Source organism: Chitinophaga sp. sic0106 (assembly GCF_019219075.1).
Classification (GTDB): domain Bacteria; phylum Bacteroidota; class Bacteroidia; order Chitinophagales; family Chitinophagaceae; genus Chitinophaga.
In genome coordinates this window covers 1-57,671 of record NZ_JAHUWJ010000010.1, presented here as the reverse complement: position 1 = coordinate 57,671, position 57,671 = coordinate 1, and the positions used below count along the sequence as shown (strand labels likewise).

Here is a 57,671-nt window from a genome sequence, read left to right as displayed (position 1 = left end):
TATAAATACAAGTATGAAAAAAGTTGGATTGCTCGCTGTAGCTATTTTATTAATGCACCACGCCAATAGTCAGACGGTGGAAAAAGTCGGCGAACCCGTAGAATGGGTCAACACCCTCATGGGGACCGATTCCAAAGTAAGCCTGTCTAACGGTAACACCTATCCCGCCATTGCCCTGCCATGGGGAATGAATTTCTGGATGCCTCAAACCGGCGCCATGGGCGACGGATGGGCGTACCAGTACAGCGCCGACAAAATCAGAGGCTTTAAACAAACACACCAGCCATCGCCGTGGATCAACGACTATGGCCAGTTTGCCATCATGCCGGTAACAGGTTCCGTAAAGTTTGATCAGAAAAAAAGAGCCAGCTGGTTCTCTCATAAATCAGAAATTACCAAACCTTACTACTATAGCGTATACCTCGCAGATGCAGACGTAACCACCGAAATCACGCCTACGGAAAGAGCCGCACAACTGCGCTTCACCTACCCCACCAGCGATAGCTCATTCGTGGTAGTAGACGCTTTCGACAAAGGCTCCTACGTCAAAATAATACCTGAAGAGAAAAAAATCATTGGCTACACCACCAAAAACAGCGGCGGCGTACCTGCGAACTTCAAGAATTATTTTGTTATCTATTTCGATAAACCTTTCACAGTTACCTATACCTGGCACGACAGCGTGCTCGTGGCCGGAAAGCTGGAAATGCAGTCCAACCACAGTGGTGCGGTAGTAGGCTTTAAAACGGTACGCGGGGAAAAAGTGACAGCTAAAACAGCATCTTCCTTTATATCCTACGACCAGGCAGAACTAAACCTGCAAAAAGAAATTGGCAATGATAATTTTGACGTAACAAAAACCAAAGCAAAAGATACCTGGAATAAAGAACTGGGCCGGCTTGCTGTACAAGGTGGTACACCCGAACAGGTACGTACCTTCTACTCTTCCCTGTACCGGGTACTGCTGTTCCCGCGCAAGTTTTACGAGATCAACGCTAAAAATGAAGTAGTACACTACAGCCCTTATAACGGCCAGGTGCTGCCAGGCTATATGTTCACCGACAACGGCTTCTGGGATACCTTCCGTGCCGTACATCCGTTCTTCACCCTGATGTACCCAAGCCTCACCAGTCACATCATGGAAGGGCTGGCAAATGCTTACAAGGAAAGTGGCTGGCTGCCTGAGTGGGCAAGCCCCGGTCACCGCGATTGTATGATCGGCTCCAACTCCGCCTCCCTGATCGCTGATGCCTATATTAAAGGTATCCGCGGTTATGATATCAACACCCTCTGGGAAGCGGTGCTGAAAAACTCTGAAAATGAAGGCCCGCTTACCTCTGTAGGTCGTAAAGGTGTGAAATACTACAACACACTGGGATACGTACCTTACGATGTAGATATTAATGAAAATACCGCCCGCACACTGGAATATGCCTACGATGACTTCACCATCTTACAACTGGCAAAAGCCCTTAACAAACCGGCAGCTGAGCAGGAACGCTTCGCAAAGCGTTCCCAGAACTTCCGTAACGTATTTGATCCGGAAACTAAACTGATGCGCGGTAAAAACAAAGATGGTAAATTCCAGGTACCTTTCAATCCATTCAAATGGGGCGATGCCTTTACCGAAGGAAACTCCTGGCATTATACCTGGTCCGTATTCCACGACGTAAACGCGTTATCAAATTTAATGGGCGGAAAAGAACAATTTGTGCAGATGCTTGATTCTGTGTTTAAGATGCCTCCGGTATTTGACGATAGCTACTACGGCGGCGTGATTCACGAAATCCGCGAAATGCAGATCATGAACATGGGCCAGTACGCACACGGTAACCAGCCGATTCAGCACATGATCTACCTGTATAACTATGCTGGTCAACCCTGGAAAACACAATACTGGATTCGTCAGGTGATGGACCGCCTGTACAAACCTACGCCTGATGGCTATTGTGGGGATGAGGATAATGGCCAGACTTCCGCCTGGTACGTGTTCTCCGCCATGGGCTTCTACCCGGTATGCCCTGGTACACCGCAGTATGTGTTTGGAACACCACTGTTCACCAAACTCACCATGACCCTGGAAGACGGTAAGAAAATGGTGATAGAAGCGCCTGCCAACAACGAGAAGAATCTCTATGTACAAAGCGCCGCTCTTAACGGTAAAAACTATACGAAAAACTGGATCAGCCACCAGGACCTGCAAAATGGAGGTAAGCTGATATTCCATATGGGTGCGAATCCTGCTAAGAACAAAGGAACAAACCCAGCTGATTTCCCGTACTCTTACTCTACCGCGGTAAAGTAAATAACGATTTTTCATTGTTCACTGTAAATATTTCATCCCGATTCTTCGGGATGTATTTTTTATAGCTCTTAAATGTCAACCATGAAGAAATTTATTACGCCACTGCTCCTCACCGTAGCAGTAGCAGCCAACGCACAGGATAACGTATTACAATACGTAAAGCCTATCACCGGTACCATGAAAATGGGACACACCTATCCCGGTGCTACCGTGCCTTTTGGCGCCGTACAGCTCAGTCCTGAAACAGATACTATCCCCTATGAAATGGATGGGAAGTATAATAAGGATGTGTATAAATACTGTGCAGGCTACCAGTATGATGATAAAACCATCGTTGGTTTTAGTCATACCCACTTCAGCGGCACAGGTCACTCGGATCTGGGCGACTTCCTCATCATGCCTACCACGGGCCAGCTGCAGCTGAATCCCGGTACGGCGGACCATCCCGAAACCGGCTACCGTTCCACCTTTTCACATGTCAATGAGGTATCCGAAGCCGGCTACTACAAAGTGAAACTGGATGAGCCTAATGTATTAGCTGAGCTTACGGCAACTAATCGCGTAGGTTTTCACCAATATACTTTTAACGGTAAGGAACCCGCGCATATCATACTGGATATGATGTCCAACATCTACAATTATGAAAATAAGAATGTATGGACCTACATCCGTGTAGAAAACGATTCCACCATCACCGGTTACCGGCAAACTAACGGTTGGGCACGTACGAGAACCGTTTATTTCGCCATGACTTTCTCTAAACCGTTTAAAAGTTATGGTCATCAAAACTACGCCAGCAACGTATATCGCGGCTTCTGGCGGAAGTTTGATCAAACCCGTAACTTCCCTGAAATGGCCGGAAAGCAGATCCGTGCCTGGTTTGATTTTAACACCTCACCGGGAGAACAAATCAAAATAAAACTGGCCATCTCCCCGGTAAGTACCACAGGAGCACTCAATAATTTGAACACCGAAGCGCCAGGATGGGATTTTAATAAAGTGAAAGCAGATGCACAGGCGCTGTGGACAAAAGAGCTGAATAAAATCCGTATCGAATCACCATCGAAAGAAGAAAAGGAAAACTTCTATACCGCCATGTACCACGCTTTTATCAATCCTACTACCTATATGGATGTGGATGGAAACTACCGCGGACTGGATATGAATGTGCATAACACTAACGGATACACGAATTATACTACCTTCTCTCTCTGGGATACCTACCGTGCGCTGCATCCTTTCTTTAACCTGATACAACCTGCCCGCAATGCGGATATGGTACGGTCTATGGTCGCGCATTTTGAGCAGAGCGCCCAGCATATGCTCCCGGTATGGTCGCACTACGCCAACGAAAACTGGTGTATGATCGGCTACCATAGCGTGTCAGTAATTGCAGATGCCATCATCAAAGGCAATGCGCCTTTTGATGCTGCCAAAGCACTGGATGCCTGCGTTACCACCGCACGCCACCGTAGTTATGATGGATTAGGCTACTACATGGATAACGGCTACATTCCTGAAGATAAGCAAGGGGCCTCCGTTTCCAAAGTACTGGAATATGCGTATGACGACTGGTGCATTGCACAGGTAGCGAAAAAATTAAATCGTCAGGATCTGTATGAGGAGTTTATCAAACGCTCTCAAAACTATAAGAATGTGTATGATGCCGGCACGGGTTTTATGCGTCCGCGCCTGAGCGACGGCTCTTTCAAAAAGGACTTTGATCCGTTGCAAACGCACGACCAGGGCTTTATTGAAGGCAATGCCTGGAATTATAGTTTATATGTGCCACAATACCCGGCTGAAATGATTGAGATGATGGGCGGCAAAAAACAATTTGCCCAACACCTCGATTCACTGTTTACCATGGAGCTGCCGGATAAATATTTTGCTGAAACGGAAGATATTACCCGCGACGGTATCATTGGTAATTACGTGCATGGCAACGAACCTTCTCATCACGTGGCCTATCTGTATAATCATACCGGACAGCCCTGGAAAACCCAGGACCGTATCCGCATGATCCTCAAAAAAATGTATCACCCCGGCCCTGACGGCCTCGGTGGTAATGACGACTGCGGACAGATGAGCGCCTGGTACATTTTCTCTTCCTTAGGATTTTACCCGATGTGCCCGGGATCTGACCAGTACGAGCTGGGAAGTCCGGCAGTGGATAAGGCTACCCTACAGTTAGAAAACGGAAAATCATTTACTGTAGATGTGAAAAATCAATCAGACAAAAACGTATATGTGCAGCAGGTATTGCTGAATGGTAAAGCCTATAAAAAGCTTACTATCAGCCATGCGGATATTATGAATGGGGGAGTGATCACTTTTGTGATGGGAGCTAAACCTAAGGACTATACGAAATAATCTGGCGATCCGCAAGCAGCGCGGCAGCCTTCCGGATGGCACCGCAGGTGTTATACAAAAAAAATCCCTGATGCTCCAGCATCAGGGATTTTTTTATGTAGTATGGAAAAGGTGTTATTTCAGTGAAATCGTAGTAATCCCCAATTGTGCCTGTTTAGCAGGATCAATAGGTTTAAACACAAACTTCAGTGTATGTTTCTTGCCATCACTTACACCTTGTAATTTCACGGTGCCGGCAGCAGGCTGCATCGGTTGTGCGCCTGGTCCTATCTGGAAGGTACCAATCTGATTACCATCCAGTAAGGCGGTTACGTCAAAGCCAGCATCTGTTGCGGTGTTGAGCATGTAATTCAGGTCTACCGCCGTTACATCGGTAAGGTCGAGGTTACCATATTCCACAGAGCTGGAAGGAATGCCCGGAATCAGGAATTTCATGCCGCTTATTTCGAAGCTGGACACGCCATCGGCCTTGGTGTAGGCAGTAGCCGGGATACGCGGATTATAGAGGGCTACACTGGCAGTACCGGTCATTGGTTTGATGCCTGCGGCGCCTTTATCGGTATAGAAAGCAGAGATGTACAGTACACCATCGTCTTTCAGCGGACCTTTCTGCGCCGGGTTGATACTGCCGGAAGCGGCCAGGGATGGCTCTTTGGTAGTAGCGCCGCCAACGGAGTAGATGTATTCTACCAGTTGTTTTGCTTCTGTTGTAGAGAGACCTGGGTGCGCCGCCATAGCGGTTTCGCCCCATACGCCACCGCCACCGTTGATAATTTTCTGCGCCAGTTTCTCCGGTGCATTCGGGTCAGCCTTGTATTTATCTGCCACTTGTTTGAAGGAAGGTCCGATGGACTTTTCATCTACTTTATGACAGGTTTTACAATCGGATACTTCCATGATGTTTTTACCGGCAATAGCACCGGTGATAATCTGGTGGCCCTGCGGCATGGCTGCTTTATCGCGGCCCTGTACGTAATCAGCTTTTACAAACAGGTTGCTGTTATCAGTTTTTCCATCTGCGGAAGAACCATCTTCCTTATCCACCACGTTCACTGCGTACTGTACCTGTTTGCCCGGGAAGTAGAACACTTTGTTACCAGTGATATTGATGCTCACCACCGGCGCTTCGTTACCGGCATATACCGGTATTTGCTGGCTGCGGGTGCTGGCGCCGTTGTTATCTTTTACTTCTACGCCTACATTGTATTCACCGGCAGTAGTGAAAGTGTAGGTAACTGTAGGTTCAGTAGTTTCTTTTTTATTACCGTTACCAAAAGACCAGAGGTAGGTGAGTTTATCACCATCCGGATCTTTACTGCCGTTGGCAGTGAGTTTCACGGTGAATGGCAGTCCACCGCTGAGTTTATCCACCTGGATATCGGCTACAGGAGCGCGGTTGCCACCGTTGTAATCGATACGGGTGAGGGCAGCATCGGCGTTTTTGCTGAACCAGCCATTACCGTATTCGAGTACGTACAGGCGGCCATCAGGACCCATTTCCATATCAATAGGTGCGTTCAGCTTCAGGTGAGGCATGAAGCGCTCCATTTTGGAATAGTTGGCATCTTTGTCCATAGTTACTGCCATGATCCATCCGCGTATCCAGTCGTAGATAAAAAGCTTGTTGTTGTAATAATCCGGGAAGCGTGTTTCTTTCGGATAAAACTCGCTGTAGTACACCGGACCTGCTTCCGCATTACGGCCACCAGCGCCCACCAGCGGGAACTCCGTGGATTTGGCATAAGGATACCAGATGAATGCAGGAACAGCAGGAGGCAGTTCTTTTAAACCGGTGTTGTTGCGGGAGTTGTTAATTGGCTTTTTAGGGTCATAAAACTTACCGCTTTCGCCGGTTTCATAGTTATACTCACGATAAGGTTTGTTATCGGCAATAAACAACGGGTAGCCGTAGTAGCCGGGCTTTTTAGCCTGGTTTACTTCATCATAGCCGCGTGGGCCACGGAGCGAGTCATCGTTGTTGGCGTCAGGGCCTACTTCTCCCCAATACACATACCCGTTTTTACGATCAACGGATATACGATAAGGGTTACGGGTACCCATCGCATAGATCTCGGGTTTGGTGCCTTCGGTACCTTTTGGAAACAGGTTACCTTCCGGAATGGTATAGGTGCCATCTGCCAAAACCTTTATACGCAGAATTTTACCGCGCAGGTCATTGGTATTGGACGATGATCTTCTGCCATCATATTGCAAATGGCCAGGGCGATCGTCGGTAGGGCCATAACCTTTACTGCCGAATTGCTGGTTCGGTTCATCAAACGGTGTGGTATTATCACCGGTAGAGAGGTACAGGAGGTTATCGGGTCCAAAGGCGATAGAACCGCCGGTATGGCAGCATATATCGCGCTGGGAGTAGAACTGCAATATGATTTTTTCGGAGGCGGTATCCAGCTTGTTATCCTTGAAAGTGAAGCGGGAAAGGCGGTTTACCGAAGTATCTCTGGGAGAATAAAATGCATAGAGGTAATGGTTGTTCTTGAAATCCGGGTCTGCGGCGAGTCCAAGGAAACCTTCTTCTGCATTTACATTCGGCACTTCTGTTTTAAAATAAACGTTCAGGAAGCCCACCTGGGAAATGGACCTGTCGGCCTGTTTATACAACAGCAGTTCTCCGCGGCGCTGTGCCACCAGGATATCGAGGTTGGGCAGTATGGTCATTTCCGTTGGTTCAAAGAACTGTCCGGCAGCCAGTACGTTTTTAGTAAAGCGATCTTCAGAAGGTACGCGGATAGTGGTAGCTGCACCGTAATCGAGTACTTTGTTTTCTCCGATAGCGTATTTCACACCGGCTTTCAGCTGGTTGAGGAAATTTTCCTGTGAATAGGCTTCAGGCGTGTGGCCCATACCGGTGTAGAAAGCGCGGCCACCGTCGTATTCGTGGTACCAGGCAATCGGGTGATTGTTGTTCATGGTGCCGCCTTTATACGACGTTTCATCCAGCTGGATCAGCACTTTGAGGGTGGAGTCCATCTTTTTGAAATTGTACCATTCGTCGATCTGGTTGAAGGTAGCCGGCAGTTTATACGGATCAAAAAACTGCTGGTCTTTCACGAGGAGTTTGGCGTCGTGTATGCCTTCGGGATGGTTGGCAAACTGCGCACCTACCAGGTGGTTATACCATGGCCAGTCGTATTCGGTATCAGTGCCGGCGTGTACGCCTACAAAGCCGCCACCTGCCTGGATGTATCTTTCGAAGTCGGCTTCCTGGTAGTTGTCGAGCACATCGCCGGTGGTATTCAGGAATACTACGGCAGCATATTGGGAAAGGGTATCTTCATTGAATTTGCTGGCATCTTCTGTGGTATCAACGATGATATTCAGGTCGCTGGCAATTTTTTGCTGAAAGGCTGCGATACCGGCAGGAATAGAGGCATGTCTGAACGCCGTGGTTTTGGTAAACACGAGGATGCGGGGCTTGCCTTCTCTTTTTTTCGTACATCCGGTAACGGTAGCAATGATGGCTGTTACCAGGAGTAGTCTGAGAATAGGTTTCATAATTATTAAGGGCTTATTTCACTTTAATGTTAGCGGCATATTGTATTCCTCCGAGCAGGTGCTGCAGGTACAGCGGGTCGGCGTACGACTCCTTGGTATGGCCCATTTCGGTGTAGAAGGAACGTCCTCCTTCAAAGCTATGGTACCAGCACATCGGGTGGTTATCACCGTTTTTACCTCCTTCGTAGGTAGATTCGTCAATTTTGATGAGCACGTGAATATCCGGGTTGATATCTCTGAAATTATACCATTCATCTTTCCTGGTCCAATCGTCCGGGAGGTGTTTGGTAGAGATATGGGATTTATCCACCACTTTAAGGGTAGCGACCTGTTGTTTAGGGTGGCTGGTGAAGTAGGCGCCGGAGAGCTTACCGAACCAGGGCCAGTCGTATTCTGTGTCTGTTGCAGCATGGATACCCATAAATCCGCCACCTTTGTGGATGTATTTTATGAAAGCTTCCTGCTGTGCGCTGTCCAGTACGTCGCCGGTGGTGCAACTGAAAATGATGGCGTCGTATTTTTTCAGGTTGTCGTACGTAAAAACGGAGGCATCTTCTGTGGTATCCACTGCGAAGTTGTTTTCTGCGCCGAGTTTCACGATTGCTTGTCTGGCAGTAGAGATACAGTCATGGCGGAATCCCTTTGTTTTAGAGAATACCAGCACGCGGTATTTGTGTTTTGCGTTGGCCGTAATGGCGGCCACCAGTAATAAAAAGGCGAGGAACGTGGTGAGTTTCTTCATCGTATGTGCGTGGTTGTTATGATAATGGGCTGTAAAAGGAAAATCCGCCTGTGGCGGATCTTACATTTACTTTTTTTTCTTAGGGAGATGCCGGAGCAGCTGCTTAAGAAATATAACGTCCGCCGGAGGCGGACGTTATATTAAAGTTGTCTGATCTTAATATCGCGGTAAGACACCACGTTACCATGGTCCTGGAGAGCGATATGGCCTTTTTGATATTTGCCGAAGCCTTTCCAGGTTTTGAATTTACTGTTAGCTACCAGTGCATCCCATTCAGGAGTGCCAACGGTAGTGGTAACGGTGGTTACGCCATTAAGTTTCAGCGTAAGGTGACCATCTTTTTTAATGATCTGTGCGGTGTTCCACTGGCCTACAGGTTTAACTGCCGGTTTGGAAGACTTTTTCAGGTCATAGAGGTCGCCGGAATTATGTTTTACGATTTTGCCGTCGCTATGTCTTTCATCATCCAGCACTTGCATTTCAGGACCGGTTTCGTAGGTGGCGTGAAATTCAGGCGACTCGTGTACACCGAAGATGATACCGCTGTTGCCGCCTTCGGAAATTTTCCATTGGATGCTCAGTTCATAGTTTTCATATTCGTCGTTGGTAACGAGGTCACCGCCTGGTGCGCCGTTCTTTTTAGCTTCCTGATCCAGTACCAGGGCTCCATCTTCTACTTTCCATGCAGGGCTGGCGTCATTTTTCAGATAAGTATGCCAACCGGTGGAGGTTTTGCCGTCAAACAGCAGTTTCCAACCTGCTTTCTTTTCCTTAGCGGTAAGAGTATTGATATTTTGAGCAGATGCGGCGGTGCACATGAATGCAGCCAGGGCAGCTCCCATAATTACTTTTTTCATGCTGGCATTTTTGAAGATGAAAGGTTATTAGTTGGCAGAAGAAAGAGAAAGGATATATTTCACCATTTCCTTCGCATCGTCTTTGGAGATGTTTGAATGCGGCAGCATAGCCACTTCTCCCCAGTTGCCGGAGCCACCTTTGATGATTTTATCAGCCAGTTTATCCACGTTTTCGTTGTTGTTAGGATATTTTCCTGCGATGTCTTTGAAAGACGGGCCTACCAGTTTCATTTCTTCTTTATGGCAGGTTTTGCAGTCTTGCTGGGCCATCAGTTCCTGGCCTTTGGTCATTGGTTTATCGGCATTAGGTGATACCATGGAGTTGTCTGCTGCATGCTCAGTTTCAGTGGTTCCAGCCTGTTGCTCTCCTGAATTACTACCACCTCCGCAGGCTGCGAAGAATAAAGCACTCAATACAAACGGCGCCAAATATCTCTTTTTCATTTTCTGTTTTTTTTAGATGCTTGTTATTTTATCAGATTCCCAAAATTCTGTTGTTGAAAGCGTCGTCGGTGGCGGCGCCTGCGAAATCATCGAATGCTTTGTCGGTCACGCGGATGATATGATTTTTAATAAACGGAGCGCCTTCCCTTGCGCCATCTTCCGGATGCTTCATGCAGCATTCCCATTCCATTACTGCCCAACCGGCGTAATCGTATTGTGTCAGTTTGCTGAAGATGGATTTGAAGTCTACCTGTCCGTCGCCGAGGGAGCGGAAGCGTCCGGGGCGGTCGATCCATGCCTGGAATCCGCCATATACGCCGCTGCGTCCTGTTGGGTTGAACTCGGCATCTTTCACATGGAATGCTTTGATTCTTTCGTGATAAACGTCGATATACTCGAGGTAGTTGAGGCATTGCAGTACGAGGTGGCTTGGATCGTAGAGCAGGCAGGCACGTTTGTGATTGCCGGTGGCTTCGAGGAAGCGTTCGTAGCTGGCGCCGTCGTGGAGGTCTTCACCAGGGTGTATTTCGTAGCATACATCTACTCCTTGCTCGTCAAACGCGTTGAGGATGGGCATCCAGCGTTTTGCCAGTTCGGCAAAGCCGGCTTCTACCAGTCCTGTAGGGCGTTGAGGCCATGGGTACATAGCGGGAGCCCACAGCAGGGCGCCGCTGAAGGTAGCGTGTGCATCGAGGCCCAGGTTACGGCTGGCTTTAGCAGCATATTTCAGCTGGTTAACGGCCCACTCCGTACGTGCGTTGATGTTATTATGATATTGCGCTGGCGCAAACTGATCGAACATTTCTGAGAAGGCAGGATTTACTGCCACCAGTTGTCCTTGCAGGTGCGTGCTCAGTTCTGTAATTTCCAGTCCGGCTTCGTTTACGATGCCTTTGATTTCATCCGCATAGGTTTTGCTTTCGGCTGCTTTTTGCAGGTCGATAAGGCGACTATCCCAGCTGGGAATCTGTACACCTTTAAAACCGATGGATGCTGACCATTCGCAAATGCTTTTCAGGCTGTTGAATGGTGCTGCATCGCCCATAAACTGAGCGAGGAAAATACCAGGTCCTTTAATAGTTCTCATAAATACCTTTCCGTTTAACCGATTAGATCTCGAAATTAGTCCATTTAACGTCGCTCTGCGAAGATTTCACTACGTTGTCAATAAACGCCATACCGCGGATACCTTCTTCTACGCCCGGGAAGTCCAGGGACTCAGCAGAAGGCTGTGTGCCGTCGATTTTAGCGGATAACGTCTGCGCAAAATTGCGGTACAGGTTACCGAACGCTTCGAGGTATCCCTCTGGGTGTCCGCCCGGAGTGCGGGTATTATGAGTCATGTAGGAGCTCTGGAAACCATAACCGTTTCCTGCGCGGTAAATTTCGGTTGGTTTGTCCAGCCATTTTACCAGCAGGGTGTTAGGCTCGTGCTGTGCCCATTCGAGGCCGCCTTTTTCGCCATACACGCGGATTTTGAGTGCATTCTCTTCACCGGCAGCTACCTGTGATGCCATGAGCACACCGGAAGCGCCATTGTCGAAGCGCAGCAGTACGCCACCATCATCATCCAGGGCGCGACCCGGCACTACGATGTTAAGGTCGGCGCAGAGTTTTTCGAGTTTTGCACCGGTGATATATTCAGCCAGGTTAAAGGCATGTGTACCAATATCGCCCATAGCGCCGGCTTTACCGGAACGTTTAGGATCGGTTCTCCATGCTGCCTGTGCGTTACCTTCTCTTTCGCTGAGTTTAGACAGCCAACCCTGCGGATATTCTACCCATACTTTGCGGATTTTTCCGAGGTCACCGTTTTTCACCATCTGGCGCGCCTGCTTTACCATCGGGTAGCCGGTGTAGGTGTGGGTGAGCAGCAGGGAAAGGCCGGTAGCTTCTACTTTCGCTTTCAGCTGTTTGGCTTCGTCCAGGGAAATGGTGATCGGTTTTTCGATTACCACGTTGAAACCCAGTTCCAGCGCCATCATTGCAGGTTCAAAGTGCGCGAAGTTTGGGGTTACGATCGTAACAAAATCCAGGCGTTTATCTGCCGGCATGGCAGCTTCTTTTTCCAGCATTGTTTTGAAATCGGTATAGGTGCGTTCCGGATCAAGGAACAACATTTTACCGGAATCAGTGGCCACTTCAGGATTAATACTAAGTGCGCCTGCAACGAGTTCAATAAGACCGTCCATGTTGGCGGCGATACGGTGGATAGCACCGATGAAGGCATCTTTACCGCCTCCGATCATTCCCATTCTTAGCTTGCGTGTCATATATTCAGATCAGCTTTTTCTTAGATGATAGTGTGTTATTAGGCAATTGCGATGTCCGGTTTTTTACGGTTACGCATGTAGAAATAAAGTCCTGTAAAAGCAAAAATCAGCACTACAGGTATTACTAAAGTTGCATTCAGGATTTCAGGACCTGCTACGGCTTGTGCTTTGGCAAAGGCGTCCGCTTCTGCTGTACCCGGCGCCGCGGTGCGGTAGGCATCCAGGGATGCGCCTGCCGGCAAGGCATTGGACAGCTTGCTGTCGTAAAATCCACCCATGAAGATAGTATAAATTGAAACGGCAAACATACCTGCACCACCTACCAGGTTCATGCCGAGTGCACCCGATTCCGGAATATTTTCAGATACAAATCCGATCATACATGGCCAGAAATAAGTTACGCCCATTCCAAAAATAAAGGCCGCCAAAAATACCATATTTCCGCTTACATGTGCTAGCATATACAGGCCAATAGCAGAGAGCACAGCAGATATCAGCAGTACGCCGGTGGGCGACATCCGATGTACAATAGGGCCGGCAAAAGCACGCCCCAGGGTTTGTACACCCGCCGTCATCGCCAGTATCAGGATGGCATTTTCTGTTACATTTTTTAACAGTACTTCTATCCATTGGCCGGTAAACAGCTCAGTGATAGCGGTACCAAACATTAACACAAAAATCACGATGAATAATGGCGTACCAAGACTGCGATACATCTGGGCATTGCTGATACCCGAAGCCACACGCTCCGTTACCGGGAAGTCTAGTTTAAGGAACAGGTAACCATACAATAATGTTGGTATGATCATCGTTGCCATCTGTACCTTGTAATTCAGGCCCATGCCGGAAAGGAAAAACACTACCAGTGCGCCTATTACGATACCGCCAGGGAACCAAAGATGGAAGTGATTGAGTTTGGTAGTTTTGTTATTAGGGTAGATAGTAGCTACCAGCGGATTACACGCTGCCTCTACTGTACCATTAGCCATACCAATGAAAAGGGTGGATACAAAAAGTGTACTGAATCCGGTGGCGAATATAGTCAGCAGAATACCGGCAAGATGGAGCACAAAGGCAGCCAGGAGCAGGCGTTTCATGCCTATAATATCCACCACAAACCCTCCTATAACTACTGCCAGCGGGAAGCCCCAGAAAGCAGTACTGGCTATAATGCCCAACTGCGACGCGCTGAGATCAAACTGTTTTCCCAGGTCTCCCAAAATGCCGGCACGAATACCGAAGGACAGGGAAGTAACCAGTAATGCCATGCAGCTGGCCACAAATAATTTAGACGGCTGAATCGCCTTTGCCATAAACGTGGAGTTTTGTGTGGTTTATATAAACTAGTAATAAAACGACTAAATTTATAAAAAGTATTCACACTTTTCAGGGTTTTTCTGGATGAATGGCATTTTTTTAAAAATTTTCAGATGGTCTGATAAAAAAGTATTTTAGAGCCCGGAGAATGCCCCCATAGCTGCAATTTGAAGACTACTTTAAAACCAGGATAATACCTTTTTGATAAATAACCCCATTTTCATTCGCAACCGGTTGTTCGGCATTTTGACAGCCCGGCGTGGCCTGTCCGCAGTATACATGTCAGAATCCGTCAATTTGACCTGATATCAAATTGTATTTTGTTAAAAATCATTTCTGGCGTATTATGCCCCGAATTCATCCCGGAATTCCCCAAATTTATTACTAATTTTACAGGCCTTGAAAAGCAGTACCTGCAACTGTCACCTTGTCAGGGAGGTTTTCCAAGCATAGTATTTGAGTAGCTACAATCCCCGTCTATCCAACTAACCAAGCCGGCAGCCTGCCTGCCACGGGCTATATTAGGGGAAGATGAAAACTGATGATGGATTTGCTCCAGCACAGCCAAAGGGAAGGTTACACAAGGAAATTGAAATCGTAATTCGTAATTAAACATTCTATATGCTAGGTTTTTTAACAAAACTGTTTGGAGGGAATAAGTCTGAGAGAGATATCAAGTCTATCGCTCCAATGGTGAAGCAGGTCAATGAGGAGTTTGAAAAACTGCAATCCCTGCCTATTGACGACCTGCGTCATAAAACCCAGGAATTCCGCGCTCGTATCAAGGAACACCTTGCTGCTATTGATAAAGAAATAGCCGAGAAAAAGGAAACTGCCGATAGCTCAGAGGATGTTACAATAAAAGATACCATTTACCAGGAAATAGATGCACTGAAAAAAGACCGTGATAAACAGCTGGAGGTAGTGCTCCTGGAACTGTTGCCGCAGGCTTTTGCAGTGATCAAGGAATCGGCCCGCCGTTTTTCCACCAATCCAACGCAAACCGTTACCGCTACCGCACTGGATCGTCAGCTGGCGGTTACTAAAGATTATGTAACCATTGAAGGCGATAAAGCGACCTGGAAAAACTCCTGGACTGCCGGTGGTAACCTGGTAACCTGGAACATGGTGCACTACGATGTACAGCTGATTGGTGGTATCACCCTTCACCAGGGTAAAATCGCAGAAATGGCTACGGGTGAAGGTAAAACCCTCGTATCTACACTGCCTGCTTACCTCAACGCATTAGCCGGTCAGGGTGTACACATCGTAACAGTGAATACTTACCTCGCTCAGCGTGACTCCGAATGGAACGGCCCGCTGTTCGAGTTCCTCGATATTACAGTAGACTGCATCGACGCACATCAGCCTAACAGCCCTGCACGTCGCCAGGCTTACCTCGCAGATATTACTTACGGTACCAACAACGAATTCGGCTTCGACTACCTGCGCGATAACATGGTGCATAGTCCGGAAGAAATGGTGCAGCGTAAACACCACTTCGCTATGGTCGATGAGGTGGATAGCGTTTTGATCGATGATGCCCGTACCCCGCTGATTATCTCCGGGCCGGTACACCGTGGTGAAGAACAGGAATTCCATGTGCTGAAACCACGCATCGCTGATCTGTTTGAACTGCAGAGAAGAGAAGTAAATAAATATCTCCTCGAAGCTAAAAAATTGATTTCCGAAGGTAAAGACGATGCCAAAACCGGCGGTCTGGCCCTGATGCGCGCTTACAGAGGTTTGCCTAAGAGCAGTGCCCTGATCAAGTTCCTCAGCGAACCGGGTATGAAAGTACTCCTCCAGAAAGCGGAAAATTACTACCTGGCTGATCAGCAACGTGAAATGCCTAAAGTAGACGCAGGCCTGTACTTCACCATCGAAGAAAAAAATAACAGCGTAGACCTGACCGATAAAGGTATTGCACAGATCACCAAAGCAGGTGAAGATGCTGACTTCTTCATCATGCCGGATGTAGGTTCTGAAATCGCTGAAATCGAAAAACTGGATGTGGCACCTGAAGAAAAACTGCAGCGCAAAGATGCATTACTGCAGGACTTCGCACAGAAATCAGACCGTATCCACTCCGTACAGCAACTCCTCAAAGCATATACCCTCTTCGAAAAAGATGTGGAATATGTGGTGATTGACGATAAAGTAAAAATCGTAGATGAGCAGACGGGTCGTATCCTCGATGGTCGCCGCTACTCCGATGGTTTGCACCAGGCAATTGAAGCGAAAGAAAATGTGAAAGTAGAAGCTGCTACACAAACCTTTGCTACTATCACCTTGCAGAACTACTTCCGTATGTACCACAAACTCGGTGGTATGACTGGTACCGCTTCTACTGAAGCCGGTGAGTTCTGGGAGATCTACAAACTGGATGTGGTAAACATCCCTACCAACATCCCTATCTCCCGCCTGGATGCGGAAGACCTGGTTTACAAAACCAAGAGAGATAAATACAAGGCAGTTATTGAAGAAGTGAAAAAACTCCAGAGCCAGGGTCGCCCGGTACTAGTAGGTACCACTTCCGTGGAAGTATCCGAGTTACTGAGCAAAATGCTGACCTTCGAAAAAATCCCTCACAACGTACTCAACGCAAAACAACACGCCCGTGAAGCACAGGTGGTGGCCGCGGCCGGTTTGCCTGGCGCTGTTACCATCGCTACCAACATGGCGGGTCGTGGTACGGATATCAAGCTCGGACCTGGCGTGAAAGAAGCGGGTGGTCTGGCTATCATCGGTACAGAAAGACACGAAAGCCGTCGTGTAGACAGGCAGCTGCGTGGTCGTGCCGGTCGTCAGGGTGATCCGGGATCTTCCCAGTTCTTTGTTTCCCTGGAAGATGATCTGATGCGTATGTTCGGTTCCGACCGTATCGCCGGCCTGATGGACCGTATGGGTTATAAAGAAGGTGAAGTGATCCAGCACAGCATGATCACCAGATCCATCGAAAGAGCACAGAAGAAAGTAGAAGAAAATAACTTCGGCATCCGTAAGCGCCTGCTCGAATACGATGACGTAATGAATAAGCAGCGTACCGTTATCTATGCTAAGCGTAACCACGCCCTGTTTGGCGAACGTCTGGCCATAGATGTGGATAACGCATTCTACGATGTAGCAGAAAACATGATCACTACCCACAAAGAAAGCGGCGACCACGAAGCTTTCAAACTGGATGCTATCATGAACTTCGCTATCGATACAGAAATTACAGCTGAAGAACTGGCTCGTACAGATGCACAGGCACTGTCGACCCGCCTGTATAACGAAGGTAAGTCCAACTACCAGCGTAAGGTGGATGCCATCAGTGCACACATGCTGGAAGCAGCGCAGAACATCCTGCAGCAGCATAACCAGTACGGCACTATCCGCGTACCTTTCCATGACGGCAGAAAGCAACTGTGGATTTATGCGGACCTGCAGCAGATCGAAGCTACCAAAGGTCATGAAGTGATGAACTCCCTGGAGCGCAACATCACCCTGCACCTGATCGATGACGCCTGGAAAGAACACCTCCGCGCCATGGATGATCTGAAACAATCTGTACAAAGTGCCGTTTACGAGCAAAAAGATCCATTGCTGATCTATAAATTTGAAGCCTTCAACCTCTTCAAACAAATGGACGGCGAAACCAGCCGCGATATCGTTTCTTTCCTCTGTAAATCCATGATCCCTGTACAACAGGATGAGCAGGACGAACAAATGGTAGAAGAAGCACATCGCCCTGAAGAAAGGACCGATATGAGCAAAATGCGCGCTACCCACGAGGAAATGAACGATCATGCCAGCTACCAGGAATCAGGCCCGCAATACGCCCAGGAAGTGGAAGAAAAAACCGAACCGGTGCGCGTAGGTCCTAAGGTAGGTCGCAATGACCCTTGCCCTTGCGGAAGCGGTAAAAAATTCAAACAATGTCATGGTCGTGACCTGTAATGGTTAGCACCAGTATCATACTGAAAACGGATTGCAGAAAATGCAATCCGTTTTTTTATTTAATTTCGCCCTAACAACTGTACAAAATGGAGATAAACCGCTATATAGATCATACCGTATTGAAGCCTACCACCACCCTGGAAGATATTAAAAACCTGTGCCTGGAATGCGTGGAATACAACTTCGCTGCTGCCTGCGTACCTCCGCTGTACGTAAAGCTGGCCAAGCAGTTTCTGGGGGCTACGGAGTCCAAAGTAGCTACTGTGATAGGTTTCCCTTTCGGGTACTCTGCCATCGAAGCGAAAGTGGCCGAAACGGTACTGGCAATAGTGGACGGAGCAGATGAACTGGACGTGGTAATTAACATCTCCGCAGTAAAAAATAATGACTGGGAATTCCTGGAAAAGGAAATTGCCAACCTGATGCTGGTGATCCGTGAAAGGAAAAAGGTAATCAAAGTAATTATCGAAAGCGGTATCCTTACCGATGAGGAAATTGTGAAATGCTGCCAGCTGTATGCAAAGTACGGCGTGGATTTTGTTAAAACATCTACCGGTTATGCAGAAAAAGGCGCCAGCGTACATGCCGTACAGCTCATGCGTGCCAACCTGCCGGCCGATATCCAGATCAAAGCCAGCGGCGGTATACGTACACTCGCCTTTGCAAAAGAACTGATTGACGCCGGTGCTACCCGTATAGGTGCCAGTGCCAGCGTATCCATCGTAAAAGAGGCGAAGGCCTGATTGCTAACGACCAATAATTAAACTATGCATAAGATTTTCATCCTGATCTGCTGCCTCCTTGGAAGTACCTGCGTGATGGCGCAGGACGTGGCCAGCAATGGGAACGTAAAAGTGATCAAAGATAGCCGTATCGATGTGCTGATTAAAAAACAGGTTTACATCAATACCCTCGCTATCCGCAACCAGCCCGGATTCCGTGTGCAGGTGATTTCCACCAACAAACGCGCCGATGCCAACGAAGCCAAACAAAAGGTGATGCAATTGTACCCGGATGTACGCACCTACCTCGAATTTCAGGCGCCCTATTTTAAAGTACGTGTAGGCGACTACAGAAGTCGTGAAGAAGCAAGCGAGCTGCGCGAACGACTCTCCAGCCTGTTTTCAGGAGGAGTTTTTGTTGTACCAGCTACTATTAACGTGACACCGGATAAAGAACTATCTAATGAAGAATCTAATTAAGGAGCTGGCAAAAGCCTACGCTCCTGAGTTTATCAGCATCAGGCATCACCTGCATGCCAACCCCGAACTTTCCTTTCAGGAATATAAAACGTCTGAATTTATTCAGCAGAAACTGACTGAATTCGGTGTACCCTTTACCGCCGGCATCGCCGGAACCGGCATCATCGCCCTGATCGAAGGTAAAAACCCAACATCAAGGGTAATAGCCCTCCGTGCCGACATGGACGCACTGCCTATCACCGAAGCCAATGATGTACCTTATAAGTCACAGAATACTGGCGTTATGCATGCCTGCGGCCATGATGTGCACACCACCTGCGTACTCGGAGCTACCCGCATCCTTCATGAATTAAAAGACCAGTTCGAAGGAACTATTAAAATACTATTCCAGCCGGGTGAAGAAAAACACCCTGGCGGCGCCAGCATCATGATTGAAGAAGGCGCTCTGGAAAATCCTAAACCGGATGCTATCCTGGGGATGCACGTGCAGCCTACCATGGAAGCAGGAATTGTAGGCTTCAGAGCAGGTCAGTATATGGCCAGCGCTGATGAAATTTATATCACCGTAAAAGGAAAAGGCGGCCATGCTGCTTTACCTCAGCTGACGGCCGATACGATCCTCATCGCTTCCAATATTGTGGTAAGTCTCCAGCAGATTATCTCCCGTAATAACAATCCTTTCTCCCCTTCTGTACTCAGCATTTGCGCTTTCAATGGCGGATTTACTACTAACGTAATCCCCAGTGAAGTAAAGCTCATGGGCACTTTCAGGGCGATGGATGAAACCTGGCGCTTTAAAGCCCACGACCTGATTCGTAAACAGGCCAAAGGAATTGCAGAAGCAATGGGTGCGGAAATTGATATCGACATCCTCGTTGGGTATCCTACCCTGTATAATAACGAGGCGGTTACTGCTCAGGCACGCAGCCTCGCGGAAGACTTCCTGGGTAAGGATGCCGTGGTGGATACTGAAATCCGTATGGGTGCGGAAGATTTTGCCTTCTATTCTCAAATCATACCAGCCTGCTTTTTCCGACTCGGTACCGGCAACGTAGCCAGAGGTATTACCTCCGGTGTGCATACCGCTACCTTCGATGTGGATGAAAAAGCTATTGAAGTAGGAATGGGCACCATGGCCTATCTGGCTACCCAGTTCATTAAATAAATAATGCCGATAGAAATCGGCATCACTCTTTTTGGAAAATGTTGTTAAAGAAGTCCTGATGGAGATCAGGACTTTTTTTATTGCTTGTAAAACTGATAAGTATAATTTATTCTTAACACTATTTTTCTTGTTGTCCGGAGATCATCTTCACTGATTTTCCATTGAGTGATACTTCCACTTTTTCGTCAAAATTGAAATGATGCTGTTTGAAGTACACATCATTCAGGTTAATGGAACCTCCGTCAGTAAAGGAGATGTCTGCATTGTCAATAGCTGTGTTCCCAAACATTTCAAGTCTGGTCCGTCGGCCACCGGTGTAACGTAACTCGCCGATCCCTACATTTGAAATCACTGTCCGGGCAGAAGTATCAGCTACGATGACTAACTGGGTCGCCTGTACGCCGTTGATTTCCATCCAGGCCGCCGTGTTGATAATTTGCGGCATCTCTTTACCCACAGCTACTTTAAATCCGCCTGATCCGGCTGTTAAAGTTATCATGAGCGTGTCTCCGTTTTGTTTGAACTGGTCTCCGTTATAGCTGGTCACCGACCACGCATCCTCCTGCACCACTTCCACTTTGTTATGTTGCCGAACCTCCTCGATGCCCTCTCTTTCTGTGCTGTCGGCATTTACATACTCCCTGCGCGTCACATTCGTATTAAAGACGACCAGTACTTTAAAAGGTTGCACGGTAACTGGCAGTATTTTTTTATTTTCTTCCGGGTTGTTTTTATTATGATGGGCGCCTATCCATTCCTGGTTGGTAATTCCCTTCTTATAATTAGCCCAGATGGTAATATCAGTGACCAGCATCAGGAAGATCAGGATGCCTAAGAAACCTATGATGAGTTTGGTACTAGTTTTCATGTCCGTTGAGTTTATTTTGCCTGAAAGTGGCGTAATAGGGTTTAAGATCGTCCAGCGTTATATCCAGGAGAAATAGATTCCGGAAGAACTGCGGCAGCTCGTTGCTGATGAAGGCTTCTTTTTTTGCTGCAATAATCTTTTTTACCGCATCCGACTGGATAAAATAGCCAATGCCTCGTTTGTTGGCAATGATCTCTTGTTGCTGCAGCAGCTCGCAAGTGCGCATTACCGTATTGGGATTTACTTCCAGCGTTACCGCCAGCTCCCGCACGGAGGGGATTTTTTCCTCCGGCTGCCACTTGCCCAGTAATATCTGTTCGTTTATATAATCAGCAATCTGGAGGTAGATCGCCTGTGTATCTTTGAATTCCATTTGTAAAGATTTTATTGGATTTCTTTATCACCGATCCGGAAATAGCTCAGCACCCACAAGGCCGGTATCAGTAAAAACTGTGCGATGAAGAGATTCGTTCTTCCTAACCATTCCGGCACTACGTAGGCAAATTGTTGCTTGTTGGTAAAAATGGCGAAGAACGGAATGTTGGTAAACCAGTCGTGGAGCGACTTCCCGAATAATATATTCGTAATAGCAATATTAAGGAACCAGCCCGCAAACAGGATAATCAGTATGCTGAAGAATATCTTTGGAAAGCTGAACTTATAAAAGAAGGTAGCGCCGAAGAAGAAGGCGGCATGCAGTCCCAGCATGAGTTGCAGGAAATTGAAATAAGTGAATTTAGGATGGAATATGCGGTCCCAGTCGTATACCACTGTTGCGCCTTTGTAAGTGATAGCAAGGGTTTGATAGGTTTTGAAACTGATCCACGCGCATAGATGAAACACAATCGTTACAAATACGAAGGTGATCAGAAACTGCCCCAATACTTTTTCAAATTTTGAAGCCGGCAGCAGGAAAAAGTCCATGCGTCTTTCAGTTTTAGCGAGCGCATTGAAGCTCCTGGAGGCATCCAGGCCAATGTAAAGGGCAAAGAAAATGATATAGGGCGGGAGGAGGTCTGATACCTTAATTTCTTTTTCCCATTGGTGGAGATTAAAGAAACCGATAAGTGCAAAGCCTATCCCTGCGGCCAACATCAATGAAGTGGTGAGCAGGTATGCTTTATAGTTATCCGAAATTTCTTTCCGGAGATACATGCCCAATCTGTTAATAGAGAAGAAGTTGTTTTGCATGATAATTAGTTGAAGATTTCCTGGATAGATTGGCGGTTGGAGAGTACGGCATTAAAGAGCAGTTCCATATCGATGCGGCTGTGTTCCTGGTGCTGGTTAGGCGTCACGATCGCGTGCCCTCTCAGGTTACTGTCGGCATACAGTACGGTTTCGGCGGGATTTAGTTGCGGCACTACTTTGAAACTCAGTTTATCCGTTACCGTTTCCACTGCTTCGCGGAATATAATGCGGTGGTTATCAATAATCACAATGCTATCAATGAGGTTGTCGAGGTCGCGCACCTGGTGGGTGGAAATGATAATGCATTTGTCGTCCGTAAGTGTACCGGCAATCAGCTTGCGGAAAATGCTTTTGCTGGGGATGTCGAGGCCGTTGGTAGGTTCGTCCATCACCAATACGCGGGTATTGGCTGCCAGCGCAAAGCTGATCACGAATTTCTTCTTTTGTCCGTAGGACATTTCAGGGAGATACTGGTTCTGTGGGATCTCGAATTCTTTCAGGTAAGCATCAAATGCTTTGTAATCGAAATTCGGGTAAAAGCAGGCCCGCGTGGCGAGGTATTGTTTGATTTTTACTTTAGGGAGATATAATTCTTCCGGTACCAGAAATATATCCTGTAAAAAGGAAGGATTTCTGCCGGAAGCTACTTCACCAAATACCTCCACTTTGCCTGCATCCGGAAATAGTAACCCGGTAATTTGTTTTAACAGGGTGGATTTGCCTGCTCCATTTTTGCCGAGCAAGCCATAGATGTGGCCTGGCTGCAACTGCAGGTTCAGGTTTTCAAACAAGGGCCTGCCGGCCTTGTAGCTGAATGTAAGGGATTGGATGTTAATCATATACTAAGGTCGTGGTTTAGTGTACTACTTAACTAGTACACCATGAAGGTACAATAATTTTTGAATGGGCAAAGTTTTTTTATTGGGGTAAAAAATGTCTTGTCAATTTTTTGACATTATGCTATATTTGTAATAACAGATCCAGCCACGCTACCCATTCGAACAGCGTCCCACGGCTGGACTTTTTTTTTGTCCATATGACTCCAACCAAATACACCAAAACTGCATCCTCTATTCAGGATCAAATAAATATTTTGCAAGAAAGGAAGCTGGTCATCAGCAATATACCCTTCGCTGAGCACTACCTCACTCATGTTGGCTATTATCGATTGGCGGGATATTGGCGCATCTATCAAATAGACACAGTTAACCATATTTTTGGGGATGAAATCACATTCGAGCAGGTTATAGAACTCTATAATTTTGATAGAAATCTACGTTCTTTAATATTCGACGCAATTGAAAGCATCGAGATCTCCCTGAGAACTGTGATGTTACAAATAATGTGTGAGGCATATGGAATGGACTGGTTTCAGCAGAAGAAATTAGCACAGCATCTAAACTACTGGCAGGAAAACCTTGATAAAATTGAGGATGAATTAGATCGTTCCAAAGAAGACTTCGTAGTACACCATGACCAGGTATATGGTAAAAAAGACTTTCCTCCAGCCTGGAAGGTAATGCAAGTCTTGTCATTTGGAACACTTTCCAAGATATATAGTAACATCACAAGTACAATTCCGGAAAAGAACAAAATTGCCAGAGCATTGGGAATGCCTAACTATAAGTACCTGGTTTCCTGGTTGCAGACAATTAGTATCCTCCGAAATTTATGTGCGCATCATAGTCGGGTGAGTAACCGCGTATTTAATTTCGTACCTCAAAAAATGGCGACATCTCATCTGCCCTGGTTAAAAGTTCTGCCAGTTACAATGGAGCAACAACGTTCATTGTACAATCAGTTATGTTCCATTAAATTTTTGCTGAATGTTGTTAGCCCTGGAAATGAATTTACTGTGCGGTTAGTTGCCCTGTCCCAACAGTATCCACTGGTTGATTTGGCTGGACCCATGGGGTTTCCTTCCGGTTGGAGGATGGAGCCTCTTTGGCTATCATAAAAAAATCCCGCCGGCACAGCCAGCGGGACTAAAAAGAAATATACCTGGTCGCTTATCCCAGCTCAGGATACAGCGAAAACTGTTGCATGAAACCATTCACTTCACCACGTACTTTAGTGATCAGCGCTTCGTTGTCAGCATCCATCAGCAACTGATCTACCCAGTCAACGATTTGATCCATATGACCTTCTTTCAGACCACGGCTGGTGATAGCAGGAACGCCCATACGAATACCAGAGGTAACAAACGCTGATTTATCATCGTAAGGAACCATGTTCTTGTTGGTAGTGATATCGGCTTTTACCAGTGTCTGTTCTGCTTTTTTACCGGAAATGTTCTTGTTACGCAGATCGATCAGCATCAGGTGATTGTCAGTACCGCCAGAAACGATTTCATAACCTCTGCTGACAAAGCTTTTCGCCATTGCCTGCGCGTTTTTGATAATCTGGTTAGCGTATACAGTATAGTCGTCAGAAAGAATCTCGAAGAAAGAAACTGCTTTAGCGGCAATTACGTGCTCCAGCGGACCGCCCTGGATACCTGGGAATACCGCCAGATCAATCAGGGAGCTCATCATACGGGTTTCGCCTTTTGGTGTTTTAATACCGAATGGATTTTCGAAATCCTTACCCATCATGATCATACCACCGCGAGGGCCACGTAAAGTTTTATGCGTAGTAGTTGTTACAAAGTGGCAATGTGCAAACGGAGAGTTCAGTAAGCCTTTGGCAATCAGACCTGCAGGATGCGCAATATCTGCCATTACAAAAGCACCTACCTGATCAGCGATCTCACGGATACGTTTGTAATCCCAGTCGCGGCTGTAAGCAGAAGCACCGCAAATGATCACCTTTGGTTTCTCACGGTTGGCTACTTCTTCCATTTTATCATACTCTACAAGGCCCGTTTCTTTGTTTACACCATAGAAATGAGGCTCATATAATTTACCGGAAAAGTTAACGGAAGAACCGTGTGTCAGGTGACCACCCATGCTCAGATCCAAACCCAGAATTTTATCACCTGGTTTCAGAATAGCCAGCAAAACCGCAGCATTAGCCTGTGCACCAGAGTGAGGCTGAACGTTTGCATATTCAATACCGAAAATCTGTTTTGCCCTGTCAATAGCCAGTTGCTCGCTCAGATCCACGATTTCGCAACCGCCATAATATCTTTTGCCTGGATAGCCTTCGGCATATTTGTTTGTCATCACATTCCCCATCGCCTGCATTACCTGAAGGCTGGTAAAGTTTTCAGATGCGATCAACTCAATGCCATGGCGCTGGCGCTCCAACTCCTGGCGGATGATATCAAATATTTGCTGGTCTCTTTGCATGATGCCTTAAAATTTGACGCAAAGGTAGAATAAACCTGAATCAATTGCAATGTGCTGCCACGGAGAAAATTAAATTGCTGTCACATAAAGATTTTGCTATATTTTTATGCCGGTCTGACTATAGCCAAATTTATCCTATTTTCGCCCCATCATGAAGGCAATAATACCGGTGGCCGGAGCAGGCACAAAACTCCGTCCGCACACATATACACAACCCAAAGCTTTAATTCCACTGGCAGGTCGCACAATACTCAGTATTATTGTTGATCAGCTTGTCGATGCAGGTATCAGCGAATTTGTATTCGTAGTAGGCTACCTGGGCGATAAGATCCAGAACTACGTGGAAAATAAATATCCGAACCTTACCTGTCACTTCGTACAGCAAAACAGCCGCGAAGGTACCGGACACGCCATCCTGCTCACCCGCGAAGTAGTAGCCAACGATGAAATCCTCATCGTGCTCGGCGATACCATCGTGGAATGCGACCTCCAGGATGTGATCAGCTCACCTTACTCCATGCTCGGCCTCAAAAAGGTAGACGACCCGCGCAACTTCGGCGTTGCCGAACTGGACGATAAAGGCTTTATCACCCGCGTAGTCGAAAAACCGCAGATACCTAAGTCCAACCTGGCGTTGGTAGGATTGTATAAAGTGAAAGAAACACCACTGCTGTTTGAATGTCTCCAGAAAAACCTGGATAATAAGTTTAAATCGCACGACGAATTTCAACTTACAGACGCGCTGGAATGCATGATCGAACATGGCGTGAAATTCAATGGCTTCCGTGTTAATAACTGGTTCGACTGCGGCAGGAAAGACACGCTCCTGGAAACCAATGCCATCCTCCTGAAAAAATATAAAGCAGCCAGCAACCCGGTGCTGCCGTATGAAAACACGATCATCATACCGCCTGTAAGTATCGGCGAAGGTTGTAATATCAAAAACTCCATCATCGGCCCTAATGTTGCCGTGGGGGATAATACCGTTGTCAACTACTCCATTGTAAAGGATTCCATCATCGGCTCCTTTAGCAACCTGTATGAAGTAGTACTCAAATCATCCCTGATCGGTAGCGATGCCAACATCAGAGGACTGAGCCAGAGCCTGAATATTGGTGATAACACAGAAATAGATCTTGGCTGATCTGAATATTTATCTGATTGCTTATGAACAGGATTAATGCACTTTTCGGTATACGTTATCCCATCATCCAGGCTGGTATGATCTGGGCCAGCGGCTGGCGTTTGGCCAGTGCAGTTAGTAACGCCGGGGGCCTCGGTATCATTGGAGCCGGCAGCATGTACCCCAACGTATTAAGGGAGCATATTCAGAAAACAAAGCAAGCCACAGATAAGCCTTTCGGCGTAAACGTTCCACTGCTTTACCCGGATATCGATCAGCTGATCAACATCATCCTGGAAGAGAAAGTACCGGTTGTATTCACCTCTGCCGGTAATCCTAAAACCTGGACGGGTACACTCAAAGCCGCCGGTATCAAAGTAGTACACGTTGTGTCCAGCAGCCTGTTTGCAGAAAAAAGTGAAGCCGCCGGCGTGGACGCCGTAGTAGCAGAGGGTTTTGAAGCAGGAGGTCATAATGGGAGAGAAGAAACCACTACGATGGTGCTCATTCCTGCCGTTACTGCAAAAGTCAAAATTCCGGTAATAGCTGCCGGAGGAATCGCCACGGGGAGAGGGATGCTCGCTGCTTTCGCACTGGGCGCCGAGGGAGTGCAGATAGGTAGTCGATTCGTAGCCACGCCGGAAGCCTCATCTCACCAGAACTTTAAGAATGCCATACTGGACGCCAGAGAAGGAGATACCATGTTGTCTCTTAAAAAACTAACACCGGTACGACTCATAAAAAACCATTTCTACGACCTCGTAAAGGCCGCAGAAGACGATGGCGCAGATGCAGCCGTATTAAAGGAAATACTAGGCCGCGCCCGCGCCAAAACCGGTATGTTTGAAGGGAACCTCTCCGAAGGCGAACTGGAAATAGGCCAGGTCAGCGCCCTTATCTCTCAAATAAAACCCGCAGCAGCAGTAGTAGCTGAAATCTGGGAAGAGTTCGAAGCCGCCCGCAAGCAGCTTACGACTTACTGAAAATCCATTTGGTAGCCTCTTTAAGGGTAATCTTCTTACCATACATCAATATGCCGGTACGGTAAATCCTGCCCGCAATCCAGGTGGAAGCAATAAATCCACCAATCAGCACCACCATGCTCAGTAACAATTGCCAGTAAGGTACGGTACCAGGTACACCCGCCGGAATCCGCGCCATCATTACCAATGGTGAGCTGAATGGAATGATGCTGGCCCATACAGCCAGGGAGCTCGTTGGATCTGCTACGGCCTTCACTAAGATTATGCTGCTGATGATAATCGGTGCTGTCAACGGTAAGGTCATCTGCTGAATGTCGGATGCATCCTCATTTGCCAGACTACCCACCGCCGCATATAACGAAGAATAAAATAAGTAACCACCCAGAAAATAGAACAGGAAGCAGCCAATAAACAGTGCCCAGTTGATTTTACCCAGTACAAAAGAGAATTTCTGCATGGCTTCGGCCATCTCTGCGTTTGAACCCGCCTGGTTAGCGGTTTGCAAGGTCTCGGGCGACATAAACATCGGCAATGCCATCGACAATAGGATCAACAATATCCCCCATATCAGAAATTGTAAAAGACCTACCGCCGCAATGCCAATGATTTTGCCCATCATCAGCTGAAAAGGCCGTACACTGCTGATCATCACTTCAGCAATCCGGCTTACTTTTTCTTCCATTACGCCACGCATCACTGAGGTGCCAAACAGCAGGAGCATGAAATACATGGTAAACCCGCTGGCATAGCCCAATACAAAGGATGCGGCGGAACTGCCTTTCTTCTCATCCTTGCTGTCCTTGAATTCTACGGTCACATCAGCGCGGATGGCGTCTACCTTAGCTTTGTCAATTCCATTCACTTCCATGCGCATTTTTTCAATAACGCTGTTGAGATTACTGGTGATGGCATGTTCCAGCCCAATGCTGGCTTGCGCCTCACTGTAGTACTCAAATCCTGATGGGCGTTCCAGGTCAATCTCCGGAATCAGCAGCACGCCACTGTAGCCCTGATCAGCATAATGGCGCTTCAGTGAGTCCAGCGGCTGATCGGCAATGAATTTGAAATAAGTATGCTTGATGTCCTTGAACTGCCCTGTGAATTTGCCGCTATTATCCACCACCGCCACTTTAGTGCTGCTGTTGGAATTGCCGGCCAGCAAGGCAGGGACAATAATCATCGCTGCAAATGCCAGGGGCACCAGCACGGTAACAATCAGGAAAGAACGTTTGCGGACGCGGGATAGAAATTCCCTTTGTATTATGAGGTATATCTTATTCATGATTCAGCTGGATTAGGCGGTGGCAGCAACGTTTTCAGTGAGCTGTACCTGTGAAATGAAAACTTCGTTGATGCTTGGGAGTAACTCCTCGAAATAGGTTACCGGAATCTCCTGGCGGATAAAATGCAGGAGGATATCATTGGTAGTGCTGTCGGGATTCAGTTTCAGGGTGAAGGAATGATCGTCGATGGATACGATGGTGAAATGCCAGGTGGCCATCTGTGCAGCATTGGGCATAACGCCTACCCCTATACGGAAAAGCCCCTGTTTGAAGTCCTGGCGGATCTGCTTTACGCTGCCATCGAGGATCTTCTGCCCTTTATTCACCAGCATAATATGATCACATATTTCCTCCACCTGCTCCATGCGATGGGTGGAAAAGATAATGGTAGTACCGTTTTTGCTGAGATTAAAAATTTCCTGTTTCAGGAGGTTGGAGTTGATAGGGTCCAGTCCGGAGAAGGGCTCGTCAAGGATCAGCAGCTTGGGTTCATGCAACACGGTGGAGATGAACTGTACTTTTTGCTGCATGCCTTTGCTCAGCTCATCCACTTTTTTGTTGGTCCAGGTGTTGATATCAAACTTGTCGAACCAGTATTTAATACGTGCGTTTGCCGTTTTCTTATCAAGTCCTTTGAGTTGTGCCAGGTAAAGTATTTGCTCTCCTACCGGCATTTTCTTGTATAGTCCGCGTTCTTCGGGCATATAACCGATGGCCTGCAAATCGTTCGTAGGGTCGAAGTGTTTACCATTCAGGAGGATGCTGCCGGAGTCGGGATAGAAGATACCGGTGATCATGCGTAACAGTGTCGTTTTACCGGCGCCGTTGGGGCCTAGCAGGCCAAATATGCTGCCCTGTGCAATATTGAAGGAGATGTCATCTACTGCTTTGTGGGAGGCATAGTATTTTTTCAAGTGTTGTACTTCCAGGAGGTTCATAATGGAAATTAGTGATAAATCCTGATAAACCTCCCGGGTACATATTATAAAGTTTAGCGAGATAATTTGGCTGCAATAATAGCTGCCACGCGCTCGCCATCCATGGCGGCAGATACGATTCCACCGGCGTAACCGGCACCTTCGCCGCAAGGGTAAAGGCCTTTTACCTGTGGATGTTCCAGTGTATCGTTTTCACGGGGAATTCGTACAGGCGATGACGTGCGTGATTCCGTGGCTACCAGTATGGCATCGTTGGTGTAGTAGCCTTTCATCTTTTTACCGAATGCTTTAAAGGCTCCACCGAGGCGGGTGTGTACCGCGGCCGGCAATACCTCACGGAGGTTCACACTATTTACACCTGGTACATAGGAACATTCAGGCAGTGTAGCGGATACTTTATTGTTGACGAAATCGGTCATACGTTGAGCAGGTGCTACAAACTTACCTCCACCTGCGTTGTAGGCAGCTATTTCCACTTCGCGCTGGTAGTACATGGCTGCCAGGCTTCCTTTATCCGCGAAGGGTTGGTAGTCGCCGGCTTCAATGCTTACGACCATGCCTGAGTTGGCGAAGGGGTTGTTACGTTTGGAGGGCGACCATCCATTCACCACGAGTTCTCCCGGGTCGGTGGCTGCCGGAGCGATGATGCCGCCGGGGCACATGCAGAAGGAGAACACGCCGCGGCCGTCTACTTGTTCAACGAGGCTGTAGCTGGCTGGTGGCAGGTATTCGCCACGAAGGGCGCAATGGTATTGTGCGCTGTCGATCAGTTCCTGCGGATGTTCGATACGAACACCGAGGGCGAAGGGTTTAGCTTCCAGCAGTACCTGTTGCTCATCGAGCATGATAAATATATCGCGTGCGGAGTGGCCGGTGGCCAGAATCAGGTGTTGTCCGGCGAAGTATGCGCCGCTGGCGGTTTTCACGCCTTTCACCTGTCCGTCTTTGATATCAATATGATTAATGCGTTGTTCGAAGTGGACTTCACCGCCGCTGGCGATGATTTGCTCACGCATGGCGGTAATGATATGCGGGAGTTTATTGGTGCCTATATGTGGGTGTGCGTCGATGGCTATTTTCTCTTCGGCGCCAAATTGTATGAAGATATTAAGGATGCGGTTAATATCGCCGCGTTTGTTGGAGCGGGTGTACAGTTTACCATCGGAGTAAGTACCGGCGCCGCCTTCCCCGAAGCAGTAGTTGGAGTCGGGGTTTACGATACCTGTTTTGTTAAGGGCGGCGAGGTCGCGTCTGCGGGCGCGTACATCTTTTCCTCGTTCCAGTATGATAGGTCTGACGCCGGCTTCTATGAGTCGCAATGCTGCAAAGAGGCCAGCAGGGCCGGCTCCGGCAATGAGTACGGTGGGTGCTGTTGCTGGTAGGTCTTTATATACCGGTGCTTCGAATTCTTTTTTATGAAATGGTTCATTGACGTACACCTGCACGGTGAGGATGAAGTACACTTGTCTGGAACGTGCGTCAATGGAGCGTTTGAGAAGATTATAACCGGTAATGATTTGTGAAGGTACGCTGAGTGCGGCTGCTGCAGCTTTGATAACAGCGGTGTTTGACCCGGCATCAGCGGGGAGTAGTTTAAGTGAGACTTGTTGAATCATGTTAGGTAGTTATCCTAAAGAAATACGGATTTGCAGTGACCAGGGAGCTCCTGATATACGCTGCAAATCCGTATAGGTATGTTGAAATAATAAATTAGAACGGCAGATCGTCGCTGCTATCTCCGCCAGCAGCAGGCATTTGCGGAGTGTTGTAGTTAGGCATTGGGTCAGCTCCGGGAGCAGCCGCGGCCATAACGGATTCCATACGCCAGGCGTCGAGGTTGGTGATGTAGTTTACTTTACCATCTTTTTCCCAACGGGTACCTTTGATATTGAAATAAACTTTAACATTTTCACCTTCGTTGAACCGGTCAACAATACCAGTGCGGTCTTGTACAGCCTGGAATTTGATATAGTTATTGATTACGCGACCGTTGATATCATCAGATTTCTCTATAACGAACTCTCTTGTTTTAAAAGTTTCGCTACGTTGAACTGTATTATACTTCACGACCAGCTTTCCGGTAATTTCAAAACTCATAGAAAAATATTTTAAATTCAGAAGGTCCAAAGATAGGTATTAGTGAAAGTGCGTGCAAATAATTTTTATTGATTACAAGCGCGCGGGTATATAAAAAATTAGTTCCTTATAAACTAGGCCCAAACACATTTTTTTTAATGGAGATACTAACATAGTTTTGCACCCTCGCCGGAAAAATTGTGAATATCTGCAGAAATGATCTCTTGAAAAAAATAAAGAGAAAAAATCTACGATAGTATTTTATCATGAATGCGATACTATTTATGATAAAAGCGTCAATGCTTTCGGAAAGAGGTTGCAAATCAAGCCGGTTTGTAATACAAAAAAAGTGAGGAATGTCAATGCTGTAAAGCAATAGCAGCGGGCAGGGACGGGGTGTTTTCACACTGTAAACAGGATAATATAAACAAGGGTAGATAAATTTTTTTTTTCAACATTTTCTACAGATATTCGTCGTCCTGTCTGAACATTTTTCGACATCCTGCGTTGAGGAATAGCGAATTCGAGAACATCCTTAATTAGACGTGAATTACTTTCATTAAATTAAGAACAAACTAATTTTTTTTATCTCAATGAATAAAACTTGCGACCAAGTTTGGGAAAGGTGTCTTAATATAATTAGGGATATAGTTGAGTGGCAGCCTTTTAAGACATGGTTTGAGCCAATTAAACCGATTAAACTTGAAAACAATGTTTTAACCATCCAGGTCCCCAGCCAATTCTTTTACGAGTACCTAGAGGAGCATTACGTGGGATTGTTAGGAAAAACCATCAAGAGAGAATTAGGTAAAGAAGCCCGGTTGGAATACCGCATTGTAGTAGAGAACGGTACGCCACACCAAAACCCTAGAACTGTAAACATGCCTACGCAGTTTACAAAACCCCAGAAAGACAATGAAGTTGATTTTCCATTAACGATCCAGAACCCGGTCAAAAACCCGTTCGTGATCCCCGGCATTAAACGTGTACAGATTGATTCGCAGCTGAATCCCAACTATACGTTCGATACCTATATAGAAGGTGACTGTAACCGCGTGGCACGCCGCGCCGGTAAAACAGTTGCGGAAAAGCCGGGAGGAACTTCCTTCAACCCACTCGTGATATACGGTGGTGTGGGGTTAGGTAAAACACATCTGGCACAGGCCATTGGTAATGAGGTGAAGAGAATTCATCCCAACAAGGCCGTGTTGTATGTGAGTGCGGAGAAGTTCATCAATCAGTTCATCGATCACTCCAAGAATAATATCATAAATGACTTCATCCACTTCTATCAGTTAATAGACGTACTGATCGTGGATGATATACAGTTCTTTGCCCGCGCAGAGAAAACACAGGATGCGTTTTTTGCCATCTTTAACCACCTGCATCAATCCGGTAAGCAGCTGATCCTTACATCTGATAAGGCGCCTAAAGACCTTGATGGTGTGCAGGAGCGCTTACTCAGTCGTTTCCGCTGGGGCCTCAGTGCAGATATTCAGATCCCTGATTTCGAAACAAGAATGGAAATCCTGGAAATGAAAATGCGCAACGACGGCCTGGAAATGCCGAAGGAAGTAGTGAAGTATGTGGCATATAACATCCAGACCAACGTCCGTGAACTGGAAGGGGCGCTGATTTCGCTGCTGGCGCAATCTTCACTCAACCGTAAGGAAATTGACCTGGAGCTGGCTAAGCGCGTACTGAAATCTTTTGTAAAAACATCATCAAAAGAAATTACCATCGAAAGTATTCAGAAAATGGTATGCGAGTATTTTGATGTACCATATGATAAGCTCCTGCAAAAAACACGTAAGCGTGAAATCGTGCAGGCCCGCCAGATTACCATGTACCTGGCAAAATCATTTACTAAAAACTCCCTGAAAACAATCGGTGAACATTTTGGTGGTCGTGATCATACTACGGTTATTCACTCCTGCCAAACAGTAAAAGACTTAATGGATACTGACAATAACTTCCGCGACAGCGTTATTGAGTTGCAGCAGAAGGTGCAGTTGGCAGCAATGTAATTTACCCCCTGTAACCTATTTGTGACATGCCCCCGTTTAAAACGGGGGCATGTCTGTTTTTATACCGGCGGAGCACTTTCATGGTACCGCAATAATTGCTATGCAGGTATGCCGGGCGCCATAGCCTGTACTTTGTTTTCCGGCACTTTCATGTTACCGGCACTTACCGACTTATATACCCTGTACCTAATTTACCAGCGGAAATTACCGGCGGTAGCCAACCGCGCGAAGCGCGGAACTCACCCAATGACACCGGAAGTGTCATAATAATCCCTTCTCCGCAAACCATGTCTTTTATAGAAGTGCCTTTTTTAGAATATATACCGCTGTCTTTTTTAGGGAGAGAACTAACTGCCCCCGGCAGTAACCAGGCTATTTTTACTCGGTTTTGCACCTGTTTTACGCACAATTAGAATTTTTTTTTCGTGTAGGCATGTCTGCAAATTAGGCGCTGAAATTCAATACGGATAAGGGTTTTAAGAGTTTGAATAAATCTGCCCTGATTAATTCTCAAAAAAAATATCGAAAAAACTGTAAATGTTTTTTGTGAATTTAAAATAATTCCTATTTTTGCAACCCCTTCAAGGAACTAACGCGAAAGGCGCTAATAGAAGGTAAATGGTGAGGTGCCTGAGTGGCCGAAAGGAACGGTTTGCTAAACCGTCGTACGGGTTAAACTGTACCGAGGGTTCGAATCCCTCCCTCACCGCAAATCCAGGTCGGGATTTTTTTCGGGGTGTAGCGTAGCCCGGTATCGCGCCACATTTGGGATGTGGAGGTCGTAGGTTCGAATCCTGCCACCCCGACCTAGAACGCTAAAAGCCTTACAGTGCAAACTGTAAGGCTTTTTTTTGCAGGTATATTTAAACACTATAGCGGCCAGCGCTACGATTGTTAAAATGCATATCTCCGCATTCCTCCATCCACTACCGCTACCGTACCCGTCACATATTTCGATCTCGGTGATACCAGGAACGCGGCCATATTCGCAATGTCTTCCGGTTCTCCAAAATCACCCATCGGTATTTCCCTTTCAGCAAATTTCTTTCGTTCTTCTCCGGGGAAGATTCTGCGTATCTGCGCGGAATCGATAATGCCAGGTTGCAGGCTATTCACCCGGATACCATGTGGGGCCAGTTCACCCGCCAGTGCTTTTGACCAGGACACAATCGCGGCTTTAGCTACAGCCGAAGCATTAATGCTGCGCAGCTCGTAGGTACTGGCTAAGTTTAGTATCGCCCCCTGCTTACGTGCGATGAATTGTGGCAGTAATGCCTGTGTTAATTGCCTGTGATGGTGGAAGTCGAGCGTAAAAGCTGCCTGCCACTCTTCCTCCGGTGCAATGGGTGCCAGGGGGCGACTCGCACCTGCATTATTAATCAGAATATCCACTGTTCCGAAGATATCCAGTGCAGCAGCGGCAATGGCTGCAGGTCCGCCTGGCGCAGTGAAGTCCTGTACAAATATGGCTGGTACTACTCCGCCTTCTGCTTTAATCTCTGCTTGTAAATCCGTTAATAAAGCTTCATTCCTTGCCGTGGCTAATACGCTTACTCCCTCTGCGGCAAGGGTTTTAACAATACTGCGACCAAGTCCCTGACTGGCGCCTGTTACTACTGCTGTTTTGTGTTGAAGATATAAATCCATGATGCTTATAAATTTTGTAATACAAATCTGTATGGCAAATGTATTGCCTGAATCCAGCAGGAGTATGTATTACAACCGATTGTTGGTAGCACACAATTTTGTTAGTAGGGGATAAAAAAGCGGAGACCATAAACGTCTCCGCAATATGGGGCCAACAAGATAACTCCAGTGCTACGTCAGATAATGCAGATGGTTGTATTCGAGTTTCTTTAATCGGTTAGGAGTAGTAGGGTAAAAGTACAAAGCCTTGTTTACCAGTGAGGTTCAAAAATGGCAGTCGGCCATATCTGTTTCCTAAGTGGAGGCTTTAGGATTATAAGTGCGGATACGCCAACTTATCTACTGCTAAAAATTTGCATACCAACCCAACCTTTCGCTTGTATGCCCCCGTTTAATTCAGTATAAACTATTTTCTATGAGATGCATTCCCATGCTCTGTTTAATGTTGCTGCTCTGTGTAGTCATTGGCTGCCGTAAAGAAAATGACACATTTGAATCACTGAAGGCCAGTTCGTTGGCAATGTCAAAAGACTCCTCCGGAATACCAGGTGATTCCACAGGGCATCCTGGCGATACCATTATCCTTCCTCCAAAGGATACAAATATTCACCTACCCGGAGATACTACTATTTATCCGCCTGTAGACTCAAACTGGCATCCCCCGGTGGACTCTCAATGGCACCCTCCTGTTGATACGCCCAGGTATCCGGTAGATACACCCTGGCATCCGATTGATAGTTCAATCGCCTCCCGCAGGTAATGCAGCTATCGTATAGCCGGCAGTGTTAGTAATACTGCAAGGGCGTAGTATATTTATGTTGCTGTATGCTGTAACTAAATATATAAACGGATGATCGTTATTTAAGCCTTGAAAAGTAACTATCGCCGATGATCATAAAGAACCATTATTCATATTCTTAACCGGTACTGTAACCAGGATTAGTCCATTGGAAGATATTCAGCAATTGGTACGGGATTGTTTGGCCAACAACAGGCTCAGTCAGGAACGACTATACCGGAAATATTATCCGGCACTATTCCTATTGTGCAGAAAGTTCTTCAGTAATCCGGAAGAGGCAGTAGAAGTGTTGAATGATGGTATGTTGCAGGTGTTTACACAACTAAATAAATACGATGCCGGAAAAGGCGAGTTTTTTAACTGGGCTTATACGGTTGTCAGAAATACGGCGTTAGACCGTGTAAGGCTTCGGAAATGGCCCGTAAGTCAGGAGCTGGAGGAGGATGTAGGTTTTACGCAGAATAATATACTGAGGAAATTGGCCTGGGAAGATGTGTATAAACTACTGGATAATCTTCCTCCCGCTACCAGAGCCGTCTGCTCGCTGTTTTACCTGGAAGGGTTTTCTATCAGAGATATCAGTGAAAAGCTGCAGCAAAGTCCAGGAACTGTAAAATGGCACCTCAGTGAAACGCGCAGTAAACTAAAGCCAATATTGGAACAATACTACCTTAAATAATGTACCGCCTGTGAACGAAAGCAATTTGCATAAGGGCCTGCCCAACGATGGCACTCCACCCATTCACATTCCTCCTGTCGGCGACAGCTGGATGAAAATGGAGGAGCGCCTCAATGAAGCTATGCCACTGCAACCGGATATCTCCGGAACGGCTTTCCCGGAAAACACAGGCACAACTGAACAAACAACCATGGAAAATAACGTTGGTAATGCCTTGCCAGCAATATCCCGGATAATAAAGATTTCCGGTAGCCTGGTAGTAATGGCAGTAATCACAACAATAGTCACCTGGCAAGTGATGACCTATAGTACGAAGCATCATCAAAGCCAGACCTCCAGTTTGCAGGAACAACGTTCTTTTCCTCCGGATAAGAGCAGCACTACTGCACCAGGGAATGCAAATATTGGGACCGCTGAAATACAAAACACAATACCGTCCGAATTATCAACGTCTGATAAAGAGAGCCCCGGCAGCACCAGCCATACCTCTGCTCAAAATGGTGTGTTGGACAAGCCTGTAAATGATAGGAAAGAGGTAGGTGAGCGTAATGGTAATAAAGTGGAAAGTACAATTAACAGTAGTGATGCGCAATCAGCCGGAGTAGGTAAAACCATGGGAGGAGAGATGGATATAGAAGGACTGAATGGGACTGGCGGAGGCGCTGAGCCAGGGCTGTCAATGAATACAGGAGCCAAATTGCATGTAGGGAGGAACGTTAAATCCGATCGTGCACTTAACATGCCTGACCGCAGGGTAAATGCTGCTGACAACTCCAATAAAGCATCCCGTTTGGCTGATGATAAAATAGCCAATAGTGTCGCTGATCCTTCAACCGCTATCAATACTAACGATAAGCACTTATCCACCTCTTCCGGTGCTGCCGTCCCTACATCGTTACTGATGTCACTGCCGGCATACCAAACACCCGCTAACCGCCGCATCAGCGCAGCCCTGCAAGCACCCCCTACTCTAACTACCCAGCATCAACTGGGATGCCCCACCGGACCCCGGCAAAGAGGCTACTGGCAAATAATGCCACAATGGACAGCCCAGTTGCCCATCAACGGCTCCCTGAGCTGGTACAAAGGCCCCAACGGTAATAGCCAGCTGTATAAAATACCCATCCCCGGCATCAGGGCCGAACGTACCTGGCTGAATGCAGCCCTTAGCCTCGACCTCAACGCCCTGGCAACACAGGCTTTTAACAACAAATGGTACGACACCGTCCCCTATCTCGGCAGCGGCACCAACATCATCTTCGTCAGCCTTATACAAACCTTCGGCTACAGCGCCACATTGTCCTATAGTCATCGCGTGAAAGACAACTGGTTTGCTGGCGTAGGCGCCCAGGCATACTACGCACACCTGGCAGGAATACAACGAACCTATCAGTACAGTCTCACCAATGATACTGCCCGACTCCCACAATTCTTTGGCGATAAAACAGAAATATGGAAATCAATCGGACGTTTCCAAAGCAACGCCACCGCTGAAATATATTATGACCATAGCAAATGGCAGGCAGCCTTCAGAACTACCATTCCCGTGTATTTCCAGCGACTCGAACCAATCTCAGACCCAATTAAACCCAAACTGCAACTGGAATTGTTGTTCCGCTGGAAAATAATTTCTCCTAAATACTGATCGCTGAAACTCTTTGTGGTATACATTCTTGAACGAATTTTTGATTGATGCGCTATGCTGATTAAACCCTTCATTCAAAAAAAAAATAAAAAAAATAGAACTCCCGATTTGGTTTTCTCGCAAACTTCGCTACCTTTGCACTCCGCAATCAGAGATACAAACACTCGGATTGCACACCGGAAAAAGTTCGGGGTGTAGCGTAGCCCGGTATCGCGCCACATTTGGGATGTGGAGGTCGTAGGTTCGAATCCTGCCACCCCGACTTAGAAAAAGGACAAAATAGCACATGCTGTTTTGTCCTTTTTATTTTTACTATATCAAGCTCATCGGAGCTCCTGTTGAAACCAATTTTATTGCGCTATATTTAGGAGTAAACAAGCTTCCATTAAACGAAGCTGCATGACTCCCGGATTAGCATATGGATCAACTAAATACTTTACTGCCGTATTACACCGATATAAATGACTTTCTGGCTTCCATACCCTGGCCCGGAAGAACCACGAATCCAGACTTCTACTGCCTGAGATTAACGAAACTTAACCTCGAAGACTTACAGGTTTATAAACCACCCTTTAAACGATCCTTTTACTTTTTTGCATTGTTGCACAACTCCGGAAGCGTAGAGGTAAACTATGGCGGTAAAAAGGTGAATAATCCGGAATCTTACCTCGTGTTCCACTCCCCGAATCTATTGTATAGCTTTTCGCATAATAATTCGCTCGAAGGATATGTTATCTATTTTAAGCCAGCATGTTACTCCTTCTTCAAGCCCGATTTTCACAAAACGTTTCCGCTTTTCGATGTGCTGCACACCAACTTGTTTAAATTTGAATATGAAACCTTCCGGCAGCTCGCACCACATTTTGAAGAAGTATTTATGGCCTACGAACGCTCTTCACAGGCTCAGCATATGGAGGCCCGTATCAAACTATTAGGTCTGTTGTATTTCCTGGAAGGTTACGCTAACGAAAAAAAACAAAACATCAGGCAGGCCAATGCACAGCAGTTGTTACTGCAGCGATTCATCCAGTTAGTTAATCATCACTATATCGATAAGCGAACTGTTAAGGAATATGCAGATATGTTATCCGTTACCGCAAACTATCTGTCGCAATCAGTTAAATCACTCACCGGAAAAAATGCGCTGAGCTATATCGCAGACCGCCTCACAAGCGAAGCCAGGTCACTCATACAATACACCGACTTTGAAATATCCCGGATTGCATATCAATTGAATTTTTCTGATCCTGCCAATTTTGGGAAATTCTTTAAAAAACAGGTAGGACGCTCCCCATTGGAATATCGCAAGTTGCACAAGTGATGGAATGGACTTATTTAACCAACTAATTGACCAAACGTTTTGAAGTGGAAGCTGTTGTTTTGTATCAGTAATTTTTAAATCTTCATATTATGTCAAAACAAGTTTTTATTAACCTTCCTGTAGCGGACTTGAAGAAATCAATGTCTTTTTATGAAGCCATCGGTTTTAAAAATAACCCACAGTTCACTGATGAAACAGCTGCCTGTATGGTGGTAAGCGATACCATATTCGTGATGCTGCTTACACATGATAAATTCCGGCAGTTTACCCCGAAAACAATCACCGATGCAAAAAGCAACATTGCAGTGATCAACTCTCTTTCTATGAGCAGTAACGATGAGTTGAATACATTTATCGAAAATGCACTGAAAGCAGGTGGACGGGAATACCGGGAACCAGTGGATTACGGCTTTATGCAGCAGCGTAGCTTTGAAGATCTGGATGGTCATAATTGGGAAGCGGTGTATATGGATATGAGTAAAATGCCTCCTCAGGTTTAAACTTATAACGTTGTACTAAAAAAAGTCGGATACCTTAGGGTGTCCGACTTTTTTTAGTGTGTCAGGCATATCACATCCATCTTCCGAAAGCACCCTACAAAATTGTATTTAAAACGCCTCCATCTGCCCTGATCGCCGCCCCGTTAATCACTATCGCCAGCGGACTGCAAAGATAACAGGCAATACCTGCTATTTCTTCCGTAGCAATAAAACGCTGTAATAATGATTGTGGATTGGTACTTTGAAGAATGGCCGATTTCATTTCCAATTCTCCGGTATTATTTGCCTGCGCAATATGCTTAACAGCACCGGCAACGCCTTCTGAATAAGTAGGTCCACCTACTATTGTGTTTACAGTTACCGCAGTACCTTTCGTCAGTTTGGACAGCCCATTGCTTAATGACAGCATAGCTGTTTTGGTCATACCATAGTGAATCATATTGGAAGGGACATTCACACCGGACTCACTGCTGATAAATATTATTCTCCCCCATTTACGGGCCAGCATGCCGGGTAGCAGGAAACGTGACAACCGAACACTGCTCATCACATTTATGTCAAACATACTTTGCCACTCGTTGTCTTCGATACTTGTAAAATCTTTTAACCCAAATACGCCCACATTATTCACCAATATGTCCACCTCCGGCAATTCCGCCAGTAATGCGTTCACTTCCTCCACCACCGCAAAAGCTGCCGCTATTCCACGGACATTAGCGCCAGGTACGGCTGCCCCTAATTTTTGAACAGCCGCATTCACTTTATCCTTTGTTCTTCCATTGATGATTACAATGGCCCCTTCCTGTAATAGCTGCAACGCTATAGCAAAACCAATGCCCTGCGTAGCACCACTGATAAAAGCAGTTCTACCTTTCAACTGTAAATCCATATCTGTTTTTTAATTTTGTAATGATCGTTACAATAATTGACCAGAAAAAAGTCAGCTTAATACTGACAGTTGAAGCTCAATTAATTTCTGCAAACCTTGAGCATGCGGATACATCCGCCTGGTCACGTTCAGGCCGTTCCATACGGTAATCAGGTATCGCGCCAGTAATTCAGCAGAAGATGGGTTTTGAATAGCACCGGTATCCTTTCCTTGCTGAATGGCCCAGGCAAACATTTTTTCCACTTCTTTTAAAATGGCTACCGCTTCTTCCTCCAGTTGCGCATCTATAAAGGTCATTTCTACCACGGTATTGGCTATAATACAGCCTTTCAGGTGTTCCTGCTCACTGGCTGTAGCCAAGGACCGGAAAAATCCTTTGATGTCATCTACAGGAGAAGCGCTCCCCTTTAGTTGCGCTTTGAATGCCATAAAAGCCGTCCTGCGCTGCTGAATAGCCTTCCTGAAAAGTTCCTTTTTCCCACCTTTGAAGGTATTGTAAAAGCTGCCACTGCCCATCTCCATAGCTTTTAATAAATCATCCAGCGATGTTGCGGCATATCCCTTTTGCCAGAATACCTGTTGGGCCAGTCCTAATACATATTCCTGGTCAAATGTAGATGGTCTTCCTTTCATATTTTGTAGTAATCGTTACAAAATTAGGGGAATTCTGATTAATTGAAAAGTTTTCTGTAAGCCAAGGGGGTGTAATTTGTTTTGTGCTTAAACAACTTGTTAAAGGATTGAGGGTAACCAAAGCCAAACAGGTACGCTATTTCAGCCACAGTAAGGTTGGTGGTGGTGAGCAACTCTTTGGATTTTTCTATCAGCATATCCTGCATATGTTGCTGCGTACTCTTGCCAGTTAAAGAACGTAGCATGTTACTTAGGTAATTGGGGGAAATATGCAGTTGGTCGCAAAAGTATTGAACGGAAGGTAAAGCCAGTTGATGCGTGTGATGGTCCGAAAAATATGCAGATAGTAAAGATTCGAATTTTGCCAATATATCATTACTCAATGCTTTACGTGTCAGAAACTGCCGGTGGTAAAACCGGTCGGAGTAACTCAATATCAGGTCAATATAAGAAAGCAGCACACTTTCACTGTAAGCATCTATCGACTTGTTAATTTCTGTACGCAGGAGCTGCATTATTGTAAGGATGGTTTCTTCTTCCTTTTCTGAAAGATGCAAGGCTTCGTTGGCGGCATACCCAAAAAAGTCATAGGTTTTAATTTTCGCGGCCAGCGGATGCTTGCCCAGGAAGTCGGGATGAAAAACCAAACACCAACCTTTGGGATGGTGTCCCTCCGATATGTTTGATATGACTTGTTTGGGACCAATAAACGACATCACTCCTTCATCAAAATCGTAATGACTTTGTCCGTATTTAACTTTTTGATCTGCTTCTTTCTTAATGGAGATAGTATATAAATCCAATGTCACGCAGCGGTATTTTTCATCTGCAGGATACTCCATGTCCTCAAAGTTAAACACACTGACAAGAGGATGCTGTGGCATTGGTAGCGACAGTATCCGATGTTGCTCGGATACTGTTTTGATGTGATATGGCGCCTCTTTTTTCATGTCATTGATTGAATACAAAAGTAAATAATTACTGGTCAATGATACTCATCGATGCTTTGTCGTACCGGTCGCCCAGTACGGTACCTGCCGGAATGATGGATGCCAGGCGATCCAAGTCATCCGCTGTTAAGGTAATTGCAGTAGCTGCTATATTTTGTTCCAGGTACTTCACTCGTTTGGTACCAGGTATAGGCGTGTGCCCCTTCGATAATACCCAGGCAATCGCCAGCTGGGAAGGAGTAACCCCTTTTTCTGTAGCCAGGGAAGTAACGGCGGCTGCCAGTTCCAGGTTTTTTACCAGTTGATCCCCCTGAAATCGTGGCATCGTATTTCTGAAATCGTCAGCAGGTAAGTCTTCTGGCCTGCGAATATTGCCGGTAAGATACCCGCGGCCCAACGGAGAATAAGCGACAAAGCCTATCCCAAGTTGATGCAGTGTGTTAATAATGCCTGCCTCTTCTACGCTTCTTTCGAACAACGAATATTCTGATTGTACTGCTGTAACAGGATGTATTCCATGTGCCTTGATGATGGTTTCACTGGATACTTCTGACAAACCGATATAGCCTACTTTTCCTTCCTTTATCAGGTCGGATATACTACCTACTGTTTCCTCTATGGGCGTTTGGGGATCTAGCCGATGTAAATAATATAAGTCGATATAATCCGTTCCCAGGCTGCGGAGCGACTTTTCAACCGCTTTTTTCACATATCCTTTTTGTCCGTTAATTCGCCAGGTCGGTTGATTGTTGTCATCAATCTCATATCCAAATTTAGTAGCAATGATATATTTGTCCCGATTGCCTTTAATCGCTTTGGCTATTAATTGCTCATTCAGGAAGGGGCCATAAATGTCGGCGGTGTCTAAAAAGTTGCCACCTAGCTCCAGGGAACGGTGAATTGTTTTTATAGCTTCCGTTTCATCTGCCGGGCCATAGATATTGCTGCCGCCGGCAAAAACGGTCATACCCATACAACCTAAACCAATGGCGGGTATTTCTAACCCCTGGGTGCCTAGCTTTCTTTTTGTGATCATGCTCATATACTTTCTGTTTTACCATGCAAAGGTCACAATGGGTAAATTTGAAAAAGTATCCGTATCTCACAATAGTGTATCCGAATAATGTAACGTCCGTTTTTCTCTAATAGCAAAAGTCAGCTACCAAACGGCATCTGACTTCTTAACTGTATATTGAAAAGTTATTTGAAAAGTTTTTACTGCAACATCAACTGCATCGCCTTCTTATGTTCCAGCTCCCGATGATGGCGGAACACACTCTTCGTCACAAAATGCCCCAGCGACATGCCAATCAATATATCACTGCTCCAGTGGCGGTTTTCGTACATCCGCGTAATACCTGTTAACCCGGCAATGCCATAGGCCACCCAGGGCACCCACGGATGATCTTTGCCATATAACTCGGCAACGGCAGTCGCTACCGTCATCACTGTATTGCTATGTCCGGAGGGGAAAGAGGTATGTTGTTTATCCTTGCTAAATGGTGGCGCAAAATTAAAAGGACTGTCGTAATAGGTAGGGCGGCCACGTCGCACCACACTTTTTATAACCGTATAAACAGCAGTGGAAATCAGGAGCGATTTTGCGGCCATTAAACCACCGCTCTCCAGTTTACGGTCATGCGTAATAACGCCGGCCACATACATGCCTGCTACAATGTAAGGAGCGTAGGCATTGCCAAATGGCTCTATCTGATCGGTAACGCTGGTCCAGAAGTTAGTTTGATTGTGTACAAAAAATTGCTTTATACTGTAATCGCTTGCTAGCAGTACACCAGTCAAACCTACTAACGCGCCCGCCTGTATGAAATTTTTCTTCTCCCAATGAAGTGGCCGCGTTACCGTATACTTGGTATCATCCCAGATACTACGCAGGTAGGTTCCGTTGATGCGGTACAGAATGGTGGTATCTGCCGCAGTAATAGCTGGAGCAGTGGTATCAATTGTCTTGGCGACATCCAGCGTGTCCTGGGCTACCCTGGTGGTATCTTCCTGTGCGTAGAACCCTGATCCTGCTATCAGCAGCAGTAGTAAACCTAAAATTCTTTTAATCATCTTTTGTTCAGTCTATTAAGCCGTCGTCCTGCAGCTTACGAAACGCGGTAAGGACACCAGGTACCTGGTGCTGCTCCGTGCTGTAGTCAGCAGGACTAAAAAATCTAATCGCTTCTATTTCTGCCGTAGGTTGAGGTATTGATGTAAGTTGGCACAAATAAGTGTGCTGCTTCATCAGCTTATTGTTTTCACCGAAAGCGGGCGCTTCGATATAGTAATACTCGCGCAACTGCTCTGGAGTCAACTCAAGGTTAAGTTCTTCCCTTATCTCACGCCTGATAGCCTCCAGATTGGTTTCTCCCGGATCTACCTTTCCGCCGGGAAGGTACCAGGCCTGCTTATTGCGACTAAAAGCCAGTAAGAGTTTCCGGTTTTCCAGCACAATAAGTCCTACACAATTTATGTAATCCATCCCGCAAAAATAACTCATTATTCAATGAGCTTTCGCAGGCGCTTTTCATCGCAGATGGAGATTTCTTTGCCTGATACGGTCACAATGCCTTCGTCTACCCATTCATTCAACGTTTTAAAAAGCGTTTCGTACGTAGTGCCGGCAAAAGAAGCAATTTCCTGGCGACTCAGTGTGCTCAGTATGGCCCCCTGGGGCGTTATTCCGAAAATCCTGGAAAGTTTCAGCAGCGCATTGGCCATCCTGCTTTTGGCACTCATATGTACCATATCGCGCATGCCCTGCTCGGCACGCTGTAGCTCGTTCCCGTAAAAAAGCACCATTTTGTAAGCAAGCTCATGATTTACCAGCAGGGTGGTGTGGAAAAATTCTGCCGTAATAAAGCAAGCCTCCACTTCCTCAATGGCAGTGGCAGTCACCGGGTAAAAGTGATCTTCCCCAAGCCCTCTGTGTCCCAGGATATCCCCTGCAGCAGCGAATTTTACAATCAGGTCCTTATTGTCGTCCCCCCACTTTTTATGCACCTTCACCCTGCCTGAATGCATAAAATACACCCCTTTTACTTCCTCTTTTTCATGGAAAATGACCTCATTCTTCTTGAAATGCCGGACGGTGGCGTTGGTGGCAATGGCCGCCTGCCATTCGGCTAAACTATGCTGGCAAAGGAAGCAATGTTGATGTAAATGCATGGATTATATATAGATTTTATTGCCTTGGCAATAAATATTTTAATAAAATGACCAGATATTCTTGTTTAAATATTGCCAAGGCAATAATTTTGCACAAAAATACGCTATAATGAGTCACAAAAATAGGAAGCCGGCAGTATTTATTGCCCCTTCACTGGATAAATCAGCCTATGACCTCAAAAAAACATCTGAAAACGCAGTGTCTGGAAGATTGTTCTATGTGTGTGTGCAGGTAGTGATTAATGCAATTATCATCGGTTTCATCGCCAAAGGACTAGTAGCGTTAATCAGCCTGATTACCAACCTCTCTTTTTATGGAAAATTTTCTTTTGAAGAAGCAAGCCCCGCTCATAATCAATTAGGCTTATGGGTGATCATCATACCAATTATTGGTGCGGTTATTATTGGAATCATGGCGCGACTCGGATCATCCGCCATTCGTGGTCATGGCATTCCCGAAGCCATGGAGCAGGTACTGACCAACGAAAGCAAAATCAAACCGGTTATTACCATATTAAAACCATTGTCTGCCGCCATTTCTATTGGTACAGGCGGGCCATTTGGTGCGGAAGGCCCGATCATCTCCACAGGCGGTGCATTCGGCTCCTTTGCCGGGCAAATCATGCGGATATCGCCCAATGAACGTAAAATCATGCTCACGGCAGGGGCTACCTCCGGTATGGCCGCTATTTTCGGCACGCCGGTGGCCGCCGTATTGCTGGCAATTGAACTGTTATTATTCGAATTCAGCCCCAAAACAATAATTCCTGTGGCGCTGGCGTGTGCCACCGGCACCGCCATGCACATTCTTATGTTTGGTTCCGGGCCGGTATTCCCTATGCCTGAACTGGCCGCTCCCACCGCAGCAGCACTGGCCTGGTATGTAGGTATTGGCGCTATCATTGGTGTGCTGGCTGCACTGGTATCTAAGAGCATTTACGTGATAGAAGATCTTTTTGAAAAAATTCCTATCCACTGGATGTGGTGGCCTGCCATTGGTGCGGTAGCCATTGGTGTGGTAGGTTATTTTGCGCCTTACACCCTGGGTGTAGGCTATAACAATATTACAGAACTGCTGAGCGGCAACCTGCCACTGCAAATGGTGCTGGGTCTCTGCATTCTCAAGTTTATTTCGTGGTCAATCTCACTGGGCAGTGGTACCAGTGGTGGTACACTGGCGCCTCTGCTTACCATCGGTGGCGCCACTGGTGTACTGATCGGCATGATGGTAATGCACTTTGTACCAAACAGCGAGATCAATCTCCCTACCTGCGCACTCATAGGCATGGCAGCGATGTTTGCCGGCGCAGCCAGAGCGCTGCTCACTGCGGTAATCTTCGCCTTTGAAGTAACCATGCAGCCGCACGGCCTGCTGCCACTCTTAGGCGCCTGCACGGCCTCCTATTTCGTGTCTTTCTTTTTGATGAAGGGAACGATCATGACGGAAAAAATCCAGCGTCGTGGGGTTGCCACACCGGATGCATATGAGCCGGATATCCTCCAGCGCCTCAAAGCTGGTGACGTAATGGCGGCTGCCCGGCAGGAAGAAGATGCAAAAGACACAGAGATTTACGTATATCCTGATACACCGCTGCATGTAGCCGTAGCCCTCATGAGCGAATATAAACTCAATAGCCTCCCTGTTCTCAATACTGCGGATAATACGCTGAATGGTATTATCACGCCAGCCCTGGTGTTCGATGCCTATACCAACTTCCGCCAAACCGGCGATCAGCATCAGCAGGTTATTTCCGTCAAAAGACGCAGAAACAAGCTGCTCGTCCGGGGTCGGCATCTTTTTAATCGTTGATAGTTTAGCGTAAAAGCAAAGCAAAAACGGCTGCCGTTACTGGCAGCCGTTACTTTTAAGAACTATTATCTGGTATAAGGACAAATAGGGATAGGATTCACAGCAAAAGAAATAATTTTTCCTTTACCTGCAATAGTTCCCCGCCAAAATGGTATTTAAGTGTGATAACCATTTTTCGTATAGCCTTATACTTTATTAAAAGCAGGTGGGTGTAGGTAGACGTCATCCTCCCGGGGGGCCACAGCCACGGCCAGGAGCGCATGCATCAGCCGGTCAATCGCCGTGAGCGTTTCCCCGTGCGTAATCACCCCTTCGGGACTCATCTTCGTTTTTATTGCCGGTATTACCAGCTGCATCTCCTCCCTTATCCTCGACTCAATAATCAGTAAGGTGCCTAACAAAGATTGATGGGCATGTACCCCGGATGTACCGGCAGTGATCAGCGCCACCGCCTTCTTCGAAAACTCCATGCTGGAAACCGTCCAGTCAATCGCATTCTTCAAACTACCGGGAACGCCTATAGCATATTCAGGTGTACAAATTAAAACCGCATCCGCGGCTCGTAACTGCGCACGAAAGGCGGCCACCGCCTCCGGCGGCTGCTCCTGATCGAGGTCGGGATTGAAATGCGGTAACTGTGTGAGTCCGTTGTATAACGTGACCTCCGCCTCCCCCGCATAACGCTCCGCAATAGCTGCTATCAGCTGGTGGTTGGACGACTGCTGCCTGGTACTTCCTGAAATAGCCAGAATCTTAATCATAGCATGTTAATTAGCAACAGCAATTTAAGCGATCAATTCGATACTGCACCATATACCACCTGCTGCAAGTTTTCCCGGAGTGAATTAAAATCTTCCGGCAGGTATTCCTGTGTTAAGATGATACCGATGATCCCCGACTCCGGATCCTGCCAGTATTTAGTATTGAAAGCTCCTCCCCAATAGATGGTTCCTATGCCGGCAGGCACCAGGTGCTGCGTACGTGGACTAATAACGGCCACGCCTAAACCGAATTGCAACTGGTCTGTATTGGCACTGCCGGTAAGGTGATTCACGCGCATTTGCGCAATGGTAGCCGGACTCAAAAAGCGATGTCCCTTGTAGGTGCCGCCTGATTCCAGCATCAAAAGAAATTGTGCATAGTCCATAGCAGTACTGCTGAGTCCACCGCCACCCGAATGAATGGTATGCGGATCTGTGGGATATTGCGGATCTACGCCGTTAAAAAGCAATCCGTTCACCTTTTGCAGCTTACCATCAATTCGTTGTTGCAGCGTTACCAGGCGATGTTCCTTTTCCAAAGGCAGATGGAAATGGGTATCGTGCATGTCCAGCGGATCGAATATCCGCTCCTGGAAAAATTGTTCCAGCGTTTGTCCGCTCCATAACTCCACCAGATAGCCAAGGATATCAGTATTGAGGCCGTACGTAAAGGCGTCGCCGGGATGGTGCAGTAATGGCAGCGCGGCAAGTTTTCCGACCAGGGTCTGTAAAGATTCATGCGTGCCGAAAACAAATCCCAGACCGGATTTGGCGTAAATGGCGTTCATGCGCGGATCTTCTGAAATGCCGCCATAGCCTATGCCGGAAGTGTGTGTGAAAAGATCCCGGATGGTGATGGGCCTTCTTGCCGGAAGGGTAGTATAAGTACCGTCCTTTTCATGGTAGGTATCGAGTACAGCAGTGTCTTTAAATGCTGGAATATGCTTGTGCAGCGGATCATCCAGGCGATAGCAGCCTTCCTCCAGCAACATCAGTGCGGCCACGCTGGTAACGGCTTTTGTTTGTGATGCCACCCGGAAAATGTGGTTTGTCCGCATAGGTGTTCCCGAGGCCACATCCGCATACCCTACAGCTTTGTTATACATTACTTTCCCTTTCTGCAGGATGAGAATATGAGCGCCGGTCATAGCGCCACTGACCAGGCGCCTGTTGGCAAATTCATCTATACGGATGGTAAGTAGCTTACTGTCAAGCGTATAGAGCTGATTGCCAGCTTTTGTTCCGGGTTCGGTAGTTAATACGGTATTATTGTATGTTTCCATGACTTGAATGTTTTAAATTTGTGAAACAAAGGTAATACCAGTTGACCCGCATATTCAATACTGTGGCGGATTGTAAGGAACTAACAAAAATGTAAGTAAGCATGGCCAGTATCAAAAAAAACTCTACCAATAATATTAACAAGGAGATCATAATTGCCAGATGTTCCGAGGCTTATGCCATGGATATGATAGGCACACGCTGGAAACTCTCCGTTTTTTACCAGCTGAAACACGGCCCTATGCGCTTTAGTGCATTAAGAGATAGCATAGGTAACGTCACTGATCGTATGCTTACATTACACCTGCGCGAAATGGAGCGGGACGGGCTGGTCATCCGAACAGTATACCCGGAAGTGCCGGCGCGCGTGGAGTATTCACTCACCGAAAGCGCAGTGGAGCTGCAGCCGGTATGGGAGTACCTGCGTGCCTGGGGTAAACGGCATATGGACCGGCAGCAAGGGTTGACACCGGCACCATTGCATGATACATTGGACTAGCGTGATTGTTGTTGTGAGAAAATTATTTTCGTTTATCTGTTAGCGTTATAAGGATGGTATTTATCAGAATAATCATTATCGTTGATACGTTGAGGTTATTAACTTAATTCATGCTTATCGTGATTTTTTATTTACGTGTATACGTTACAGTTGATTTTTGTTATTGTTTCTTTTGTAAAAAAAACTGTCTGCATTAAAGCTCCCAAGCCTATAAATACAGTTGTTTAGCATAGTATTTGCCCTATAGTCGCAAATCCCTGAAATGTTGTTCCACTATTATCGGATGATTACTGCACTCAATCTGCCCTTTTCCCTGGCCGGGGCGGTACTGGCTTGGATTGCGACGGATTACGATGTTTATATTTGTTTCCTGACTTTTGGCATGGGTTGGCTGACTTTTGGTTTTCTCCTGGCGCTCATCTTCTTCAAACTGCGCTATAATCACGTTTATTACTTCTATTACAATAAAGGTTATAGTCCCAGATGGCTGGTCATTTGGTCATACGTAATAAATTTCTGTGCAGCCGTCTTGTTATTTTGCGGCTATAAACTGATCAACTCCTATGTTACACCGGCTTGAAGTGGATAAGATAAATAAATCGATCAAGGGAAAAATATTGTTGTGTGATGCAGGAATATCCTGTGAAACCGGGGAGATTGTTGGTCTCATGGGACGTTCCGGTGTTGGTAAATCTACGTTGCTCAGGATTATTTTAGGTGCAGAACCGGCAGAAAAAAAGAGCATTCGAATCGACGGGGTGTCTCATCCGGCACCTTTTAAATCAAGGAACATCTTAGGGTATCTTCCTCCCGTGCGTTTTATACCCAATAACTTAACCATTGGCAAAATTTTAAACCTTTATCTCCCCAACAAAAATATGCGGGAAAAAGTGATAAGCCATCCGGAAGTCAAGTCACAGCTGCACTTACGACCTGGTTTTTGTCACGGTGCAACCGCCCGGCTTTTCGAAATACTGTTGCTATTGCACATGGATTTCAAATTCTTATTGCTGGATAACCCATTTGGCGGAATGGATCCAACGATGATAGATGAAGTCACACAATACCTAAAAGATCATAAAACCGAAAAAGGAATTATTATAACTGATTATTTTGCCCGGACTGTGATGTCGTTAAGCGATCGGCTGGTGTTGATAGACAATTTTACGTGCTGGCAGGTTAAATAATTTGCTGAACTGGAGCACATAGATATATCCCCTCAGGTATTTTTTAGAGAGATGTAAACGCCGTTGCGCCACAAGTCTATCGCAGCCACTCCAAAGTATCCATACATGACACCTCCCAGGATGATAGCAAGGTAATCGAGTCCCTGGCAGGCTATGAAATGCACCTGCTCATTGATGATCAGAATAAGGGTAGATAAGATGGCTGCCAGCACCCAGAAAACTAATGCAGGTCTTAATGGCGTTTTTTTGACCGGCTGCCTTACGGGAATCAGGAAAAAGTAATAGAACAGCACGATCAGCCCCACAACGGAGGTCAGAATCTGCATGAGGTACCAGGCCGGCAGTCGCCCCCAATTGCTCTGTAAACCTGTTAAAATCTTCACAAAAAATCCGCTTTCATGGGTAAAGGCATCCAGGAAGAGATGGGTGGTAATCCCCGCGAGTACTGAATACAGCACTACAATAGTATGTTGCATAAAATACCGGTGCCAGTTGAAAAAGCGGTAACGGGCCACCCGTGCGGCTGCGAACGTGGGTGCATAACGCATCACCGGATAGCGCAGCCAGTGGTGCCAGGCATAAGCCAGCAAAATAGCCAGGGGTAAGTCGTACAGGAAAATGCCAGGTAAATGGTGCCCCGCATCCGCATAGGGATTCAATTGGAAAAAGTACAGGAAATCCGGTACCATACTGCCTATTATCAATCCACTCATGGATGCATATTTAGGCCTGATCTTATATAAAGGCGCCACTATGGCGGCGTGCGAAATGGTAAACGGCATATGCTCTACGATGATTTGGAACTATTTTTGGTGGCTGGATGGAAAATCGTCCATCGATTACGGTAATTTATCCAAATATATTTACGTTATAACACTTAATTTTATAGTCTAATAGAAAAATAGAAGAAACCATGGCAACCTGGAAAATTGACGAAGCGCACAGCGAAATCGGCTTTAAAGTAAAACACCTGATGATTACAAATGTTAGCGGTTATTTTACCCGCTTTACAGGTGAAGTAAAAACAGATAGTGAGGACTTTCATGATGCATCGATTTCCTTCGAAGCAGCAGCCGACAGCATTGACACCTCCAACACACAGCGCGATGAGCACCTGAGAAACGGTGAATTCTTCGATGCTACACATTTCCCTAAAATCAGTTTCGTTTCTACCAAAGTTAAAAAACTGGAAGATAAACAGTATCACTACAGGGTGTTGGGCGATCTGACGATTAAAGACCAGACGCATCCCATTGAACTGGAAGTGGAGCATGGTGGTGTTACAAAAGACCCATGGGGCCAGGAAAAAGCCGGCTTCACACTAAAAGGCCGCTTACACCGTACCGATTACGGCTTACGTTGGAACGCGACCACAGAAGCGGGCGGACTGGTACTCAGCGACGAGGTTAAACTCAACCTGGAAGTACAGTTGGTGAAAGCGCAGTAATGCCACGGCTTCTCCTTATCTTTGGCGCATGAAATTCGAACAGTACAACATTTCGTCCGAGATAAAGAAGAGCCTGGCTGATTTGGGCTTCAAACGCCCTACAGATATACAATTCAAGGCCATCCCATCTATCCTCAAAGGAGACGATGTGATGGCCGTTGCGCAAACAGGAACCGGTAAAACAGCCGCTTTTGCCATTCCTGTGCTGCACCGCCTCCAACAACAAAGCTTCAGATACGATAAACGTAAATATGAGGTGAAATGCCTCGTAATGGTACCCACCCGGGAACTCGCCATTCAAATAGCTGAGGTATTCCAGCAAATAGCCCAGTATACGGACCTGTCCATCCTCGCCCTCGTAGGTGGGGTAGACCAGGACCCGCAAATAAAAATCCTTGAAAAAGGGGTGGATGTACTGATCGCTACTCCGGGCCGTATGTTCGACCAGCTGAATCAGGGGCATATCGACCTTCGCAGCGTGGAAACCCTCATCCTCGACGAGGCGGATCACATGTTGGACCTGGGTTTTATCCGCGATATCCGCGATGTAATCAAGCACCTGCCACGCACACACCAAACGCTGTTCTTTAGTGCCACGCTGGACAAGGATATCAAGGACCTCGCTTATTCTGTCGTAAATAACCCTATCCGTATTCAAATATCTCCGCAGGACCCGGTTTCTAAGAACGTTACGCACGCCGTTGCCTATGTAGGCATGGATGATAAACGCTTTTTCCTGGAACGCCTGGTGAAAGAGTTTCCTGAAAATAAAATCCTGGTGTTTGTACGTACCAAAGTACGTGCAGAACGTGTAGTGGCCGCTATGGCCCGCGTGGGCATCACCGCCCTTGCCATGCACGGCGGAAAGGAGCAGGACGACCGCCTTTCTGTAATGGAAGAGTTTAAAAGCGGCGCTATCAAAGTGCTGGTAACTACTGATGTAAATGCCCGTGGTATCGATATCCCCAACGTGGAATATGTGGTTAACTATGACCTTCCTGACGTTCCCGAAAACTATGTACACCGTGTAGGTCGTACCGGTAGAGGTGTGCAGAAAGGTAAGGCCGTATCATTCGTGAGTCCGGAAGAAAAGCCCCTCCTCGATGAAATACAAAAATTCATTGGAAAGCCTATCAGCGAAATGACGATTAGCAAGGATGATTACCGCGAAACAGTCAGTTTCTCCGAAGATGTGCCAAATGATAACTGGCAGCTTCTGCTGGATGAGCACAATAAGGAAATGGAAAATGTGAAGAAGAAAAAGAAGAAGAAAAAATAAATGATCACCATAAACAAGAAAAGCCTTCGCTGAGCGAAGGCTTTTCTTGTTTATGGTGGGAGCCGGGCACCCGCCCTGCATCCCCCTCAATAAACGCATGGCCGAAGACTATGCGTTTATTGTAAAATGAATTACTGTTTTACGACTTCCACATTCACCAATACATCCACGGTAGGAGATACCGCATAAACACCGGAAGGTAATTTATCCGCATACTTCACACCATAGTCCAAACGGTTAACAGTAGCTTTTGCAGTAAAACCTGCTCTTCTCAAGCCCCATGGATCTTTACAGATACCGTTGAAGGTAACGTCGAAGGGTACACGTTTAGTGGTGTTACGAATGGTAACATCTGCCAGCATCAGATACTTATTACCGGTGATTTTTTTGAAGGAAACACTTTTTACAGTGATAGTTGGATATTCCGCTGCGTTGAAAAAGTCATCTGTTTTCAGGTGGCCATCGCGTTGTGCTACACCGGTATTGATGCTGTTTACATCGGCAGTGAATTCAATTTTTGCATTCTGAAAGCTGGTGCTGTCGGCAGTTTCCACGATACCATCGAATTTATCAAACTTACCGTTGATGTAGTTGATCCCGAGGTGATTAACGTTAAAGCCAATTTGTGTATGTGCAGGATCTGCCGCCCATTTTACCTGTGCAAAAGAGGATACACCCGTCAGCAATATAGCAGCGAATAAGAAAACTTTTTTCATGATTTGTAAATTGTAATTTGTAATTTATTTAAAAGTATTTGTTAGTAATCCTTATTATATTCAAACAATAAAATTAATAGCAGGGTTTGAATTAATAATCGTATCTACTATTATTGTATATACAACAGTTAGGCCAAAAAAATAGCTCAGCCTCTGAGCTTATCCAGCAACTCATTGAGCTGAAAGGCTTCTTCCTTACTCAGGCGCTGGAAAATACGTTTGTTATTGGCCTCCACCACCGGATCTAATTCCTCCAGTAAAGCCAGGCCCTTGGCAGTGATTTCAATTTCTACCTTCCTGCGATTTTCCTCGCATTGCTTACGTGTTAATAAGCCTTTCTGTCGCAACTTTTCTACCAGGCGGGTCGCATTACTCATCCTGTCCATCATGCGCTCCTGGATATCCAGCAGATTCAATGGCGCAGGCCTGCTCCCACGAAGTATACGCAGCACATTGTATTGCTGAGAAGAAAGATCGTAGGGTTTCAGCGTATGCAAGATTCCTGCTTCCACCCATCCGGAGGTAAACAGGATATTCAGCATCGCACGCTGATAGTCGTCTTTAAATTTCGACTGCTTTAATTCTTCTTCTAATCTCATTATTACAGTTACAACTATTGTATATACAACAAAAGTAAAGATTATTCTGATTCCCGCAAAAAAATAATAAAAATTCCTGAAAATACTACTGACATACTGTTGTCATACCCCGGTTGTTACTTTGTATTAACAAAACGAAATCAATATGTTACAAGCTACACATCCAATGACAGCCACTACATCTTCCTTTACTGGAACTATCCTTGACCAGGTGCGCTACAACTGCTGGGCAAATACTACCCTCGTAAACTTCCTGCGTACGAAATCACCTGAACTGCTGGAAAAAAACGTAGCCTCCAGCTATCCAAGCATAAAGGCTACGTTATTACATATGTGGGATTGTCAGGATTGGTGGATGGCCAATATGCGCAATGAACAACCGGGTTTTTCCTGGACCGAAGGCTATAACGGTACCCTGGATGATATCCTCACCGGCATCGTAGAGAACTCCAACGCCTTGGTAAATTATGTGGAAAACCTGGCTCCGTCACAATTAACGGATACCTGCCTGGTAGCCATTCCCTTCACCGGCGACTTCCTGATTCCCCGTTCTGAAATGATGCAACAGGTAGTAATGCACAGCACCTATCACAGAGGACAGGCGGTGACTATCGGTCGCCAGCTTGGCTTCACGGATGCACCTAATACGGACTTAATGTGGTACCTCTTGCTGATAAAAAATAAATAAGTCGGATAGGAGCAATGGCGCCTCTGGGAAAATGTTGGCTGGGATCTCCGTTAGATATTATACCCGCCGTCGATCGTTTGCTCAGTACCGGTAATAAAGCTGCTCTCAGGGCTGGCCAGGAATGTCACCAATGATGCAATTTCCCTGGCTTGCCCGTAACGGCCAACCGCCGTTTGAGAACGAATACCTTCAGCATGGGGACTATCCGCTGGATTCATATCCGTGTCTATCGGTCCCGGCTGTACGAGATTTGCTGTAATGCCCCTCGCTGCCAGATCCCGCGCCAGTCCCTTGTTTAGCCCTAACAACGCAGATTTGGACATGCTGTACAATAAACCACCAGCCGTTGTTAGTCGCTCCGCCATGTTACTGCCAATAGTAATGATACGGCCACCTTCCGGCATATGTGCCACCGCCGCCTGCGCCGCTACAAACACCGCCTTTGTATTTACTGCCATCATATGGTCGTAATCTTCCAGCGTATAGTCCTCCAACTGCTTCATCTGAAACACTCCGGCATTGTTTACCAGGATATCAATGCGGCCAAACGTAGCTACCGCCTGCTTTACCGCTTGCTGAATGTCTGCAGGTAATGCACTGTCTGCCTGCACCGCCAGCGCTTTACGCCCCTGCTGCTTTACTTTTTCTACTACCTGCCCGGCACTGTCCGTACTCCTGGCATAAGTGATCACCACATCCGCACCTTCTGCTGCAAACCGTTCTGCTATCGCAGCGCCCATACCGCGACTACCGCCGGTTATCAGGGCTACTTTGTTTTCCAGTCTTTTCATAGTATTCATTTTTTGTAGCACAAAACTATTGCGGAGATTTGGGGCAGAGAAGAACGGCAACAATTGTTAATAACTAACCTGAATGTTAGTTAAGCCACCAGAAAGGGTTTTCGGTGGTGAGGTTTGACAATGGACTTTTCAAAAATGGGATGCAACTGCTTTCTTTATGGATATTTATTTACCTCGCCACAACTCCCACAACGAATCCATCAATAACGCTAATAGCAAAAAGAGGTACTGTTTTGATTTCCAAAAAAAGCAGAACTTTATTTTAAGGAAGACCTGGTTTTTATGGCAAGGTTTATCCTGTGCAGGCAGACTTAGGTCTGCCTGTTTTATTTATAATTGATATAAGATACTTTAAAAGTTACGATGCGTACCTATAAATAGTATTGTTCTTCCACATAGCATATGTCAGGAGCAGGATTTTACGCTGTAAGGCTGTCGCTCCTATCATTTTACTG

52 protein-coding genes and 3 tRNA genes are annotated in these 57,671 nt (G+C 46.4%); 24 read left to right on the top strand and 31 right to left on the bottom strand.

Translation table 11 applies throughout. The annotated features are described in order from the left end of the window. The first annotated feature begins 13 nt into the window (after positions 1 to 13). Together KW844_RS16105 and KW844_RS16100 are read left to right on the top strand one after the other, a co-directional pair. Complete coding sequence (locus KW844_RS16105; protein ID WP_218377814.1) at positions 14 to 2,305, top strand: GH92 family glycosyl hydrolase; 2,292 nt, start codon at positions 14 to 16, stop codon at positions 2,303 to 2,305. 81 nt (positions 2,306 to 2,386) lie between these two features. After that, entirely contained in the window at positions 2,387 to 4,678 is a 2,292-nt protein-coding gene (locus tag KW844_RS16100; RefSeq protein WP_218377813.1) for a GH92 family glycosyl hydrolase, read from the top strand. Positions 4,679 to 4,792: 114 nt separating this feature from the next. On the opposite strand, the gene KW844_RS16095 is transcribed toward KW844_RS16100, so the two are convergent. From KW844_RS16095 to KW844_RS16065, 7 genes are all read right to left on the bottom strand, one after another. Beyond that, a complete protein-coding gene (locus KW844_RS16095; protein WP_218377812.1) occupies positions 4,793 to 8,194 on the bottom strand; it encodes a ThuA domain-containing protein in 3,402 nt (1,133 codons plus the stop codon). A 13-nt stretch (positions 8,195 to 8,207) separates the two neighbouring features. Further along, positions 8,208 to 8,936: a ThuA domain-containing protein gene (locus tag KW844_RS16090; protein WP_218377811.1), complete on the bottom strand. Its 729-nt coding sequence runs from the start codon at positions 8,934 to 8,936 to the stop codon at positions 8,208 to 8,210. A gap of 140 nt (positions 8,937 to 9,076) precedes the next feature. Continuing rightward, entirely contained in the window at positions 9,077 to 9,793 is a 717-nt protein-coding gene (locus tag KW844_RS16085) for a DUF1080 domain-containing protein (protein ID WP_218377810.1), read from the bottom strand. Positions 9,794 to 9,820: 27 nt separating this feature from the next. Continuing rightward, positions 9,821 to 10,237, bottom strand: coding sequence for a c-type cytochrome (locus KW844_RS16080; RefSeq protein WP_218377809.1), 417 nt, complete (start codon positions 10,235 to 10,237; stop codon positions 9,821 to 9,823). Positions 10,238 to 10,268: 31 nt separating this feature from the next. Continuing rightward, positions 10,269 to 11,324, bottom strand: a complete 1,056-nt coding sequence (locus KW844_RS16075; RefSeq protein WP_218377808.1) for a sugar phosphate isomerase/epimerase — start codon at positions 11,322 to 11,324, stop codon at positions 10,269 to 10,271. Between the two features lie 22 nt (positions 11,325 to 11,346). Then, positions 11,347 to 12,510, bottom strand: a complete 1,164-nt coding sequence (locus tag KW844_RS16070) for a Gfo/Idh/MocA family protein (RefSeq protein ID WP_218377807.1) — start codon at positions 12,508 to 12,510, stop codon at positions 11,347 to 11,349. 38 nt (positions 12,511 to 12,548) lie between these two features. Then, the gene (locus KW844_RS16065; protein ID WP_218377806.1) at positions 12,549 to 13,823 is read right to left on the bottom strand and encodes a sugar MFS transporter; all 1,275 of its coding nucleotides are present in this window, start codon (positions 13,821 to 13,823) and stop codon (positions 12,549 to 12,551) included. 625 nt (positions 13,824 to 14,448) lie between these two features. On the opposite strand from KW844_RS16065, the gene secA reads away from it, so the two are divergent. The 4 genes from secA (at position 14,449) to KW844_RS16045 (ending at position 20,136) form a co-directional block, all read left to right on the top strand. After that, complete coding sequence (secA, locus tag KW844_RS16060; RefSeq protein ID WP_218377805.1) at positions 14,449 to 17,769, top strand: preprotein translocase subunit SecA; 3,321 nt, start codon at positions 14,449 to 14,451, stop codon at positions 17,767 to 17,769. A gap of 86 nt (positions 17,770 to 17,855) precedes the next feature. Beyond that, a complete protein-coding gene (deoC, locus tag KW844_RS16055; RefSeq protein ID WP_218377804.1) occupies positions 17,856 to 18,512 on the top strand; it encodes a deoxyribose-phosphate aldolase in 657 nt (218 codons plus the stop codon). A gap of 24 nt (positions 18,513 to 18,536) precedes the next feature. Further along, on the top strand, positions 18,537 to 18,971 hold the full coding sequence (locus KW844_RS16050) for an SPOR domain-containing protein (RefSeq protein ID WP_218377803.1): 435 nt from the start codon (positions 18,537 to 18,539) through the stop codon (positions 18,969 to 18,971). Beyond that, positions 18,955 to 20,136, top strand: coding sequence for a M20 family metallopeptidase (locus KW844_RS16045; RefSeq protein WP_218377802.1), 1,182 nt, complete (start codon positions 18,955 to 18,957; stop codon positions 20,134 to 20,136). Before KW844_RS16050 ends, KW844_RS16045 begins: the two co-directional genes overlap by 17 nt. A gap of 118 nt (positions 20,137 to 20,254) precedes the next feature. Here the strand turns inward: KW844_RS16045 and KW844_RS16040 are convergent, their stop codons facing one another. From KW844_RS16040 to KW844_RS16025, 4 genes are read right to left on the bottom strand one after another with little or no spacing between them, the layout of a single operon-like run. Then, on the bottom strand, positions 20,255 to 21,004 hold the full coding sequence (locus tag KW844_RS16040) for a hypothetical protein (RefSeq protein WP_218377801.1): 750 nt from the start codon (positions 21,002 to 21,004) through the stop codon (positions 20,255 to 20,257). Next, positions 20,994 to 21,377, bottom strand: coding sequence for a GntR family transcriptional regulator (locus KW844_RS16035; protein WP_218377800.1), 384 nt, complete (start codon positions 21,375 to 21,377; stop codon positions 20,994 to 20,996). Before KW844_RS16035 ends, KW844_RS16040 begins: the two co-directional genes overlap by 11 nt. Before the next feature lie 11 nt (positions 21,378 to 21,388). After that, complete coding sequence (locus KW844_RS16030; protein WP_218377799.1) at positions 21,389 to 22,195, bottom strand: hypothetical protein; 807 nt, start codon at positions 22,193 to 22,195, stop codon at positions 21,389 to 21,391. Between the two features lie 5 nt (positions 22,196 to 22,200). Further along, the gene (locus KW844_RS16025; protein WP_218377798.1) at positions 22,201 to 23,034 is read right to left on the bottom strand and encodes an ATP-binding cassette domain-containing protein; all 834 of its coding nucleotides are present in this window, start codon (positions 23,032 to 23,034) and stop codon (positions 22,201 to 22,203) included. Between the two features lie 197 nt (positions 23,035 to 23,231). Between KW844_RS16025 and KW844_RS16020 the strand changes: the two genes are divergently transcribed. Further along, on the top strand, positions 23,232 to 24,152 hold the full coding sequence (locus KW844_RS16020; protein WP_218377797.1) for an Abi family protein: 921 nt from the start codon (positions 23,232 to 23,234) through the stop codon (positions 24,150 to 24,152). Between the two features lie 52 nt (positions 24,153 to 24,204). On the opposite strand, the gene glyA is transcribed toward KW844_RS16020, so the two are convergent. Beyond that, positions 24,205 to 25,485, bottom strand: a complete 1,281-nt coding sequence (glyA, locus tag KW844_RS16015) for a serine hydroxymethyltransferase (protein ID WP_218377796.1) — start codon at positions 25,483 to 25,485, stop codon at positions 24,205 to 24,207. Positions 25,486 to 25,636: 151 nt separating this feature from the next. Here glyA and KW844_RS16010 point away from each other — a divergent pair, with 151 nt between their 5' ends. Both KW844_RS16010 and KW844_RS16005 read left to right on the top strand, forming a co-directional pair. After that, a complete protein-coding gene (locus KW844_RS16010; RefSeq protein WP_218377795.1) occupies positions 25,637 to 26,629 on the top strand; it encodes a sugar phosphate nucleotidyltransferase in 993 nt (330 codons plus the stop codon). Positions 26,630 to 26,652: 23 nt separating this feature from the next. Continuing rightward, positions 26,653 to 27,591, top strand: coding sequence for a nitronate monooxygenase family protein (locus tag KW844_RS16005; RefSeq protein ID WP_218377794.1), 939 nt, complete (start codon positions 26,653 to 26,655; stop codon positions 27,589 to 27,591). Here the strand turns inward: KW844_RS16005 and KW844_RS16000 are convergent. From KW844_RS16000 to KW844_RS15985, 4 genes are all read right to left on the bottom strand, one after another. Beyond that, positions 27,578 to 28,873: an ABC transporter permease gene (locus KW844_RS16000; RefSeq protein WP_218377793.1), complete on the bottom strand. Its 1,296-nt coding sequence runs from the start codon at positions 28,871 to 28,873 to the stop codon at positions 27,578 to 27,580. The genes KW844_RS16005 and KW844_RS16000 overlap by 14 nt on opposite strands. A gap of 12 nt (positions 28,874 to 28,885) precedes the next feature. Then, a complete protein-coding gene (locus KW844_RS15995) occupies positions 28,886 to 29,812 on the bottom strand; it encodes an ABC transporter ATP-binding protein (protein WP_218377792.1) in 927 nt (308 codons plus the stop codon). Between the two features lie 53 nt (positions 29,813 to 29,865). Then, on the bottom strand, positions 29,866 to 31,428 hold the full coding sequence (locus KW844_RS15990; RefSeq protein ID WP_218377791.1) for an NAD(P)/FAD-dependent oxidoreductase: 1,563 nt from the start codon (positions 31,426 to 31,428) through the stop codon (positions 29,866 to 29,868). Positions 31,429 to 31,522: 94 nt separating this feature from the next. Beyond that, positions 31,523 to 31,909, bottom strand: coding sequence for a DUF3127 domain-containing protein (locus tag KW844_RS15985; protein WP_218377790.1), 387 nt, complete (start codon positions 31,907 to 31,909; stop codon positions 31,523 to 31,525). Between the two features lie 572 nt (positions 31,910 to 32,481). Between KW844_RS15985 and dnaA the strand changes: the two genes are divergently transcribed. From dnaA to KW844_RS15970, 3 genes are all read left to right on the top strand, one after another. Continuing rightward, the gene (dnaA, locus tag KW844_RS15980) at positions 32,482 to 33,915 is read left to right on the top strand and encodes a chromosomal replication initiator protein DnaA (protein WP_073078180.1); all 1,434 of its coding nucleotides are present in this window, start codon (positions 32,482 to 32,484) and stop codon (positions 33,913 to 33,915) included. A gap of 620 nt (positions 33,916 to 34,535) precedes the next feature. Further along, positions 34,536 to 34,624 (top strand) — tRNA-Ser (locus KW844_RS15975). Positions 34,625 to 34,647: 23 nt separating this feature from the next. Further along, positions 34,648 to 34,721: transfer RNA gene (locus KW844_RS15970), tRNA-Pro, on the top strand. Between the two features lie 88 nt (positions 34,722 to 34,809). Here the strand turns inward: KW844_RS15970 and KW844_RS15965 are convergent. Continuing rightward, entirely contained in the window at positions 34,810 to 35,562 is a 753-nt protein-coding gene (locus KW844_RS15965) for an SDR family NAD(P)-dependent oxidoreductase (RefSeq protein WP_218377789.1), read from the bottom strand. Between the two features lie 415 nt (positions 35,563 to 35,977). On the opposite strand from KW844_RS15965, the gene KW844_RS15960 reads away from it, so the two are divergent. From KW844_RS15960 to KW844_RS15935, 6 genes are all read left to right on the top strand, one after another. Beyond that, entirely contained in the window at positions 35,978 to 36,322 is a 345-nt protein-coding gene (locus KW844_RS15960) for a hypothetical protein (protein ID WP_218377788.1), read from the top strand. A gap of 187 nt (positions 36,323 to 36,509) precedes the next feature. After that, positions 36,510 to 37,040: an RNA polymerase sigma factor gene (locus KW844_RS15955; protein WP_255578486.1), complete on the top strand. Its 531-nt coding sequence runs from the start codon at positions 36,510 to 36,512 to the stop codon at positions 37,038 to 37,040. Positions 37,041 to 37,050: 10 nt separating this feature from the next. Then, positions 37,051 to 38,685: a hypothetical protein gene (locus tag KW844_RS15950; RefSeq protein ID WP_218377787.1), complete on the top strand. Its 1,635-nt coding sequence runs from the start codon at positions 37,051 to 37,053 to the stop codon at positions 38,683 to 38,685. Between the two features lie 188 nt (positions 38,686 to 38,873). Beyond that, a tRNA-Pro gene (locus KW844_RS15945) sits at positions 38,874 to 38,947 on the top strand. A 156-nt stretch (positions 38,948 to 39,103) separates the two neighbouring features. Beyond that, the gene (locus tag KW844_RS15940) at positions 39,104 to 40,006 is read left to right on the top strand and encodes an AraC family transcriptional regulator (RefSeq protein WP_218377786.1); all 903 of its coding nucleotides are present in this window, start codon (positions 39,104 to 39,106) and stop codon (positions 40,004 to 40,006) included. 89 nt (positions 40,007 to 40,095) lie between these two features. Beyond that, entirely contained in the window at positions 40,096 to 40,506 is a 411-nt protein-coding gene (locus KW844_RS15935) for a VOC family protein (RefSeq protein WP_218377785.1), read from the top strand. A 94-nt stretch (positions 40,507 to 40,600) separates the two neighbouring features. On the opposite strand, the gene KW844_RS15930 is transcribed toward KW844_RS15935, so the two are convergent. The 7 genes from KW844_RS15930 to KW844_RS15900 form a co-directional block, all read right to left on the bottom strand. After that, positions 40,601 to 41,395 (bottom strand): SDR family NAD(P)-dependent oxidoreductase, encoded by a 795-nt coding sequence (locus KW844_RS15930; RefSeq protein WP_218377784.1) that lies wholly within the window; start codon positions 41,393 to 41,395, stop codon positions 40,601 to 40,603. A 51-nt stretch (positions 41,396 to 41,446) separates the two neighbouring features. Beyond that, positions 41,447 to 42,028: a TetR/AcrR family transcriptional regulator gene (locus tag KW844_RS15925; protein WP_218377783.1), complete on the bottom strand. Its 582-nt coding sequence runs from the start codon at positions 42,026 to 42,028 to the stop codon at positions 41,447 to 41,449. A 38-nt stretch (positions 42,029 to 42,066) separates the two neighbouring features. Continuing rightward, complete coding sequence (locus tag KW844_RS15920; protein WP_218377782.1) at positions 42,067 to 42,978, bottom strand: AraC family transcriptional regulator; 912 nt, start codon at positions 42,976 to 42,978, stop codon at positions 42,067 to 42,069. Positions 42,979 to 43,006: 28 nt separating this feature from the next. Beyond that, a complete protein-coding gene (locus KW844_RS15915) occupies positions 43,007 to 44,020 on the bottom strand; it encodes an aldo/keto reductase (protein ID WP_218377781.1) in 1,014 nt (337 codons plus the stop codon). Positions 44,021 to 44,193: 173 nt separating this feature from the next. Continuing rightward, on the bottom strand, positions 44,194 to 45,051 hold the full coding sequence (locus tag KW844_RS15910) for a phosphatase PAP2 family protein (protein ID WP_218377780.1): 858 nt from the start codon (positions 45,049 to 45,051) through the stop codon (positions 44,194 to 44,196). A gap of 7 nt (positions 45,052 to 45,058) precedes the next feature. Next, a complete protein-coding gene (locus KW844_RS15905) occupies positions 45,059 to 45,463 on the bottom strand; it encodes an NUDIX domain-containing protein (protein WP_218377779.1) in 405 nt (134 codons plus the stop codon). A gap of 17 nt (positions 45,464 to 45,480) precedes the next feature. After that, entirely contained in the window at positions 45,481 to 46,149 is a 669-nt protein-coding gene (locus KW844_RS15900) for a Crp/Fnr family transcriptional regulator (protein WP_218377778.1), read from the bottom strand. A 109-nt stretch (positions 46,150 to 46,258) separates the two neighbouring features. On the opposite strand from KW844_RS15900, the gene KW844_RS15895 reads away from it, so the two are divergent. After that, on the top strand, positions 46,259 to 47,959 hold the full coding sequence (locus tag KW844_RS15895; RefSeq protein WP_218377777.1) for a chloride channel protein: 1,701 nt from the start codon (positions 46,259 to 46,261) through the stop codon (positions 47,957 to 47,959). Positions 47,960 to 48,144: 185 nt separating this feature from the next. Here the strand turns inward: KW844_RS15895 and KW844_RS15890 are convergent, their stop codons facing one another. Together KW844_RS15890 and KW844_RS15885 are read right to left on the bottom strand one after the other, a co-directional pair. Then, positions 48,145 to 48,720 (bottom strand): NADPH-dependent FMN reductase, encoded by a 576-nt coding sequence (locus KW844_RS15890; RefSeq protein ID WP_218377776.1) that lies wholly within the window; start codon positions 48,718 to 48,720, stop codon positions 48,145 to 48,147. Positions 48,721 to 48,752: 32 nt separating this feature from the next. After that, entirely contained in the window at positions 48,753 to 50,003 is a 1,251-nt protein-coding gene (locus KW844_RS15885; RefSeq protein WP_218377775.1) for a serine hydrolase, read from the bottom strand. A gap of 101 nt (positions 50,004 to 50,104) precedes the next feature. Between KW844_RS15885 and KW844_RS15880 the strand changes: the two genes are divergently transcribed. Continuing rightward, on the top strand, positions 50,105 to 50,500 hold the full coding sequence (locus KW844_RS15880; protein ID WP_218377774.1) for a helix-turn-helix domain-containing protein: 396 nt from the start codon (positions 50,105 to 50,107) through the stop codon (positions 50,498 to 50,500). A 241-nt stretch (positions 50,501 to 50,741) separates the two neighbouring features. Here KW844_RS15880 and KW844_RS15875 read toward each other — a convergent pair whose 3' ends face one another. Continuing rightward, entirely contained in the window at positions 50,742 to 50,945 is a 204-nt protein-coding gene (locus KW844_RS15875) for a hypothetical protein (RefSeq protein ID WP_218377773.1), read from the bottom strand. 118 nt (positions 50,946 to 51,063) lie between these two features. Between KW844_RS15875 and KW844_RS15870 the strand changes: the two genes are divergently transcribed. After that, positions 51,064 to 51,687 (top strand): ATP-binding cassette domain-containing protein, encoded by a 624-nt coding sequence (locus KW844_RS15870; protein ID WP_218377772.1) that lies wholly within the window; start codon positions 51,064 to 51,066, stop codon positions 51,685 to 51,687. Positions 51,688 to 51,719: 32 nt separating this feature from the next. Here KW844_RS15870 and KW844_RS15865 read toward each other — a convergent pair whose 3' ends face one another. Beyond that, complete coding sequence (locus KW844_RS15865; RefSeq protein ID WP_218377771.1) at positions 51,720 to 52,469, bottom strand: DUF4184 family protein; 750 nt, start codon at positions 52,467 to 52,469, stop codon at positions 51,720 to 51,722. A gap of 131 nt (positions 52,470 to 52,600) precedes the next feature. Between KW844_RS15865 and KW844_RS15860 the strand changes: the two genes are divergently transcribed. Both KW844_RS15860 and KW844_RS15855 read left to right on the top strand, forming a co-directional pair. Beyond that, positions 52,601 to 53,134, top strand: a complete 534-nt coding sequence (locus KW844_RS15860; protein WP_218377770.1) for a YceI family protein — start codon at positions 52,601 to 52,603, stop codon at positions 53,132 to 53,134. A 28-nt stretch (positions 53,135 to 53,162) separates the two neighbouring features. Beyond that, entirely contained in the window at positions 53,163 to 54,413 is a 1,251-nt protein-coding gene (locus KW844_RS15855) for a DEAD/DEAH box helicase (RefSeq protein WP_218377769.1), read from the top strand. 131 nt (positions 54,414 to 54,544) lie between these two features. Here KW844_RS15855 and KW844_RS15850 read toward each other — a convergent pair whose 3' ends face one another. Both KW844_RS15850 and KW844_RS15845 read right to left on the bottom strand, forming a co-directional pair. Next, a complete protein-coding gene (locus KW844_RS15850; protein ID WP_218377768.1) occupies positions 54,545 to 55,129 on the bottom strand; it encodes a YceI family protein in 585 nt (194 codons plus the stop codon). 146 nt (positions 55,130 to 55,275) lie between these two features. Then, entirely contained in the window at positions 55,276 to 55,728 is a 453-nt protein-coding gene (locus KW844_RS15845; RefSeq protein ID WP_218377767.1) for a MarR family winged helix-turn-helix transcriptional regulator, read from the bottom strand. Between the two features lie 145 nt (positions 55,729 to 55,873). Here KW844_RS15845 and KW844_RS15840 point away from each other — a divergent pair, with 145 nt between their 5' ends. Then, the gene (locus KW844_RS15840; RefSeq protein ID WP_218377766.1) at positions 55,874 to 56,416 is read left to right on the top strand and encodes a DinB family protein; all 543 of its coding nucleotides are present in this window, start codon (positions 55,874 to 55,876) and stop codon (positions 56,414 to 56,416) included. Positions 56,417 to 56,466: 50 nt separating this feature from the next. Here the strand turns inward: KW844_RS15840 and KW844_RS15835 are convergent, their stop codons facing one another. Continuing rightward, complete coding sequence (locus KW844_RS15835) at positions 56,467 to 57,207, bottom strand: 3-oxoacyl-ACP reductase family protein (protein ID WP_218377765.1); 741 nt, start codon at positions 57,205 to 57,207, stop codon at positions 56,467 to 56,469. Between the last annotated feature and the right edge of the window lie 464 nt (positions 57,208 to 57,671).

What these genes read in the sequence shown, in the direction of transcription:
- KW844_RS16105 (WP_218377814.1), top strand. Translation starts at nt 14, where the DNA reads ATGAAAAAAGTTGGATTGCTCGCTGTAGCTATTTTATTAATGCACCAC.
- KW844_RS16100 (WP_218377813.1), top strand. Translation starts at nt 2,387, where the DNA reads ATGAAGAAATTTATTACGCCACTGCTCCTCACCGTAGCAGTAGCAGCC.
- KW844_RS16095 (WP_218377812.1), bottom strand. Translation starts at nt 8,194, where the DNA reads ATGAAACCTATTCTCAGACTACTCCTGGTAACAGCCATCATTGCTACC.
- KW844_RS16090 (WP_218377811.1), bottom strand. Translation starts at nt 8,936, where the DNA reads ATGAAGAAACTCACCACGTTCCTCGCCTTTTTATTACTGGTGGCCGCC.
- KW844_RS16085 (WP_218377810.1), bottom strand. Translation starts at nt 9,793, where the DNA reads ATGAAAAAAGTAATTATGGGAGCTGCCCTGGCTGCATTCATGTGCACC.
- KW844_RS16080 (WP_218377809.1), bottom strand. Translation starts at nt 10,237, where the DNA reads ATGAAAAAGAGATATTTGGCGCCGTTTGTATTGAGTGCTTTATTCTTC.
- KW844_RS16075 (WP_218377808.1), bottom strand. Translation starts at nt 11,324, where the DNA reads ATGAGAACTATTAAAGGACCTGGTATTTTCCTCGCTCAGTTTATGGGC.
- KW844_RS16070 (WP_218377807.1), bottom strand. Translation starts at nt 12,510, where the DNA reads ATGACACGCAAGCTAAGAATGGGAATGATCGGAGGCGGTAAAGATGCC.
- KW844_RS16065 (WP_218377806.1), bottom strand. Translation starts at nt 13,823, where the DNA reads ATGGCAAAGGCGATTCAGCCGTCTAAATTATTTGTGGCCAGCTGCATG.
- secA (WP_218377805.1), top strand. Translation starts at nt 14,449, where the DNA reads ATGCTAGGTTTTTTAACAAAACTGTTTGGAGGGAATAAGTCTGAGAGA.
- deoC (WP_218377804.1), top strand. Translation starts at nt 17,856, where the DNA reads ATGGAGATAAACCGCTATATAGATCATACCGTATTGAAGCCTACCACC.
- KW844_RS16050 (WP_218377803.1), top strand. Translation starts at nt 18,537, where the DNA reads ATGCATAAGATTTTCATCCTGATCTGCTGCCTCCTTGGAAGTACCTGC.
- KW844_RS16045 (WP_218377802.1), top strand. Translation starts at nt 18,955, where the DNA reads ATGAAGAATCTAATTAAGGAGCTGGCAAAAGCCTACGCTCCTGAGTTT.
- KW844_RS16040 (WP_218377801.1), bottom strand. Translation starts at nt 21,004, where the DNA reads ATGAAAACTAGTACCAAACTCATCATAGGTTTCTTAGGCATCCTGATC.
- KW844_RS16035 (WP_218377800.1), bottom strand. Translation starts at nt 21,377, where the DNA reads ATGGAATTCAAAGATACACAGGCGATCTACCTCCAGATTGCTGATTAT.
- KW844_RS16030 (WP_218377799.1), bottom strand. Translation starts at nt 22,195, where the DNA reads ATGCAAAACAACTTCTTCTCTATTAACAGATTGGGCATGTATCTCCGG.
- KW844_RS16025 (WP_218377798.1), bottom strand. Translation starts at nt 23,034, where the DNA reads ATGATTAACATCCAATCCCTTACATTCAGCTACAAGGCCGGCAGGCCC.
- KW844_RS16020 (WP_218377797.1), top strand. Translation starts at nt 23,232, where the DNA reads ATGACTCCAACCAAATACACCAAAACTGCATCCTCTATTCAGGATCAA.
- glyA (WP_218377796.1), bottom strand. Translation starts at nt 25,485, where the DNA reads ATGCAAAGAGACCAGCAAATATTTGATATCATCCGCCAGGAGTTGGAG.
- KW844_RS16010 (WP_218377795.1), top strand. Translation starts at nt 25,637, where the DNA reads ATGAAGGCAATAATACCGGTGGCCGGAGCAGGCACAAAACTCCGTCCG.
- KW844_RS16005 (WP_218377794.1), top strand. Translation starts at nt 26,653, where the DNA reads ATGAACAGGATTAATGCACTTTTCGGTATACGTTATCCCATCATCCAG.
- KW844_RS16000 (WP_218377793.1), bottom strand. Translation starts at nt 28,873, where the DNA reads ATGAATAAGATATACCTCATAATACAAAGGGAATTTCTATCCCGCGTC.
- KW844_RS15995 (WP_218377792.1), bottom strand. Translation starts at nt 29,812, where the DNA reads ATGAACCTCCTGGAAGTACAACACTTGAAAAAATACTATGCCTCCCAC.
- KW844_RS15990 (WP_218377791.1), bottom strand. Translation starts at nt 31,428, where the DNA reads ATGATTCAACAAGTCTCACTTAAACTACTCCCCGCTGATGCCGGGTCA.
- KW844_RS15985 (WP_218377790.1), bottom strand. Translation starts at nt 31,909, where the DNA reads ATGAGTTTTGAAATTACCGGAAAGCTGGTCGTGAAGTATAATACAGTT.
- dnaA (WP_073078180.1), top strand. Translation starts at nt 32,482, where the DNA reads ATGAATAAAACTTGCGACCAAGTTTGGGAAAGGTGTCTTAATATAATT.
- KW844_RS15965 (WP_218377789.1), bottom strand. Translation starts at nt 35,562, where the DNA reads ATGGATTTATATCTTCAACACAAAACAGCAGTAGTAACAGGCGCCAGT.
- KW844_RS15960 (WP_218377788.1), top strand. Translation starts at nt 35,978, where the DNA reads ATGAGATGCATTCCCATGCTCTGTTTAATGTTGCTGCTCTGTGTAGTC.
- KW844_RS15940 (WP_218377786.1), top strand. Translation starts at nt 39,104, where the DNA reads ATGGATCAACTAAATACTTTACTGCCGTATTACACCGATATAAATGAC.
- KW844_RS15935 (WP_218377785.1), top strand. Translation starts at nt 40,096, where the DNA reads ATGTCAAAACAAGTTTTTATTAACCTTCCTGTAGCGGACTTGAAGAAA.
- KW844_RS15930 (WP_218377784.1), bottom strand. Translation starts at nt 41,395, where the DNA reads ATGGATTTACAGTTGAAAGGTAGAACTGCTTTTATCAGTGGTGCTACG.
- KW844_RS15925 (WP_218377783.1), bottom strand. Translation starts at nt 42,028, where the DNA reads ATGAAAGGAAGACCATCTACATTTGACCAGGAATATGTATTAGGACTG.
- KW844_RS15920 (WP_218377782.1), bottom strand. Translation starts at nt 42,978, where the DNA reads ATGAAAAAAGAGGCGCCATATCACATCAAAACAGTATCCGAGCAACAT.
- KW844_RS15915 (WP_218377781.1), bottom strand. Translation starts at nt 44,020, where the DNA reads ATGAGCATGATCACAAAAAGAAAGCTAGGCACCCAGGGGTTAGAAATA.
- KW844_RS15910 (WP_218377780.1), bottom strand. Translation starts at nt 45,051, where the DNA reads ATGATTAAAAGAATTTTAGGTTTACTACTGCTGCTGATAGCAGGATCA.
- KW844_RS15905 (WP_218377779.1), bottom strand. Translation starts at nt 45,463, where the DNA reads ATGGATTACATAAATTGTGTAGGACTTATTGTGCTGGAAAACCGGAAA.
- KW844_RS15900 (WP_218377778.1), bottom strand. Translation starts at nt 46,149, where the DNA reads ATGCATTTACATCAACATTGCTTCCTTTGCCAGCATAGTTTAGCCGAA.
- KW844_RS15895 (WP_218377777.1), top strand. Translation starts at nt 46,259, where the DNA reads ATGAGTCACAAAAATAGGAAGCCGGCAGTATTTATTGCCCCTTCACTG.
- KW844_RS15890 (WP_218377776.1), bottom strand. Translation starts at nt 48,720, where the DNA reads ATGATTAAGATTCTGGCTATTTCAGGAAGTACCAGGCAGCAGTCGTCC.
- KW844_RS15885 (WP_218377775.1), bottom strand. Translation starts at nt 50,003, where the DNA reads ATGGAAACATACAATAATACCGTATTAACTACCGAACCCGGAACAAAA.
- KW844_RS15880 (WP_218377774.1), top strand. Translation starts at nt 50,105, where the DNA reads ATGGCCAGTATCAAAAAAAACTCTACCAATAATATTAACAAGGAGATC.
- KW844_RS15870 (WP_218377772.1), top strand. Translation starts at nt 51,064, where the DNA reads ATGTTACACCGGCTTGAAGTGGATAAGATAAATAAATCGATCAAGGGA.
- KW844_RS15865 (WP_218377771.1), bottom strand. Translation starts at nt 52,469, where the DNA reads ATGCCGTTTACCATTTCGCACGCCGCCATAGTGGCGCCTTTATATAAG.
- KW844_RS15860 (WP_218377770.1), top strand. Translation starts at nt 52,601, where the DNA reads ATGGCAACCTGGAAAATTGACGAAGCGCACAGCGAAATCGGCTTTAAA.
- KW844_RS15855 (WP_218377769.1), top strand. Translation starts at nt 53,163, where the DNA reads ATGAAATTCGAACAGTACAACATTTCGTCCGAGATAAAGAAGAGCCTG.
- KW844_RS15850 (WP_218377768.1), bottom strand. Translation starts at nt 55,129, where the DNA reads ATGAAAAAAGTTTTCTTATTCGCTGCTATATTGCTGACGGGTGTATCC.
- KW844_RS15845 (WP_218377767.1), bottom strand. Translation starts at nt 55,728, where the DNA reads ATGAGATTAGAAGAAGAATTAAAGCAGTCGAAATTTAAAGACGACTAT.
- KW844_RS15840 (WP_218377766.1), top strand. Translation starts at nt 55,874, where the DNA reads ATGTTACAAGCTACACATCCAATGACAGCCACTACATCTTCCTTTACT.
- KW844_RS15835 (WP_218377765.1), bottom strand. Translation starts at nt 57,207, where the DNA reads ATGAAAAGACTGGAAAACAAAGTAGCCCTGATAACCGGCGGTAGTCGC.